Source organism: Blautia sp. An249, from assembly GCF_002159835.1.
GTDB lineage: Bacteria > Bacillota > Clostridia > Lachnospirales > Lachnospiraceae > Blautia_A > Blautia_A avistercoris.
Genome location: NZ_NFJL01000006.1, coordinates 1 through 57,671, shown reverse-complemented (window position 1 = coordinate 57,671; position 57,671 = coordinate 1). Strand labels below are relative to the sequence as shown.

At 45.3% G+C, this 57,671-nt stretch carries 58 protein-coding genes (1 of these 58 running past the window's edge); 11 read left to right on the top strand and 47 right to left on the bottom strand.

All coding sequences use genetic code 11. The features are described 5' to 3' along the window. The 17 genes from B5F53_RS07420 to B5F53_RS07345 all read right to left on the bottom strand — a co-directional run. Window positions 1–103, bottom strand: the beginning of a protein-coding gene (locus B5F53_RS07420; RefSeq protein ID WP_087221932.1) for a uroporphyrinogen decarboxylase family protein. 863 nt of this gene lie to the left of the window's left edge; the window shows 103 of its 966 coding nt (coding positions 1–103); it begins with the start codon at window positions 101–103; its stop codon lies off the left edge, out of view. 3 nt (window positions 104–106) lie between these two features. After that, a complete protein-coding gene (locus tag B5F53_RS07415; RefSeq protein WP_087221930.1) occupies window positions 107–1,579 on the bottom strand; it encodes a UbiD family decarboxylase in 1,473 nt (490 codons plus the stop codon). A 5-nt stretch (window positions 1,580–1,584) separates the two neighbouring features. Then, window positions 1,585–2,742 carry an iron-containing alcohol dehydrogenase gene (locus tag B5F53_RS07410; RefSeq protein ID WP_087221928.1) on the bottom strand — a complete coding sequence of 386 codons (1,158 nt, stop codon included), beginning with the start codon at window positions 2,740–2,742 and terminating at the stop codon, window positions 1,585–1,587. Window positions 2,743–2,760: 18 nt separating this feature from the next. Further along, window positions 2,761–3,360, bottom strand: coding sequence for a UbiX family flavin prenyltransferase (locus tag B5F53_RS07405; RefSeq protein ID WP_087221926.1), 600 nt, complete (start codon window positions 3,358–3,360; stop codon window positions 2,761–2,763). Window positions 3,361–3,375: 15 nt separating this feature from the next. Continuing rightward, entirely contained in the window at window positions 3,376–4,341 is a 966-nt protein-coding gene (locus tag B5F53_RS20090; RefSeq protein ID WP_204246913.1) for an FAD-dependent oxidoreductase, read from the bottom strand. Then, the gene (locus tag B5F53_RS20085) at window positions 4,224–4,871 is read right to left on the bottom strand and encodes an FAD-dependent oxidoreductase (protein ID WP_204246912.1); all 648 of its coding nucleotides are present in this window, start codon (window positions 4,869–4,871) and stop codon (window positions 4,224–4,226) included. The genes B5F53_RS20090 and B5F53_RS20085 overlap by 118 nt, the downstream gene beginning before the upstream one ends. Window positions 4,872–4,905: 34 nt before the next feature. Beyond that, entirely contained in the window at window positions 4,906–6,609 is a 1,704-nt protein-coding gene (locus tag B5F53_RS07395; RefSeq protein WP_087221924.1) for a UGSC family (seleno)protein, read from the bottom strand. Between the two features lie 191 nt (window positions 6,610–6,800). Then, window positions 6,801–7,700 (bottom strand): LysR family transcriptional regulator, encoded by a 900-nt coding sequence (locus tag B5F53_RS07390; protein ID WP_087221923.1) that lies wholly within the window; start codon window positions 7,698–7,700, stop codon window positions 6,801–6,803. Between the two features lie 5 nt (window positions 7,701–7,705). Then, on the bottom strand, window positions 7,706–8,134 hold the full coding sequence (locus B5F53_RS07385) for a prenylated flavin chaperone LpdD (protein WP_087221921.1): 429 nt from the start codon (window positions 8,132–8,134) through the stop codon (window positions 7,706–7,708). A gap of 71 nt (window positions 8,135–8,205) precedes the next feature. Next, window positions 8,206–9,177 (bottom strand): ketopantoate reductase family protein, encoded by a 972-nt coding sequence (locus tag B5F53_RS07380; protein WP_087221919.1) that lies wholly within the window; start codon window positions 9,175–9,177, stop codon window positions 8,206–8,208. Continuing rightward, window positions 9,174–9,737 carry a 2-oxoacid:acceptor oxidoreductase family protein gene (locus B5F53_RS07375; protein ID WP_162610553.1) on the bottom strand — a complete coding sequence of 188 codons (564 nt, stop codon included), beginning with the start codon at window positions 9,735–9,737 and terminating at the stop codon, window positions 9,174–9,176. Before B5F53_RS07375 ends, B5F53_RS07380 begins: the two co-directional genes overlap by 4 nt. A gap of 2 nt (window positions 9,738–9,739) precedes the next feature. After that, complete coding sequence (locus tag B5F53_RS07370) at window positions 9,740–10,477, bottom strand: thiamine pyrophosphate-dependent enzyme (RefSeq protein ID WP_087222140.1); 738 nt, start codon at window positions 10,475–10,477, stop codon at window positions 9,740–9,742. A gap of 2 nt (window positions 10,478–10,479) precedes the next feature. Beyond that, window positions 10,480–11,559 (bottom strand): 3-methyl-2-oxobutanoate dehydrogenase subunit VorB, encoded by a 1,080-nt coding sequence (gene vorB, locus B5F53_RS07365; protein ID WP_087221915.1) that lies wholly within the window; start codon window positions 11,557–11,559, stop codon window positions 10,480–10,482. An 11-nt stretch (window positions 11,560–11,570) separates the two neighbouring features. Further along, window positions 11,571–11,786 carry a 4Fe-4S binding protein gene (locus B5F53_RS07360; protein ID WP_087221913.1) on the bottom strand — a complete coding sequence of 72 codons (216 nt, stop codon included), beginning with the start codon at window positions 11,784–11,786 and terminating at the stop codon, window positions 11,571–11,573. Between the two features lie 22 nt (window positions 11,787–11,808). Continuing rightward, window positions 11,809–13,119 (bottom strand): acetyl-CoA hydrolase/transferase family protein, encoded by a 1,311-nt coding sequence (locus B5F53_RS07355; protein WP_087221911.1) that lies wholly within the window; start codon window positions 13,117–13,119, stop codon window positions 11,809–11,811. An 18-nt stretch (window positions 13,120–13,137) separates the two neighbouring features. Next, the gene (locus B5F53_RS07350; RefSeq protein ID WP_087221909.1) at window positions 13,138–15,117 is read right to left on the bottom strand and encodes a TRAP transporter permease; all 1,980 of its coding nucleotides are present in this window, start codon (window positions 15,115–15,117) and stop codon (window positions 13,138–13,140) included. A gap of 38 nt (window positions 15,118–15,155) precedes the next feature. Next, a complete protein-coding gene (locus B5F53_RS07345) occupies window positions 15,156–16,313 on the bottom strand; it encodes a TAXI family TRAP transporter solute-binding subunit (RefSeq protein ID WP_162610552.1) in 1,158 nt (385 codons plus the stop codon). A 275-nt stretch (window positions 16,314–16,588) separates the two neighbouring features. Here B5F53_RS07345 and B5F53_RS07340 point away from each other — a divergent pair, with 275 nt between their 5' ends. Then, window positions 16,589–17,431, top strand: a complete 843-nt coding sequence (locus B5F53_RS07340; RefSeq protein ID WP_087221905.1) for an alpha/beta hydrolase — start codon at window positions 16,589–16,591, stop codon at window positions 17,429–17,431. Between the two features lie 58 nt (window positions 17,432–17,489). Here the strand turns inward: B5F53_RS07340 and B5F53_RS07335 are convergent, their stop codons facing one another. Further along, complete coding sequence (locus B5F53_RS07335) at window positions 17,490–18,377, bottom strand: helix-turn-helix transcriptional regulator (RefSeq protein WP_087221903.1); 888 nt, start codon at window positions 18,375–18,377, stop codon at window positions 17,490–17,492. A 153-nt stretch (window positions 18,378–18,530) separates the two neighbouring features. On the opposite strand from B5F53_RS07335, the gene B5F53_RS07330 reads away from it, so the two are divergent. Further along, window positions 18,531–19,739 (top strand): MalY/PatB family protein, encoded by a 1,209-nt coding sequence (locus B5F53_RS07330; RefSeq protein WP_087221901.1) that lies wholly within the window; start codon window positions 18,531–18,533, stop codon window positions 19,737–19,739. A 32-nt stretch (window positions 19,740–19,771) separates the two neighbouring features. Here B5F53_RS07330 and B5F53_RS07325 read toward each other — a convergent pair whose 3' ends face one another. Genes B5F53_RS07325 through B5F53_RS07315 form a run of 3 tightly spaced genes read right to left on the bottom strand, consistent with a single transcriptional unit; the run spans window position 19,772 to window position 23,630 of the window. Further along, window positions 19,772–21,004 carry a glycerate kinase type-2 family protein gene (locus B5F53_RS07325; RefSeq protein ID WP_087221900.1) on the bottom strand — a complete coding sequence of 411 codons (1,233 nt, stop codon included), beginning with the start codon at window positions 21,002–21,004 and terminating at the stop codon, window positions 19,772–19,774. A gap of 11 nt (window positions 21,005–21,015) precedes the next feature. Next, entirely contained in the window at window positions 21,016–22,215 is a 1,200-nt protein-coding gene (locus tag B5F53_RS07320) for a Gfo/Idh/MocA family protein (RefSeq protein ID WP_087221898.1), read from the bottom strand. Window positions 22,216–22,256: 41 nt separating this feature from the next. After that, window positions 22,257–23,630: an MFS transporter gene (locus B5F53_RS07315; RefSeq protein WP_087221896.1), complete on the bottom strand. Its 1,374-nt coding sequence runs from the start codon at window positions 23,628–23,630 to the stop codon at window positions 22,257–22,259. A 267-nt stretch (window positions 23,631–23,897) separates the two neighbouring features. Between B5F53_RS07315 and B5F53_RS07310 the strand changes: the two genes are divergently transcribed. Then, window positions 23,898–24,803, top strand: coding sequence for a helix-turn-helix transcriptional regulator (locus tag B5F53_RS07310; RefSeq protein ID WP_242970263.1), 906 nt, complete (start codon window positions 23,898–23,900; stop codon window positions 24,801–24,803). Between the two features lie 56 nt (window positions 24,804–24,859). Here the strand turns inward: B5F53_RS07310 and B5F53_RS07305 are convergent, their stop codons facing one another. The 9 genes from B5F53_RS07305 to B5F53_RS07265 all read right to left on the bottom strand — a co-directional run bounded on the left by B5F53_RS07305 (window position 24,860) and on the right by B5F53_RS07265 (window position 35,624). Further along, window positions 24,860–26,158, bottom strand: a complete 1,299-nt coding sequence (locus B5F53_RS07305) for an MATE family efflux transporter (protein ID WP_242970262.1) — start codon at window positions 26,156–26,158, stop codon at window positions 24,860–24,862. A 152-nt stretch (window positions 26,159–26,310) separates the two neighbouring features. Further along, window positions 26,311–28,191 (bottom strand): thiamine pyrophosphate-dependent enzyme, encoded by a 1,881-nt coding sequence (locus tag B5F53_RS07300; protein WP_087221892.1) that lies wholly within the window; start codon window positions 28,189–28,191, stop codon window positions 26,311–26,313. 23 nt (window positions 28,192–28,214) lie between these two features. Further along, a complete protein-coding gene (locus tag B5F53_RS07295) occupies window positions 28,215–28,988 on the bottom strand; it encodes an SDR family oxidoreductase (protein WP_087221889.1) in 774 nt (257 codons plus the stop codon). Window positions 28,989–29,018: 30 nt separating this feature from the next. Then, on the bottom strand, window positions 29,019–29,645 hold the full coding sequence (locus tag B5F53_RS07290) for an RpiB/LacA/LacB family sugar-phosphate isomerase (RefSeq protein ID WP_087221887.1): 627 nt from the start codon (window positions 29,643–29,645) through the stop codon (window positions 29,019–29,021). 42 nt (window positions 29,646–29,687) lie between these two features. Continuing rightward, entirely contained in the window at window positions 29,688–30,875 is a 1,188-nt protein-coding gene (locus tag B5F53_RS07285) for a thiolase family protein (RefSeq protein WP_087221885.1), read from the bottom strand. A 47-nt stretch (window positions 30,876–30,922) separates the two neighbouring features. Continuing rightward, entirely contained in the window at window positions 30,923–31,666 is a 744-nt protein-coding gene (fabG, locus tag B5F53_RS07280) for a 3-oxoacyl-ACP reductase FabG (RefSeq protein WP_087221883.1), read from the bottom strand. A 47-nt stretch (window positions 31,667–31,713) separates the two neighbouring features. After that, complete coding sequence (locus B5F53_RS07275) at window positions 31,714–33,288, bottom strand: acyl CoA:acetate/3-ketoacid CoA transferase (protein ID WP_087221881.1); 1,575 nt, start codon at window positions 33,286–33,288, stop codon at window positions 31,714–31,716. Beyond that, a complete protein-coding gene (locus B5F53_RS07270) occupies window positions 33,285–34,919 on the bottom strand; it encodes a class I adenylate-forming enzyme family protein (protein ID WP_162610551.1) in 1,635 nt (544 codons plus the stop codon). The genes B5F53_RS07275 and B5F53_RS07270 overlap by 4 nt, the downstream gene beginning before the upstream one ends. A 291-nt stretch (window positions 34,920–35,210) precedes the next feature. Continuing rightward, the gene (locus B5F53_RS07265; protein ID WP_087221877.1) at window positions 35,211–35,624 is read right to left on the bottom strand and encodes an RrF2 family transcriptional regulator; all 414 of its coding nucleotides are present in this window, start codon (window positions 35,622–35,624) and stop codon (window positions 35,211–35,213) included. Window positions 35,625–35,799: 175 nt separating this feature from the next. On the opposite strand from B5F53_RS07265, the gene B5F53_RS07260 reads away from it, so the two are divergent. After that, window positions 35,800–37,098, top strand: coding sequence for an O-acetylhomoserine aminocarboxypropyltransferase/cysteine synthase family protein (locus tag B5F53_RS07260; protein WP_087221875.1), 1,299 nt, complete (start codon window positions 35,800–35,802; stop codon window positions 37,096–37,098). Window positions 37,099–37,435: 337 nt separating this feature from the next. Here B5F53_RS07260 and B5F53_RS07255 read toward each other — a convergent pair whose 3' ends face one another. The 6 genes from B5F53_RS07255 to B5F53_RS07235 form a co-directional block, all read right to left on the bottom strand. Beyond that, entirely contained in the window at window positions 37,436–37,780 is a 345-nt protein-coding gene (locus B5F53_RS07255) for a PDDEXK nuclease domain-containing protein (RefSeq protein ID WP_087221873.1), read from the bottom strand. Window positions 37,781–37,811: 31 nt separating this feature from the next. Next, a complete protein-coding gene (locus B5F53_RS20960) occupies window positions 37,812–37,961 on the bottom strand; it encodes a DUF6664 family protein (protein ID WP_442856295.1) in 150 nt (49 codons plus the stop codon). A 708-nt stretch (window positions 37,962–38,669) separates the two neighbouring features. Continuing rightward, window positions 38,670–38,975 carry an AsnC family protein gene (locus B5F53_RS07250; protein WP_087221871.1) on the bottom strand — a complete coding sequence of 102 codons (306 nt, stop codon included), beginning with the start codon at window positions 38,973–38,975 and terminating at the stop codon, window positions 38,670–38,672. 95 nt (window positions 38,976–39,070) lie between these two features. Continuing rightward, window positions 39,071–40,471, bottom strand: coding sequence for a site-specific integrase (locus tag B5F53_RS07245; RefSeq protein WP_087221869.1), 1,401 nt, complete (start codon window positions 40,469–40,471; stop codon window positions 39,071–39,073). After that, window positions 40,437–41,432 carry a helix-turn-helix domain-containing protein gene (locus tag B5F53_RS07240; protein ID WP_087221867.1) on the bottom strand — a complete coding sequence of 332 codons (996 nt, stop codon included), beginning with the start codon at window positions 41,430–41,432 and terminating at the stop codon, window positions 40,437–40,439. The genes B5F53_RS07245 and B5F53_RS07240 overlap by 35 nt, the downstream gene beginning before the upstream one ends. A gap of 81 nt (window positions 41,433–41,513) precedes the next feature. Further along, on the bottom strand, window positions 41,514–41,696 hold the full coding sequence (locus B5F53_RS07235) for a helix-turn-helix domain-containing protein (RefSeq protein ID WP_087222136.1): 183 nt from the start codon (window positions 41,694–41,696) through the stop codon (window positions 41,514–41,516). 491 nt (window positions 41,697–42,187) lie between these two features. Between B5F53_RS07235 and B5F53_RS07230 the strand changes: the two genes are divergently transcribed. The 5 genes from B5F53_RS07230 to B5F53_RS07210 are packed head-to-tail and all read left to right on the top strand — an operon-like array spanning window position 42,188 to window position 45,694. Continuing rightward, a complete protein-coding gene (locus B5F53_RS07230) occupies window positions 42,188–42,583 on the top strand; it encodes a plasmid mobilization protein (protein WP_087221865.1) in 396 nt (131 codons plus the stop codon). Beyond that, window positions 42,543–44,207, top strand: coding sequence for a relaxase/mobilization nuclease domain-containing protein (locus B5F53_RS07225; protein WP_242970261.1), 1,665 nt, complete (start codon window positions 42,543–42,545; stop codon window positions 44,205–44,207). Before B5F53_RS07230 ends, B5F53_RS07225 begins: the two co-directional genes overlap by 41 nt. Then, entirely contained in the window at window positions 44,204–44,530 is a 327-nt protein-coding gene (locus B5F53_RS07220; protein ID WP_087221863.1) for a hypothetical protein, read from the top strand. Before B5F53_RS07225 ends, B5F53_RS07220 begins: the two co-directional genes overlap by 4 nt. Continuing rightward, window positions 44,517–45,281 (top strand): FAD-dependent thymidylate synthase, encoded by a 765-nt coding sequence (locus tag B5F53_RS07215; protein ID WP_087221860.1) that lies wholly within the window; start codon window positions 44,517–44,519, stop codon window positions 45,279–45,281. The genes B5F53_RS07220 and B5F53_RS07215 overlap by 14 nt, the downstream gene beginning before the upstream one ends. Continuing rightward, complete coding sequence (locus B5F53_RS07210; protein ID WP_087221858.1) at window positions 45,281–45,694, top strand: dUTP diphosphatase; 414 nt, start codon at window positions 45,281–45,283, stop codon at window positions 45,692–45,694. The genes B5F53_RS07215 and B5F53_RS07210 overlap by 1 nt, the downstream gene beginning before the upstream one ends. Window positions 45,695–45,757: 63 nt before the next feature. On the opposite strand, the gene B5F53_RS07205 is transcribed toward B5F53_RS07210, so the two are convergent. The 5 genes from B5F53_RS07205 to B5F53_RS07185 form a co-directional block, all read right to left on the bottom strand. After that, a complete protein-coding gene (locus B5F53_RS07205; protein ID WP_087221856.1) occupies window positions 45,758–46,765 on the bottom strand; it encodes a hypothetical protein in 1,008 nt (335 codons plus the stop codon). Window positions 46,766–46,768: 3 nt separating this feature from the next. Next, a complete protein-coding gene (locus B5F53_RS07200) occupies window positions 46,769–48,808 on the bottom strand; it encodes an immunoglobulin domain-containing protein (protein WP_087221854.1) in 2,040 nt (679 codons plus the stop codon). Further along, entirely contained in the window at window positions 48,805–49,140 is a 336-nt protein-coding gene (locus tag B5F53_RS07195) for a hypothetical protein (RefSeq protein WP_087221852.1), read from the bottom strand. The genes B5F53_RS07200 and B5F53_RS07195 overlap by 4 nt, the downstream gene beginning before the upstream one ends. Beyond that, entirely contained in the window at window positions 49,133–49,741 is a 609-nt protein-coding gene (locus B5F53_RS07190; protein WP_087221850.1) for a TetR/AcrR family transcriptional regulator, read from the bottom strand. Before B5F53_RS07190 ends, B5F53_RS07195 begins: the two co-directional genes overlap by 8 nt. Before the next feature lie 239 nt (window positions 49,742–49,980). Then, window positions 49,981–50,340, bottom strand: a complete 360-nt coding sequence (locus B5F53_RS07185) for a hypothetical protein (protein WP_087221848.1) — start codon at window positions 50,338–50,340, stop codon at window positions 49,981–49,983. 71 nt (window positions 50,341–50,411) lie between these two features. Between B5F53_RS07185 and B5F53_RS07180 the strand changes: the two genes are divergently transcribed. Further along, entirely contained in the window at window positions 50,412–50,663 is a 252-nt protein-coding gene (locus tag B5F53_RS07180; protein ID WP_330396172.1) for a helix-turn-helix transcriptional regulator, read from the top strand. 232 nt (window positions 50,664–50,895) lie between these two features. Here B5F53_RS07180 and B5F53_RS07175 read toward each other — a convergent pair whose 3' ends face one another. From B5F53_RS07175 to B5F53_RS19830, 6 genes are all read right to left on the bottom strand, one after another. After that, window positions 50,896–52,137: an IS256 family transposase gene (locus B5F53_RS07175; RefSeq protein ID WP_087221844.1), complete on the bottom strand. Its 1,242-nt coding sequence runs from the start codon at window positions 52,135–52,137 to the stop codon at window positions 50,896–50,898. Between the two features lie 86 nt (window positions 52,138–52,223). Then, the gene (locus B5F53_RS07170; protein WP_087221842.1) at window positions 52,224–52,508 is read right to left on the bottom strand and encodes a molecular chaperone; all 285 of its coding nucleotides are present in this window, start codon (window positions 52,506–52,508) and stop codon (window positions 52,224–52,226) included. A gap of 157 nt (window positions 52,509–52,665) precedes the next feature. Next, complete coding sequence (locus B5F53_RS07165) at window positions 52,666–53,520, bottom strand: hypothetical protein (RefSeq protein ID WP_087221839.1); 855 nt, start codon at window positions 53,518–53,520, stop codon at window positions 52,666–52,668. Further along, window positions 53,513–53,773 carry a transposon-transfer assisting family protein gene (locus B5F53_RS07160; RefSeq protein WP_087221837.1) on the bottom strand — a complete coding sequence of 87 codons (261 nt, stop codon included), beginning with the start codon at window positions 53,771–53,773 and terminating at the stop codon, window positions 53,513–53,515. Before B5F53_RS07160 ends, B5F53_RS07165 begins: the two co-directional genes overlap by 8 nt. Next, complete coding sequence (locus B5F53_RS07155; RefSeq protein WP_087221835.1) at window positions 53,770–56,256, bottom strand: JAB domain-containing protein; 2,487 nt, start codon at window positions 56,254–56,256, stop codon at window positions 53,770–53,772. Before B5F53_RS07155 ends, B5F53_RS07160 begins: the two co-directional genes overlap by 4 nt. After that, on the bottom strand, window positions 56,246–56,419 hold the full coding sequence (locus tag B5F53_RS19830; RefSeq protein ID WP_162610550.1) for a hypothetical protein: 174 nt from the start codon (window positions 56,417–56,419) through the stop codon (window positions 56,246–56,248). Before B5F53_RS19830 ends, B5F53_RS07155 begins: the two co-directional genes overlap by 11 nt. A gap of 106 nt (window positions 56,420–56,525) precedes the next feature. Here B5F53_RS19830 and B5F53_RS07150 point away from each other — a divergent pair. Further along, window positions 56,526–57,671: IS91 family transposase (locus B5F53_RS07150; protein ID WP_140398222.1), on the top strand; the 1,146-nt coding region annotated here is incomplete at its 3' end.

The following is a 57,671-nucleotide window of genomic DNA, read 5'->3' as shown; positions in this document are numbered from 1 at the left end:
TAACCGCTGACTGAAGAGCCATATCAATATCTGTAAACAGATTGGGCGTCCATAAAGGTTTTTTGTGCTCCATCACCAGCTTTACATTATCTTTTCTCGTCATCTCTTATCCTTTCTCCGGTACCCAGTGGGTGGGATCCAGTTCTAAAAACCGGGAACGGATAAACTTGTCTTTTAGTTCATAGGGAACGGTACAGTCAAAGATAGTCTTACAGGAAATCCCCTGATCTCGAAGACAAGGATTGTAATACGTTCTCTGGGAAGGATCCAGGGGGTGACAGCGCACGCCCGGAATAAAAATCGTATCCACATCCCCCTGGTAACGGGTATTTAAGGCAAATAATACATCATTGGTATCAAAGGGATCCACATCTTCATCCACTAAAATAATATGCTTTAATTCGGAAAAAGCAGAAAAAGCCAGAAGCGCCGCCTGCCTTTGTCTTCCTTCATCGCTTGGTGATTTCTTCTCAAACTGAAGAATGGCCATATATTTTCCTCCTCCGGAAGAATGGCAGTAGACGTTTTTCAGCCTTCCCGGCATGGCTCGTTCCACCATCTGAATAATACTGGCTTCCGTGGGGATTCCGGCCATATTTACATGCTCTTCACTGGGGCCGATGCAGGTCTGCATAATGGGATTTTTCCGGTGGGTTACTGCCTTTACTTTAATCAGGGGCACCTTGGGATTGGCAGCTCCTGTATAGCCGGGAAATTCCGGCATGGCTTTACCCGTATTGGTATTCTGATCTTCCCGCACATAGGTGTTGGGAAGCAGTTCCCCTTCAATCACATACTCTGCATTGGCAATGCATTTTTCCTCTATGGTAAGGCAGTCAGTCAGCTTTACTCCTTCTTTGCGGATAGCCCCTGCCACTCCCAGTTCATTGTATCCCATAGGGGTTGTGGGCGGCTCGAAACAGGAGGCGATTTCGATTGCCGGATCCACACCGATGCTGATGGAAATGGGCAGGGGTTTGCCCAATGCTTCCGCCTTCTCCCGGAATGCCCCAAGGTGTCTGGCTCCCGGTACGAAATACATGGAAATTAAGTCTTTATCCTGGAGACACAGACGATGAATGGTAATATCCGACTCTTTGGTCTCCACATCAGAGGCATAGCACATCCCCATGGTAATGTAGGGGCCTGCGTCTTCCGGGGTATTGGTCGGCGCCGGAATCAGTCTGCGGATGTCAAATCCTTCTTCCCAGGCATAGTGCACCACCTGATGACAGGGGGCGTCCCCGGAATCTGTCAGTACAGGCGGTATCGGGTTTTGTACCGCTTCTTTTAATAAAAATCCCAGATGCTCCGGCCGATCCTGCAAAAGAAGAGCCACCCGTTCTCTGGAAGCCAGCAGGCCAATCAGCACTTTCGCATCTTCATGTCCTTTTACGTTATGAAACAGCAGGGCCGGGCCTGTTTTAGTGGGTCTTTTTACCGTACCGCCGGCGCCCACATACCGATAGATTCCGGAAATCTCTGCATGGGGTTCTGCCGGAACATACGTCTCCTGGTATTGTCCCGGCACAGTCTTTAATACTTCTATAGCAGAACGCAAATCTTCTATTTTTTTCATAGGCGTCACTCCCGGTAAAGGGCTTTTTTATACAGCATTTCCATCTCTTTTACAGAGGTTGTCCTGGGACAGTGTTCCCAGATCTTCGTCCTCTGGGCGTCCTTTAACATCTCTTCCATATGAGACTCATCCACACCCATCTCGCTTAAATTTTTCGGCAGTCCCAGCTTTCTGTTCAATTCCTTCAGATAGTCAATAAGCATTTCTGTTTCGAAGTCTTCTGTATAGGGATGTCCTGTGCGAAGGAGATTATAAATCTTTTTATATTTTCCCCGATCTGCAAGGGCATTAAATTCCATGGTTGTGGGGAACAGCATGGCGTTTGCCATACCATGAGAAATCCCGTAATATCCCGTCAGAGGATGGGATAAGGCGTGAGCCTGGGTGGGCAGACATAAAGACAGGGTGATTCCGGCCAGGGTACTTCCCATCAGCATATCACTGGCTGCCTGTACGTCCTTTCGGTTTGCTACAAAACGGGGCAGAGCCGGGCCAATGAGTTCCATGGCTTTTTCTGCCACAGCATCGGAAAAGGGAGTTGCCAAATCGCTTAAATAACACTCTACAGCATGAATCATAGCATCCAGCCCGCTGGCGGCTGCTACAGATACGGGACAGGTCATAATCATCTCCGGATCCAGAAGAGCCACTTCCGGCAGCATCTTATCGTTTAAGATAACCATTTTGTAATGCTCTTCATCGGTAATCACCGTGTTTCTGGTCACTTCTGATCCTGTTCCTGCTGTGGTGGGGATCGCAATTACCGGAATTGTCTCATTGTCCACGGGTTTATAATAGCCCCAGTAATCATGAATCCTCTTTCCCGTATATCCGATGATGGACGCGCTTTTGGCCGTGTCCATGGCGCTTCCGCCTCCCAGGGCCACTAAAATATCGCAGTTTTCCTCCATGATCCGATCCCGGCACTCATGAACAATCCAGCATCCCGGATCCGGCTCAATATGGCTGAAAACCGCATAATCGATCCCCGCATCCTTTAAGATCTTCTCAATTTTTCCTGTGGTTCCTGCTTCAATCAAACCGGGATCAGAAACCAACAGGGCTTTCTTTCCTTTTAATTCTTTCATTTTCTCCGGCAGCTTGGCAACTGCCCCTATGCCAAACAGAATATCCTGTTTTACTGAAAAACTCTGTAAATTCATTGCCTTCTTCCTTTCTTTCTAAGCCAAGCCCTCTTGTATCGTATCTCCCCAGCGCCTGTAGGATCCCGAATCAATCCCCAGACGTTCCAGGGCTTTGGAAGCTATATGTATCACCATATCCTCAATGGTCTGAGGCCCGTTATAGAAGGTCATTACCATGGGCAGAATATCCACGCCGCATTCTGCCAGAAAGGTCAGATTTCTTAGATGAATGGGACTAAAAGGACACTCTCTTACCACCAGCACCAGCCTTCTTCGCTCCTTTATCATGCAGTCTGCAGCCCTTAACAGTAGGTTGTCCGTATAGCCGCCTGCAATCCCTGCTGCTGTCTTCATGCTGCAGGGGACTACAATCATTCCCTTTACCGGGAAAGACCCGCTGGCAATGGAAGCGCTCATCTTATGAATATCATGAACCACATCTGCCAGGTCTTCCAACTCCTGTAAGCTGCTGTTTAATTCCGTCTGTATGGTCAGCCTGGCGCTTTCCGATACCACCAGATGAGTCTCGATTTCCGGCTTTTCCCTTAAGACTTTCAGAATGTAATGGGCCACGGCCATTCCGCTGGCGCCGCTGATACCTATTACAACCCGTTCCCTCTTTGTCTTCTGCTCCATGGTTCTTCCCCTTTCTTACCTGTCCGGGCATTCAAAGAGAATGGCTCCCTGGTCAAGAAGCCGCTTCTGAAGCTCTTTCACATCTTTTTCCAGCTCCCTGGGGGTGATTCCTCTTTGTACGCATAATCCTGCCGCCGTTCCGGCCGCCTGTCCGGTGACCATGGTCTGGTGCAGGTACCTTAAATAAGCAGGCCGATCCGTAGATACACATTTTCCTGCTGCCAGCAGGTTCTCCACTTTCTGAGGCACCAGACAGCGATACGGAATATCATAAGACCCACCGTCTTTGGGAATGGCCAGATCGCTTTTAAACTGGATATTGTCCTTGCGGTCTTCATTCCCCACTACGGCCACATGATTTAAGGTATCCATAGAAGCCACATGGTAGCCCCCTGCTTTGAAAGACGATTTTCCGATGGTATCTTCAAACTGTCTGCACTCTGCAACATCGTCTCTGGTCAGCATATAATCTCCCACAATCCTGGGGCCTTCCCTCAGTCTCAGCTCAGTGCAGGTTTTCGTAATATAGGCGTTTTCAAAACCGGGCACATAGTTTTTGAAAAATCTCCAGGCAATCCGGTTCTGTTTCCGGCACTCAATATTGCATCTGGTTAAATCCCAGGCGTCGGTCGCCACTGCGTGATCCACCTGGGAGGAATGCTGGAAATGAGCCTGAATATGTCCGCCCTCTTTAGGCGTCAGGAAAAATCCTGCTCCGGAATAAGGATGCCAGTCACCGTTTTTAAAAGCTATGTCACGAAGCTCATAAAAGCCCATGATCTCTCCCAGTTCTTTAATGTCGTAACAGTTTCTGTACATCTCTTCCACATCTTCTCTGGTATTGGCATCTTCCAGAGGGAAGATTAACTGCTTAAAGGAAAACTGCTGCGGATGGGTGCGGATGTACTGTAAAAGCCGTTCCCAGTCCACCCCGTCCACGGTAAATGCCAAAGTATGGGGCTGCACTTCGTCCCTTGGCACACTGTTATTTCACATCCTGCCTGTATGGCCACATAGCCCTCGCCGGTACAGTCAATGACCACTCTACCTGCAATCTCATTTCTCCCATTGGCATTTTCAACCACAATGCCTGTAACCTTATTTTCTTCTTTGGTAACCCCTACCACTAAGGAATCCAGCAGAAGCTGAACCCCTTCTTCCTCCATCATGGTGAAGATCAGATCCACCCACCAGTCCGGATCCACATAAGAAAATCCGTAGCCGGCCTTTTCCCGGATGGGATACCGCAGGTGGGGAAGGGCGTGTCCGCTGCGGTACAGCCGCTGATAAGTTTCTTCTACAATTCCTCCAATATCTCTTTTCCCCTGAGGATTAAAAAGTCTGGCGTATGCGAAACCCGGAGGTCCGGAAAGACTCATCTGGCCGCCCAGTACCCCGGTCCGCTCCACCAGGAGCGTCTTCGATCCGGTTCTGGCGGCTGAAATGGCCGCTGCCACGCCGGAGGTACCGCCGCCGCACACAATCACATCATAAACGGTTGTATAACTCATAAAACTCCTTTCCTTCCGTGGTACAGAATAAGATTTATTTAAATTCCTCTATGGTTTTTGCTGCTGTTCCATCCGGCAGGCGGACTGCTTCCACACATCCTTCGCTGTGCAGCGCCCATGGCAGGATGACTCCGGAATGGCCGCCCCGTCCTCCGATTACCACAACTTCCACATCTTTGGGCGTACGGGTTACAGGCAGAGGATGGCGGTTCTCCCATTCTTTCGGTCTTACGGGAACCAGGCCCCTGTTTCTGACCATAGGTACTTCATGGTATACGTACTGGTGAATATGCTCCTGAATCATTTCCTTGGTATATCCTGCTTTTTTCAGCATCATGGCATGATCCGGCGTCAGGCAGACCACCAGCGGTCCCGGCATATACGCATTGTTGGAACCTAAGGTGGTACAGCAGGCCGTAATGGTATCCAGCAGGTCATGTCCGTTCAGACTGAGGAAATCAATGATGTCATGGAGAGGCTCCGCTTTCAGCACGTAGACGGTGGTTGTTTCTGAGTCGAAACGGTCTTCGTTGATCATCTTCCACTGTGCCAGCTCCGGTTCTTCTGCAAAGCAGTAAGTAAACTCTGCCTGAGAAGCAATACAGTCCAGATCACAGATACCGGGAACCGAACGGAAAACATTCATAATCACCAGATTGACCGCCCGGCCGATGGTGGCATTTGCCGGCCATCCCGGCCCTAAGCAGCCCTGTTTTCCGGAAATGCCGATTTCCTGGGCAATGGGGCCGGAAACCAGAACCATGTTTCCTCCCGGATGGGATGTGGTTACGGACTGATTCAGATTGTAAAGGGGACTGTTTAAAGCTTTAAAGGCTGCGATTAAAACCGGCATGGCATTTGGCTTACAGCCTGCCATAACGGCGGCAACTGCCACATCTTTTACGGTGACTGTTTTTCCACTGGGACCGCTGGGGGCGCACAGCACCATATTCTCATCAAAGGGGCAATATTCCAGCATGGCCTCGTAGCGCCGCCGGGTAGGAGGGATGATCGGCAGACCGTCGCTGATATGTTCCTGATTAAAATATTCATTAATTTCTTCCAGATAAGCGCCCGGTTCCTTTTCCCTTTCCTCATCTTTTTCTATCATATAGGGGAGGAATCCGTCTTTTGCCGGAGCCGTTTTATCCATTTTAAAATCAATGTGCGCCAGCTCTTCCAGTTCTTCTCCGTTTACGGTCAGGGACTTAATAATGTAATCCCAGTGCCTGTCCACTTCCGCTGCAATTTCTTCCACGGTACTGGCCTGGTAAATATCCACAGAGCACATACAGAGATGTCCTGCCCGGTATACTCCCACGCCTTCTGTAATCCCGGTTCCCGGAGGCGCTGTCATGTAGACAGTGGGAATCCCCAGTTTCTCCAGGGCAATAGTTAAGACGGTAGTAGAAGAAGAGGTTCCCATATCCCCGAAAGCAACAATGGCCGCCGTAGGTTTTTCCTGTGCCAGCATCCGGGCATATTCCTCCAGTTTCCGGGCATCTTTTCCACGGACAGTTTCTTTATATTCCACGTAATTGGTGATTCCCAGTTCTTCCAGCCGTTCTTTGATCCGGTCAAACACTGTATAATAGTTGCAGAAGTCCAGTTTGGTGTTGTTATAAAACAGAAGTTTCCCCTGTCTCAGCTCTTCCAGACTGACTCTTTTGGCCAGCTGAATAACCTCTCTTTCCTGATACCCCCTTGGATCTAATAAGCGGTTTAAATATTCTCCCATAAGCCTCTCCTTCCTTTTGTCGGTTTAAATTATCTGACTTAATAGTATCATTACACTTTATTTCTATGCAATTCTAATAAGGAAGGCTATCTATTCCGAAATCGAATAGATAATTTTGTAATGGTGATATAGAAAAAAATCAGCGTCAGTGTACAAGAGGCATGGCCGTCCGGCCATGCCTCTTCACTTTCCTAGAAAGTTCCTTTCGTATAATAGTCCATCATATAATCTGTTGCATATTCAATAAACGTTTTCTTTAAATCCGTCAGTTGTTCCAGCTTTAAAACAAGACAAATATCCATCTGTGGATGTTCTTTCAGTCTCACAATCTTCAGCTTATCCAGGGAAAGACGGCTGGCCACGCTGTTCATCAGAAGAGAAGCGCAGTTTTCTTCAATCAGCAGTTCCTCCAGCGTCTCCACCCGCACATTTCGCTCCCTGGCTTTCGGAATAAAGCCTGCTCTCCTGCACTCGTCCATACAGATACGGTAAAGGCCCGTATTGGTCCCCAGAAAGATAAACTGCTCATACTGGGCGTCTCTGAGAAAAATGCTTTTTTCCTGGGCAAAGGGATGATCCTTGGATACTACCAGAACCAGCTCGTCTTTAATCAGAGGATAGGCTCCGTACTCTCCGTCGGGGATGTACTTGCTTCTGATAAAGGCCATATCGGAAGTATCGTTTTCCAGGGCTTTTAAAGCCAGATCCGTATTCTGCTCCACCAGTTCCACATCCACATTTTCATAGAATTTACAGAACTCCCGGATTACTTTCAGAAGGCCATAGCGGGGCGCCACGGGAATGGTGGAGATTACCAGCTTCTTTTTCGCCTTCCCGTAGTCCCTCAGGGTTGTTTTAATCCTGTAGTATTCCTGCATGACTTTATGTACAAACTGTGAGAACTCCCGCCCGGCATCTGTCAGGCGGATACTTCTGGAAGTACGTACAAACAGTTCAACTCCCAGCTCTTTTTCCAGGGCTTTGATCTGTTTGGACAAAGTAGGCTGAGAAAGATAATTCTCCTCAGCCGCTCTGGAAAAACTTTTATACTTTTCGATTAACATAAAATATTCTAACTGCTCAAATGTCACGTTTTTCAGGCTCCCACTTTCGTCAAATCTATCTGTTCTTCCAGTTTCTTACAGCAAGTCATCGCAGCATTGCATATGGAGCTAATCTCTTTCGGGGTTGCCTTATCCAGATGAATTCCTACCACAACAACCACCCGTGCGGCCAGGTTTTTCCCCAGCTCTTCCGCAGCCATCCGGGCAAGTTCATCGTCCTTATGTCCTGTAACGCACAGGGAACTTACAGAAACGGTTGGCCGGCTTCTGTCTTCATCAATATAGCCGGGAACACCGAGGGCAATGGCTCCCACATGATGCTTTTCCCCTCCTATCAGGAGTACATTCCAGTCTTTCCCACACTGCATAGCGGTCAGATGCACCTGAAATCTGTCTTCATGAACAAGAATATGAAATTGTTTTAATTCATGCTTGGTTTCTTCCTGAATTTGGTACAACAATTATAACATACCTCCTTTAAAATAGTAAGGCTGACCGGTAGTTTCCACTTATTTCCAGTTTTTGACCGCACTTACTGTTTTCCATAAATAAGAGAATAAGTTTTCTGCCGAACCTTCATCAGATAGTAAACCGCCTCATTATAAGGAGTCGAAATTCCCAGTTTCTTCCCTTCCCGGCAGACAGCTCCATTCAGAAATTCCACTTCTGTGGGGCGCTCATAAAAAACATCCAGAACCATGGAGGTAAAGTGATGTTCCCCCTTTGGTACCTGACTGATATTTTCACATTCTTTTTCCCAGTACTCCTTTTCATCCATAGGAATTCCCTTTGCATTTGCCACCCGGCAGACTTCCCCGGCCAGCTCCTTTAGCAGTTTCTTCCCGTCTTCCTCCCGCATAAAGTCTTCCCCGGCCAGCTGCAGCAAGGCGCAGGGGGCGTTATAAAGCACGTTAATATACAGCTTATCCCAGAGGATTTTTTCAGTCTCCTCAGAAAGAGCCGCAGGAAAACCACCCTGATTTAACGCCTTTTCCAATTCATGAAAGACATAGGCGTACCGGGTATTTTTCTCCAGAGGGGAGAACCAGACCCCTTTGGAACTGTAAGGAAACTTCACCCTCCCCTTAATCTTCCCCGGTTTTGTAAGGGTGGCCGAGGATTTTAAAACACCGTAGCCAATGCGGTCTCTGGGAAATATTCCGGCCAGAGTATCTGCGTTTCCGATCCCGTTTTGCAGGGAAATGACTACCGTATGATCCCCGAATAATTCCGGATTTTCTAAAATAATACGCTCCGTGTTCATCCCTTTTACCAGCAGAATCACCAAATCACAGCAGCCAACTTCCCAGCCCTTTGTTACCGCTGCGTCTATCCTGACCGTTTCTTCTTCCCTGCCTTCCAGGTCCATGGTAATTCCTTTTTCCTGTACCGCCTTCATATGAGCTTCATAAGGATCTACGAAAAAGACCTGCTGGCCGCCTTTTTTCAGATGGGCCCCCACTAAGGAACCCATGGCGCCGGCTCCCAGTACTGCTATCTTCATTCTTCTCCCTCCTGTTGGTTTTTCTGCGAACGAACCGTCTCTCTTCCCCTTTGAAATGCCTGAATGTTGGCCAGAGCAACCTGGGGTTTCTTCCCGAAAGATTCCCGGATAGCTGCCTCCACCTCTTCCGGTTCCAGACAGTTACTGGCCTCCACAATGGCTCCCATCATAATTACATTCAGAAACCGGGGATTTCCCAGCTCATCCGCAATTTCCGAGGCAGGGATCTGATACAGTTTTCCTCTTTTTGTATCAGGCATGGTTTTTACCAGACTGGTATTTACCAGATAACAGCCATTCTCTTTCAGATACGGGCTTTGGGTGACGCAGGAATCCTCATCGAAAAATGCCATACAGTCATAAGAAGAAGTTACCTGGGCGCCTACTTCTTTTTCCGACAGAATCAACGTAGTATAAGTATATCCGTTTCTCATGGCAGGGGCATATTCTGAATAGGAGGTGGCAAAACCGCCTTTCCTCACTGCCGCCATACCCAGCAGTTTTCCTCCCATTACCACGCCCTGGCCTCCAAGACCGCCTAAAAAAATTTTCGTTTCCATACTCATTCTCCTTTAAAAATACCGATGGGATATTGAAGCTGCGACATCTCCTTAATATGTTCAATGGACTTAAGCGGCGTCATATGCCAGTTGGTGGGACAGTTGGACAAAAACTCCACAAAGGCAAACCCTTTCTTCTCCACCTGCAGACGGAAGGCTGTTTTTAAAGCTTTCTTCGCCTTTCTCACATGAGCTGGATCGTAAACTGCCATTCTGGCTGAGAACCGGGTCCCTTCTACCTGAGCCAGGATTTCTGCCAGATTAATGGGATAGCCTTCCACGTCCTCCTTTCTTCCCTGTGGACAGGTGGTGGACTTTTGTCCCAGTAAAGTGGTAGGCGCCATCTGTCCTCCCGTATTGGCAAACAGGGAGTTATTTACCATAATTACAGTAATATTTTCTTTTCGTGCCGCCGCATGGATTACATCTCCTATTCCTATGGCTGCATCGGCCCCGTCCCCGTCCCAGCAAAGGACAAAATGATCCGGATTTCCTCTTTTAATTCCCGTGGCCACAGCCGCCGATCTTCCCAGTCCTACCATTACCGTGTTAATATTTATGCAGAAATCCTGCTGAGGACCGCACCCCGGCGGAAACAGCAAAGTGGTATTCTCTGGTGCAATCTCTAATTCCTCCAGAGTATCCAGAATCAGTTTTCCGATTAAGCCGTGCATACAGCCTGAACACAGGGGATGACCGCCCATATATAATTTTGACCGCTGATAAACTGCTTTTTCCATTTTCACACGCCCCTTTCCCACTGTTCTTTCACATACTGCACGACCTCCTGAGGCGTCACCAGCATACCGCCGCCGCGGCCATAGAAATCCACTTCTATTTTTCCTTTCACACTGCGCTGGACATCCTCCAGCATCTGCCCGGGAATAGCCATTTCCACGCAGACAGCTTTTTTCAGATTTTCATAGCGTAAGTTTTCAATCTGTTTCTGAGGGAAAGGAAACAGGGTAATTGGACGGAACAGTCCTGCCGGAATTCCCATGGCCCGAAGCTGCCGTACCGCCTCCCGGACGATTCTTCCCACGGATCCGTAGGCAAACAATACCACCTGGGCGTCTTCCATCAGAAATTCTTCCCAGCGGACTTCCTTTTCTTCCCACTGCTGATATTTCTCTGCCAGTTTTATACAGAATTCTTCCTGGGCAGAAACGGGAAGCAGCATGGACTGGCAGATTCGTTTATCTTCAAATTTCATACTGTCCCTTTTCGTAATCAGCCAGGAAGATTTATCAGGGAGGGTGGATAAATCCCGCAGGGGCGGAAGCTCCACCGCTTCTGTGGTCGCCGCCAGAAGTTTATCTGTCAGAACCACCACCGGCGTCCGGTACTGATCTGCAAGATCAAAACTTTCATAAACCACATCTACCGCCTCCTGTATGGTAGACGGAGAAATGACAAAGGCTCTGCCGCCTCCGGCTCCCAGTCCTTTTACCGCATAAAGATAGTCCTGGCTGCATCCCCCGATGCCGCCCATTCCCGGACCTGGCCTGGCAACGTCAATAAGCACACAGGGAGCTTCACTTCCGATAATGAAGCTGATTCCCTCTGCCATCAGGGAGAATCCGGGTCCTGAAGTACTTGTCATACACCGCAGACCTCCGTAACTGGCGCCCAGTAAAATATTGGCGGAAACCACTTCACTTTCTGCCTGTATGAAACTGCCTCCCACCTGGGGCAGCCGGTCGGATAAATACTCCGGCATGGGACTTTGAGGGGTAATGGGAAATCCGGCAAACAGACGGCAGCCTGCTGCCACTGCAGCTTCTGCCATGGCCACATTCCCGTCAATAAATTTTCGTGACATAGGTCTCCTCCTTATTTTTCTGTCTGATAAACCTCAATGGCTGCATCCGGACACATCAGCGCACAGATTCCGCAGGCTGTACACTGTCCCTCTTTATCCTCCGGGACTGCATACTTAAACCCCATAGAATTAAATGCAGTTCCTATATGTATCAACTGTTTCGGACAGTAAGTTACGCAATACTCACAGCCTTTGCACAGTTCTTTCTCAATTACAATTCGGCTCATTCTTTCTCCTTCCATGGTATCTTCAGAGAATCCCCGCTTTTTGGGCCTGATAAGTTAATTCTTCCCGAAACTGTGGGTGAGCAATCTGTATCAGCGCCTCCGCCTTTTCTTTTAGTGTGCGGTTTCTCATCTGGGCGATACCGTATTCCGTTACAATATAGTGAACGTCGTTTCTGGGTGTGGTCACCGCAGAACCCGGCGGCAGGGTCAGAGTAATTTTTGAAATCCGCGTCCCGTCCTTCTTCTCCAGAGAAGAACGCATAGCGATGAAGGATTTCCCCCCTTTGGATCTCCGGACGCCCCGGACAAAGTCGAGCTGACCTCCGCTTCCCGCATACGTATCCAGACCAATACATTCCGAACAGACCTGCCCCCGCAGATCCACACCCATACAGGAATTAATGGAAATCATCTTCTCATTCTGACCAATGACATCCGGATTGTTCACCCAGGAAAGCCGGTCAAAGAAGATCTCCGGATTTTCGTCCACAAACCGGTAGGTCTCCCTGGTTCCCTGGATAAAACCGGCCACCGATTTTCCCGGACAGATCTGCTTCTGACTGTTGTCCACAACCCCTTTTTCCATCAAAACCCGCATCACATCGGTAAATACTTCCGTATGGATTCCCAGATGCCGGTGATCCATCAGAAAGTTTCCCACAGCGCTTGGGACTCCCCCTACGCCCAGCTGAATAACAGAACCATCTTCGATCCGTTCCACAATGTGCCGCGCCATCTTTACTTCTAAATCCGTAGGTTCCATATCCGGAATCTCCGGAAGAACCGTAGAACTCTCACAGAGAGCTTCCACTTCACGGATATGAATCCGCTGAAATGAGGTGGAAATCCGGGGAATCCTCTCATTTACCTGTAAAATTACCTTTGCGCCCCGGTCAATGGATACCCGCCCGGGGCCGGGGCAGATACCCATATAGAAATAGCCTTCCTCATCCATGGGGGAAACATGGCAGAAAACATAATCGGGGCGAATCTGTTCCTGAAACATCTCTTCGATATATCCGAAATGGGTCAGGAGGTGGTCCACCCGGACGCCCCGCCTGATGGCCTGGGCTTCCGGCCGGGTCATATAACTGACAGATACCTGAAAATGTCCAATCCCTTCTTCTCCATACAGACGTTCATAGATTCCTGGATTGGCAAAGCCCATCATGGAATAGAGATAAAGGGGGTGAAAGCTTTCCCTTTTCTGATATAAAGCTTCCACTAACGTTACCGGTTCACTGCAAAGCAGAACTCTCTGCCCTGACGTAACCCCGGATACGGCCTGCACCGGAGAGCATCGTTTCTTCTGATATAACTCTGTAAAATTCACCTGACCGCTCCTTTCCTGTTACACAGCGGCCGCAGGAGGCACGCTGCTTTTCATTTTCTTCCATCTTCCCATATGAAGAACAATCACCGCTGCAAATACTGCCATTCCCAGGCAGAGGAGAATCCTATTTCCCAGGAAGATATAGAGAATCAGCGAAAGGAAACTGATAAAAAACATGGCTCTTTCTGCCAGAGTTAAATCTGTACAGAAATAATTTACCCAACAGAACTGTGCCGCTACTGTAAGGATAATCACCGCCAGAAGCTGCAGATAGGTCGTGGGATCTGTCCAGCTCCCCTCCAGAAGCAGCACCGGCGCATAGACGAATAAAAACGGCGCCAGGAAAGAAACTCCGCAGATTTTACAGCATTCCACCGCCGTCTTTCCATAAGGGGTTCCTGAAATCTGGGTCCCCACTAAGGTGGTTAACGCCACCGGAGGAGTAATCGTTGCATAAGAAGCAGGATAAACACAGAAGAAATGTGCCGTTTCATAGGCAATTCCCAACTGCTGCAGAGCCGGAACTGCAAAGGCCGCCGCTGTAAAATAAGCTGCTACCGATACTCCTGCCATTCCTGCCACAATACTGGCAATATACAGAATCAAAAGAGCCAGGAATAAAGAGCCGTGACTCCAGCTTTCAATTCCGGAGGTCAGCTTTACGCCCATACCGCTGGTGGTAAAGGTGCAGACCAGCATTCCGATTACCGCACAGCAGGCGCCCATCTGGGCTCCCTGCTTAGCTCCTTCCACAAAGCCGTCGATTAAATCCCGGACTTTCGGCCGGTGTCTGGCAGGCGCCAGATAACTCATAAGGATAACGGAAAGAATTGCCCAGAATCCGCAGACCATTACGGATTTTCCCTGTACCAGGAGGGTAATAATAATTACAAAAGGAACCACAAAGGCCGGGCCTTTCCACTTCATCACATCCCAGTCAATCACCGGTTTCTCCGCAATATGGGTACGAAGCTCCGGGGTTTTCAATGCATGTAAATGGGCATACAGAGACAGCGACAAATAATATAAAACCGCCGAGATAATCGCCATTTTACAGATGCTCCAATAAGGAATCCCTGCATAGCCGGCCATGGAAAAGGCCACAATTCCCATAACCGGAGGAAGAATCTGCCCTCCGTTAGCGCCCACACAGGAAATCGCTGTAGCCGTGGTGGCGTCATAGCCGTTTTTCTTCATATTGTCAATACAGTAAGGACCTGTCATAGTCACGTTTGCAATGGCATTTCCGCAGACCATACCCACCATAGCCGTATTTACTACTGTGATCTGTGCACTTCCGGAGCGGAACCGTCCCACCGTCCATTTCCCGAATTCGCCGAAAAATTTCTGAACACCGGTGGCGGACATAACGCCGCCGAAGACACAAAACAGAAACGTATAATTGGCGGAAATGGTCAGGGTACTGTCATAAAGCCCTGTAGTCAGGCCAATGGATAAGTTGGAGATGGTTCTGCTAAAAGGCAGCGCGCTGGTCCGGAAAGGTCCCGGCATATATTTCCCGAAGAAGGGATAAATACAGACAATGATCACCAGGATGGGAATAAATTTTCCGAACCCCAGCCAGCACGCATACAGCGCAAGAATAATCATGGTAATCCCCACAACCACATCCAGGTTCGTACTGACCCACTGACGCACTCTCAGTCCTTCCAGGTTACAGCAAATATAAATGGTAAAAGCAAAGGTCAGCGCCACTGACAGAAACAAAAAGGCATTATGTATCTTACTTTCACTTTTCTTTGCTGTAGAAAGAAACAAAATAATAAAGGAAAAAAACATATGCATGGTCAGATAGACTTCCTGCTGCAGAAAACTTTTCTTGGCATAAATCATATGCATCACACACATGCCCAGGCAGAAGAATACCAGAAGATAATCATAAATCTTCTCCGGGAGAACCCCTCCGTAAGCCTTGCTTTCCACTGCCTGTTCCACCGCCTGCTGTGCTTTGTCTTTCTTTTTCTTACCAAACCCCATCCGGATACCTCCTCATTCGTATCTTTGGTTATGCTCTGTTATTGAGGTACATACTTCTCATAAGGAGTCTCTCTGTAATTTACTTCAATCCCCTTTTCCTCATAGAAATCTTTCGCCACATCGGATATTAACTCCGGCGTATCTAAATTTCCCATATTTTCCTGTGTACAGTAAGCCCCCTCATCCTTGTAGCTGGCAAACTGATCGCAGTATTCGTAATAAATATTCAGAATTTCTTCCTGTACGTCTTCCGGGAAGTTCTTATGAACATACCAGCAGAGATAATCCGCCATAATCGTAACCTCTCCGTCAAAGTCCGGATCATAAATGCCATTTTCCAGGGTCATGATACCGGGGAGCAGGGAATGTCCCAGGGAATCTTTTGCCTCCAGCAAAGCTTCCTCATCCATGGATACGTAATAAACATCGTTGCGGGCATAGACTTCCGCCAGGGCCGCCATCTGGGTCCATTCATCTGCATCCGCACTCAGGGCCTGCCCTCCTGATAAAATAGCGTCTACCTTTCCGTCTGCCAGTGCTGTGGCGGAATCTCCGAAGGAGAGATATTCATACTCCGGTTCAATTCCCAGAAGCTCGAACATCTTTGTGGGAATATCCACACAGGGCACATTGGGCTTGGTTCTTAACGCTACCCTCTTTCCGTCCAGATCTTCCAGTGTCTTAATATTTTCATCCAGAGTAATAAAAACATTGGAAACCAGACCGTATCCTATAAGGCACCGCAAATCATAATTGGGACCTGTAAAAGGATCCTCTCCTAAAATTGCGTCAATTCCAATCATATAGCCTAAAACGTGTTCCTGATAATATTCGTCGGATAATACCATGGAGGCTGTCTGATCCGGCCCCGGAGATTCCATGGCAGTAGCTGTCAGCCATTCACTGTGTTCATTGATCAAATCAGCAAAGGCCACTCCCAGAATATAGGTGGATCCTCCCTGGGCGTTTGTATAAATTTCGATTTCATAAGGTTCATGGCTGGGGTCCGACTTCCATTCCCCATCCGATTCGGTTTCTGTTTCTCCCTGGGATTCTTCTTCCTCTGTCTCTTCCTCCTTGGTTTCTGTACTCGCAGTCTCAGAAGAATCTCCCGTTCCTTCCTCGGATCCGCATCCTGCGAACATTGAAACTGTCAACACCAGGGTAAGTAAGACTGATACCATTTTCTTCTTCATAGCTCGTTCTCCTTTTTCTTTTTTATACTCGTTCTTTAGGTTCCTACTTCTGATACTGCTTCCCGGACAATCTGCTAAAAATCCTTTATACATTCTGTCATTAATAGGAAGTTTTATTTAATATTGCATTATTTTCAATTACAATTTTACAGTTTTCAGTTATTTATAACAATTCCGTTTCGGCTTAACTGCTATTCTAAAATCGAATACTTGACTTTTCCCGCCGTGTTTCTTAATCTAAAAGAAATAGATTCTTGATTTGTCAGGAGGTTTTTATGAAAATCATACAGGAAACAATACAGGTTCCGGGATTCCCGAACTCCCAGGCACTTTTTACCGGTTATCTCTGCTCCAATTACGAATGTATTGACGCTGACCGTCTGCATCCCGCAGTCCTGATCTTACCGGGCGGCGGCTATGAAAAAGTTTCCGACCGGGAATGTGAACCCGTCGCCCTGCAGTTTGCAGCCAGAGGCATATCCGCCTTTACCCTGAAATACAGCGTGGCTCCCGACACCTACCCCCAGGCTCTCTATGAAGCCCTTACGGCTTTTTACCGGATTCGCAGCCATGCCTCCCAGTACCATATACAGCCGGATAATATTTCCGTCTGCGGGTTCTCTGCCGGAGGCCATCTGGCTTTATGCACCGCCGTCTTCTGGAAAGAAAAAGAGATTCAGAATCTCCTTGGAGATCCCAAATCTCTTCTGCGTCCCGATAAACTGATTCTGTCCTATCCCGTAGTCAGCAGCGGAACCTACGGCCACAAACCGTCTTTTTCCAATCTTTTAGGAAAAGATGCCGCAGACTCTCAGCTTCTGGAACGACTGTCCATAGAAAAGCAGATAACGGAAGACTTTCCTCCCGTTTATCTGTGGCATACTTATACAGATAAAACAGTTCCCGTACAGAATTCTCTTCTTCTGGCCATGGCCCTGGCAGAAAAGGGAATTCCTCTGGAAATGCATATTTACCCGGAGGGAAAACACGGATTGAGTCTGGCAACTTACATGACCAGCCAGGAAATCCCCTACGAACAGCCTTATGCCTGCAGCGCCTGGCTGAATCCGGCTGTGGATTTTATTTACAAAACGGATTTCCCTGGCTCCTCTCTATAAAAATACAAACTGCGGCGCGATTTCATATTCCCAAATCGCGCCGCAGCTATTTCTTATTTTACAAATTAGATGTTTCTGCCCTTTTTCTATACTCGCGGGGTGAATACCCCGTTTTTTCCCGGAAGCATTTCCCAAAATGACTGGTTTGGCGGAAACCCACATTCATTGCAACTGTTCCAACAGGTTCTTCTGTGGTGCTCAGCAGTTCGGCTGCCTTTAACAGGCGATATTCCATAAGGTATTTAAAAGGCGTTGTCTGCATACTCTGTCTGAAACACCGCAGACATTCCGATTTGCTTACATGAGCGCTTTGTGCAAGGTTTTCCAGAGAAATGTCTTCTGCATAATGCTCTTCAATATATTTTAAGAACTCCTGCATCCTTTCCCCCAGGGCGCCCTGTTTTTTCCCTGGAGACAGCGTTATATTTTTTATAAATTCCAGCCAAACGGAGGAAATCCGGACCAGTACCTCATAAACATAGTATTCTGTTTTCTTTTTATCCAGTTCTATTAATTCCCTTAATATGTCCAGTATCCGGAGGCACCATGGCTGTTCCTTTGTAAAAGCGTATACCAAAAGCTGTGTATTTCCCGTAATTGCCTCAACAAATCCTGCTGCCGGGCTGCCGAAATAAAATTTCAGAAAGTAATCCGGAAATACAAAACTGTAATAATGGCAGCACCCCTCATGTTCCACCATATGAACAACATTTTTGTTAATAAACACGCCTTCCCCGGCCTGAATATCCGTATTCCCATATAATGTCCGAATCGTAACGTTTCCTTCCAGAAGATAAATAAACTGAACATCCTCATGCCAGTGCATAACCTGAAATCCTGGATTTCTGGGATAACTCTGTTCATTTATAATTTCCATCACCAGATAGGGAAAATCCGTACCGGCGTTCAGGTTCACAGAGTTTATGTATTGACTGTTGTGCTTCATATCCTGTCCTCCCGTTTTTATATCCTGAATATATCAGAATATATTTTGACGATTTTCAGATATTTTATAGCTTTTTTCTGTGATAATATTATAAAAACCGCTTACAGGGTATGTCAAGACAGGAAAGAATAACTATTTGAAAGGACAACAGACATGAAATACGATTTTACAACGATGTTAAACCGCCACGGCTGGGATTCCATTGCCGTGGATATGAAAGAAAACGAGCTTTGGGGAATCCCGAAGGGAGAAACCCTGCCCGGCTTCGAACAGATTCCCATGTGGATTGCAGATATGAACTTTGCCACAGTAAATACCGTAACAGAAGCGATTATACACAGAGCCTCTCATCCCTCATTCGGATATTTCATCCCCTCTGATGATTACTATCAGGCAATTATCCGCTGGCAGAAAGAGGGAAACGGCGTTACCAATCTGCTGCCGGAACATATCGGCTATGAGAACGGTGTCCTTGGCGGTATTACAAGCGCCATGCGGGTTCTGTGTTCTGACGGCGATCCGGTCCTGCTTCATTCTCCTACTTACAATGGTTTCACAGCTCAGCTTGAACGCAATGGATACAAGATCGTCTTAAGTCCGTTAAAGCTGGACGAAAACAACGTATGGCGTATGGACTTTGAAGATATGGAGCGCAAAATCAAGGAACATCACATTCACACTGCCTTATTCTGCTCCCCGCACAATCCCACCGGCCGTGTATGGGAACGCCGGGAGATTTCACAGGCAATGGAAATTTTCCGTAACAATGATGTTTACGTTATTGCAGACGAAATCTGGTCTGATCTCACTTTATTCGGGCAGGCACATACTCCCGCCCAATCAGTATCCGAAGATGCCAGAAACCGCACCGTTGCATTTTACGCACCGTCTAAAACATTCAATCTGGCTGGTCTGGTTGGCAGCTACCATATTATCTACAACAAATACCTTCGTGAACGAATCAGACGGTACGAAGCTCTTTCTCATTACAATGATATGAATGTTCTTTCCATGCACGCGCTGATTGGCGCCTATCAGGCGGAGGGGCGCATCTGGCTGAGCCAGTTAAAAACCGTGTTAGAAAAAAACATTACGTATGCTTTTCATTTCATCCGGGAAAACTTTGAAGGCGTCCGTCTGTCCATGCCCCAGGGTACCTACATGATCCTGCTTGACTGTTCCGGATGGTGCCAAAAGCACGGCAAATCCATCGAGGAACTTCAGCAGGCGGGAATCCGCGTCGGTGTAATCTGGAGAGAGGGAAGTATGTATCATGTGCCTTACGGAATCCGGATGAACCTGGCCTTGCCCCATGAAAAAGTAGTTGAGGCATTCTCACGCTTAAAACAATATGTATTTTAAATAATTACCAGAACGCGCTGCAGCCTTAAACACTACCTTTTAATCAGTAATACCGCTACGTCATTTACATTAGTCCCTGTAGCGCCTGTTCTGATCAATCCATCTGCTTTCTTCAAAGCATTGTATGCGTCATTCCTCTTCAATACTTCAAAAATATCAATTCCCTGATGATCCAGCTTTTTCTTTGTCTCACCATCGCAGTAACCGCCTGCGGCGTCTGTGGGACCGTCGGTTCCGTCGCTGCCTATACTAAAGAGAGCTGTGTTTTTAAGGTCTGCAAGTCCTACGGCTGCGGACAGAGCAAGCTCCTGATTTCTTCCGCCTTTTCCATCTCCGGTAAGCTGAACAACCGTCTCGCCTCCTGCTATGAAGGCGAGACTTTTACAGCTTTTCTGATGACTTCTGGCGATAGAGGCCATAAACGAACCGGCCTCTTTTGCCTGACAATCCAGATACTCTGTCAGAATGACAGGTTCATACCCCCTTCCCCTGCACGCATCCGCTGCAGCTCTGCATAAATCACCCACACTCCCGGTAACCACATTTTCCACATTGGACAGCTCTTTGGGTGTTTCTGTCCGAAGCAGATCCGACGCTTCCCTGCTTAAGCACAGCCCATATTTCTTTACAATTTTCAGTGCGTCTTCGCTGGTACTTTTATCAGGATATGCAGGACCTGAACCAATCATGTCCATGGAATCTCCCGGTACATCGCTTAAAATGATGCTGTATACATGTGCAGGTTTGCATATCTGTGCAAACTTTCCTCCTTTTACTGCAGAAAGTCTTTTACGTAACGTATTGATTTCTGTTATATCTGCACCGCAGGCGAGAAGCTGCTGTGTTATACCGGCCATTTCCTCTTCCCTTATCAGCGGCTTTTCAAACAGTGCGGAGCTTCCTCCTGAGAGCAGAAACAGTACGGTATCCTCTTCACTAAGATTTGACACCATATCCAGCGCCGCCTGCGTACCCAGATAAGAATTTTTATCGGGCACAGGATGTCCTCCTTCAAAACACTGAAAGCCTTTTATCTCTGATTTAACATGATCGTACTTTGTACATACGACTCCTGCATAGATTCTGTCTTTCAATATCTCTGAAGCCGTTTTCGCCATACGCCAGGCTGCCTTTCCCACAGCAACCACATACAGCTTCCCGGTATCAAATTTTTTTCCATGAAGAGCGCGTATCACCGCCTCATCAGGCATCACTTTTTTTATGGATTCTTCTATAATATACGCGGCGTCTTTTTTTATACACATCGGTATTTTCCTTATTTATTGTATCTTGCGTCGTCTACTTCATCAACTTTTACCGGTACATCCTCCTTTGCGGAGCAAATAGCCGCCATGGTAGTACGTACGGCGCGTGTTCCGTCCACACCGCTGTATCTCGTTTCCTTTCCTTCTACCAGATTATCTACGAACTCGAATATCTGATTTCTGTGCGCTCTGCTGTAATAAGAAACTTCGGAATCCCAGATTTCATCCCCGCCTTCATCAAAACGGAACATTTCTGATGTGCCGTCCTGACGGTACAGTACCAGATGGGCGTCTTTTCCCTGGTGCTTTAAGCCTTTTCCGCCTTCTCCGAGAACTTCAATCATTCCCTTATCTCCACTTACAATTACAGAAAATCCTGTGTATGGATCATACTTTCCGTTCAGATATTCCGCACGCATCCAGACACCCTGACACGCGGAATCTTCATATGTCCATGTCATAATCGGAATGTCTCCTGCCGCATTGGTTCCATACAAGTGCATCTTATCATTTTCAACCTTATGTTTCTGCTGGTCATTCATCCAGTCAAGGCTGCTCTTGAGAGAGTATACCTCTTTAATCTTCGAGTCATTCATCAGATATTCTGCTGTGGAGAAGAAATGTACACAGTGGTCAAACATCCACGGGAAACCGTTTCCGCCTGCTTTAGAGGAATCCATCCGCCACTCTCTGTTGGCAGATACAGGACGGTTATCCATAACGCCTCCCTTTTCAATCCATGCGCCGAATCTTTCACGGATCTGGGTTGGCTTTCCGATCTCGCCGGCATCGATTAATTCTCTTGCTTTCATAATGGAAGTCATAAATACGTAAGATTCTCCTACCATTAAAGTCACGCCGTTTTTCTTTGCGGCTTCACACGCCGCCATGCCGTCTTCCAGAGTAAGACAGAACGGCTTTTCACAGGAAATATTCTTGCCTGCTTCTGCTGCCTGGATAGTCATTCTGGAATGTGTAAATGTGGGCGTTGCAATATCGATGGTATTAATATCTGTGTCTTTCAGCATTTCTTCATAATCTGTATAGTATTTCGGAATGCCATACTTTTCTGCCACTGCTTTCGCCTGCGCCTCATTCAGATCACATACCGCAACAACCTCTGCATTGGGATGCGCCTCATACGCATCAATATGGGAATAACACACCATACCAAGACCAACCACTCCAACTTTTACCTTATCAACCTTCATTTTTAATCCTCCTTTTTTATCTGAGCTGTGTATCTGTAATATCACAGTTCTCCTCTTGCTTCTCTTTCTTCTAATTCTTTCATAATAGCGGGATACTTCTTATCCAGTTTGTATAACAGCAGCAGAAGCGTATACCCTGCGTAAACCAGAATCGGTCCCCATGTATAAATGCCTATAATCATATTGACCGCACTGTCCGGCTGAACCACGGTCGTCCCTGTTGTACTGATATATCCGGCCCATCCCATCAGAGATGTCATCAGCGCAGAAGCGGCTCCGGCGCCGAATTTCGTACCCATATTGCTGCCTGCAAAAATGGGACCTTCCTGGCGGATATGAGATTTCCACTGTCCGAATTCTACCGCTTCATTCACAAAGCCATAGAAGACAGAGTTGAGAGGAGCAAATCCGATTCCCCTCAGGATACAGCTTAAGAAAACCAGGGTCTGATTATAAGGATTGAACATAAAGATAATCTGTCCGGCTAAAGCAATCACCAGTCCGCCGAGAGACATTTTCTTCTTTCCAAACTTTCTCAGCAGGTATGGGCTGAATGCCATTGTGATAACTATCATTAACAGGGTTTCTGCCGTATACATAGCGCTGTACAGCCATGAATCATTGCCGAATACATACTTGCAGTAATAGGGAAGCATGGTTCCCGTTATTGCAAAGAGTATGTTCTGGAACATCTGAAAGAAGATACCCGCATAGAAATACTGATTGGTAAGTAGGGCTTTCAGACATTTTCTTAAAGGCACTTTGGTATCATTCCTTGCCGGTATATCCACATTTTCTTTACATTTTGCGAAACACCAGAGGTTTAAAACCACGGCAATAGCCGCCCAGATGGCCATTGTTTTCACCCATGATGACTGAGTATCTCCGAACATCTTCACCAGAGGAAGTGTAAAGCTTACTGCCAGTATCCTTCCAAAGGGGGCTATCCCCATTCTGTAAATACTAAGCATATCACGGTCATGCTGGTCTCTGGAAATCATGGATGTCAGTGTACTATACGGAACGTTTGTTGCCGTATAACAAATGGTTGTACACAGATTATATGTAACAAACATATAGACTGCTTTTGTCATAACGCTGGAATCCGGTACGGCAAAAAGCAGTACAGCGGAAATCGCATAGGGCACGCACATCCATAAAAGCCAGGGTCTGGCTTTTCCCCATTTCGAATGGGTATTCTCAATGATGTAGCCCATAATAACATCTGAAAAACCATCGAATATTCTTGTTATCAGCATAACAATGCCGACCGTGGCTGCCGGGATGCCCGCATAATCTGTGTAAAACAGCGTTAAAATTGTGGAAATCATACCAAAAACGATATTGGCCGCCGCATCACCGCCTCCATATGCCATTCTGACGCCGAATGACACTCCTGTCTTTTTTTTGTTCATAACAACCCTCCTACATTTTTTCTCTGATTTATTGTATTTTTATTATACTTTTTATGTTTTCCCCCTTAAATATGCTTCAAGCCATAAAATACCACTATCAAGACTTGCAAAGTCTAATTGATTTTTGTATAATTTAACCAACATTACTTCTTCTTTTTGAATTTACGGCTTTCCTTTATATTTTTATTGTCCAAATCGCATTTTTAAAAACAGCAATTTCAAGACAAAAAACATTAATTTATGGCACAAAATAACAGGAGGAGACTTATGATATCTTCATCTGATTTTCAAACCACACCGGAACAAAAAGAAATTCTTCCCATGGATGCCGCAACCTTTCCATATGTCTGTAACTATACGGATTTGAACAAATACATGAACCGTTATCTTACATGGCACTGGCATCCTCTTCTGGAATTTGATTATATCGAAGAAGGTACGGCAGAACTGCGTACGTCAGACAACACCTACATCCTTCCAAAGGGAACCGTTGTTTTTATAAATTCCGGCGTCCTGCACACCATAGGATCTCATAACAGAATGAGCGGCTGCAGAACCTATGCCCACCTGTTCGATATGCACTTTCTGTCCGGAATGTACAACAGCATTCTTGAACAAAAATATTTTCTTCCCATCATACAGAATAAGGCCTTTCAGGTTTATGTTATCTCTCCCGACTCTTACCCCAGAATCCGTATGATAGAAAAAGTTCTGAAGGTTATAGAGTTAAGCCGCACAGAGCCATCCGGATATGAATTTGAGATCAGAATAGAATTAAGCCGCCTGTGGTATCTGCTTTTTGAAGAAACGAAAGAATTACGTTCACAGACAGTTGAAAGAAACACTATTGATGCGGAACGACTGAAGACAATGATGGATTATATCCATAAACATTTTGCAGAAAAAGTAACTCTCGAGGACATTGCCGCCTCCGCCAGCATCAGCACCCGGGAATGCAGCCGCTGCTTTCAGCGGTGTATAAAAATTCCTCCTGTGAATTATCTCAGTGAATACCGCATCCGTACGGCATCTCAGATGCTGCTGCGGACAAATGAGAGTATTATCACCATAAGCGAAAACTGCGGTTTCAGCTCCAGCAGCTATTTCAGTAAAGTATTTCAGGAATTTATGGGGTGTACCCCGAAAGATTATCGGAAAAAGAACCGGATCTAACAGAATAATGCAACGTTTGCTGTAATAAAAAAGGCGGCCCGAAAAGCATTATATTTTCAGGCCAGCCTTTTTATCCATTTATAACTGCAAAACCGCAGAAATACCGGTACTACTTTAAATATCTGATCCGATTGTATCAGAATAACTGTTTCCACAGCAGAGCAGTGCCACCAGAACACACCAATGAAAGACAGTGGAATCACTACTCCCCATGTACAGATAAGATTCATCATCATAAAAAATCCTGTATCTCCTCCTCCCCGCAGGATTCCGGAACTGACCGGCATCTGATAAGACATTCCAGCCATAACAATGCTCATAACTGTCATCATCTGGCTGGCCAGTGTCCGAGTATTTTCAGTCAGACTATACAGTCCAAGCAGCGGTTCTTTCAGCAGAAATAGGGCAGATCCCAGAATCACTCCTATTCCCGCATCGAAAACGGATAACGTTCTTGCTTCAGAACGTACTTTTTCTCTATCTCCGGATCCCACTGCGCTGCCAATCATAACTGCAGAAGCAGAGGATACTGCCATTACAATCACTTTTAAATACTGATAAAATGTGGTTGCAATAGAATTTGCCGCCATTGCTTCAGAAGACATATGACCAAGAAGGGCTGTCTGCAGCGGAACAGCTACCGCCCACAAAAGCTGTGAAAGCATAACAGGGATCTCCACTTTTATGTAGTCTCTGCGAAGAGATCTATCTGTTTTTAAAATCTTTCTGACAGTAAGTTTTATTTTCGTATCAAATTTAAAAATATATACTAAAACAATAGCCAATTCCCCAATACGCGCAATCAGTGTGGCAATCCCCGCTCCTCTTATTCCCAGCCTGGGAAATCCCCAGTTTCCATATATCAGCAGATAATTTCCACATATGTTAATCAGCAGCGTTATAAATGAGGCAAAAATAGAAATTTTCACCGTCTCCACACATCTCAGAACAGCAAGCAGTACATTCGTAATAATAAACAGAACAAATGTATACTTCAAAATGACCATATATTCCATTCCCTGTGCCGTTACTGCAGGGTCTTTTGTAAACAATTCCATAATAGCCTGTGGAAATGCAGAACATCCTGCTGCAATAGCTATACCGAAGAACATCCCTGTCTTTAAGGCTGTTCCCGCCAGATGACAAAGAGGTTCTGTGCGCTTCTGTCCCCAATACTGAGAACCTATTACTATAAAGCCTTCCCCCACTGCCAGGGCAATTTGCTGAACGATAAAAAATATCTGATTTACTGCTGCCGCTGCGGAAAGACTATTCTGACTGTAATTTCCCAGCATAATATTATCTGCCATATTTACGGTATACGCTGCGATATTCTGGAGAAGTACCATAACCATAAGCGAAAAAAATCTCTTATAAAAAAAGAGGTTTTCTGTAAAAAAGGCCTCTCCTGACCCAGTCTTAAGCATTTTCATTTTCCAAACCTCTTCCTTATGCAGGACAGGCGGCTTCCTGTACATACAGGAAACCGCCCGCTTTATCCTCACTGTTAAAAACCAATGGTATGTTTCATCTTCTGAACTCTCTCACACCAGTTACCTACATTCCAGTCGCCAAATGTGCCAAGTCCGCCGAATTCTTCTCTTCCGAAATAAACGGGAACATGTACCAGCGACAGACCGTCATGGGCATATGCCTGCTCCAGCGCTTTTTCAAATTCTTCTAAGGTGCTTCCTCCGTAAAAACCTTTCACGCCCTTTACGGATTCCGCCATCTGAACATAGTCCACTACAACCCCGTCGTCTGTCTTAAATTCCACGTCATACTGGCCATACTGCAGGCTTGTAATTGCACCCATACGGCGATTGTCAAAGAGCACAATCATTCCCTTTAATCCGTGTTCAACTGCGTCAATGAGAATCTGTGGATTCATCATGAAGCTTCCGTCGCCGGTAAAGGCCACAGGATAATCTTTTCCTCCTGCCAGCGCAAAGGCAAGGGTGGAGGACACTGCAAATCCCATATAAGAGGAGCCCGTATCTGTAATAGTCTGTCCCGGCTTTTCATCCGTCACAATCTGGAAACCGTTTGCCTGCACATCCCCCGCGTCAAAAATCTTGATACAGTTATGGGCATCTGCAAAATCAACGGCTTTCTTAATTGCAGCCGGCTCCGTAAGAATGGATTCCCCACGCTTTTCATCCATTAAAACAGGATGATCATATCTCGCCTGCTTATAAGCTTCCCACTCTGCCTTCTTTTCCACACAGGTTTTTAACCATTCAGGATTTACTTTTTTATTTTCCTTTTTCAGCAATGCGGTTAATCTTACCAATACTTCCTCTGCGTCTCCCTGAATACGGACAGAGTTTCCATACTGGGCAAGGTCGTCATAATCACAGTTGATGTTCACAATTTTTTTCGCATTGCGAAAGGCTGTTCCCGAGCTGTCCCACTGGCAGACTCCCCTTGCTCCTACAGCCACCACCAGATCACTTTCATTCATGGCATAATTTCCGCAGATCGATCCCTTGGAACCGCCGACACCCATGTTGCGTTCCTTAGAATAGGGGTATAATCCCGGTACCTGGGGGCCATGTACATATACAGCGTCTGAAGCTTCTAAGAATTCCTCAATGACTTTGGCCGGAACTCTTTTCGCTCCTCCGCCTGCCTTTACTGTAACTCTGGCCGCCTGAGCGATAGCCTTAGCTGCTTCTTCATAGCACTTCGCATCCACGCTTACAATCTTAGACTCTTCGGAAGCTTCCACAAGCTCCAGAAGGTTGCAGCTTTCCATAACCTTTGGCTGAATATTCATAGGCAGCAATAGATAGAACGGAGTCTGTTTCGTTCTTCCGTGTACGGCGGCATCTCCTCTTTTTAACGCTGTAAAGACAGCCTCCGGAGTATGCAGTGAATACGCCGGTCCGAATGTTGACAGCAGCTTCAGGAACAGCTCCTGCTCTCTTCTGGGGATTTGCTGCATATTGGGTCCTTCACTGTGGCTGGTCTCATCTCCAAATAAATAATACACACCCAGCCCATTTGCCAAAGCTGCCAGAGAACCTGCTGTTGCCTGCAGAGCGCCCGGTCCGATAGAGGTAAATACAGCAGAAGTTTCATTATATTTCCATTTCAGCATAGAAGCAATATGTGCCGCCTCTACTTCATTGCGGACATTTACTGTCTTCACTGCACCTTCCTCTTCATAGATACGAAGGGCCTCGCCCACATCGGTCATTCCATGGCCGAAAATTCCCACGAAATTCTTTACACCCTGGTTTACCAGTCCTAAAACCACTGCTTCGCTGAGACTAATATCCTGAAACTGCTCCAGCGCTCCTGCAGCAACTGCCTTTTGAACGGTACCATACTTTTTTATTTCCCGGGCACGTTTTCTTCTTTGTTCGATTCTTTCGTTATTCATTTTGTACCTCCCATTTAACTGTTCTATTTTCCCATAAATCCGCCGTCAATCGGAAGAATAGCGCCGGATACGTAGGATGCTGCCTCTGAAGCAAGGAAAATAACGGCTCCCTGCAAATCTTCCGGATTTCCCCAGCGTCCCATGGGGATTCTTCCTGTAATCTCTTCGTACTGTTTTGGATTTACTTCCTTCATGTTTGCCGTCAGCTCAGTGGCCATATATCCGGGAGCAATGGCATTTACAGTTACCCCTTTGTGGGCCCACTCATTGGAGAATGCCCGGGTAAGCTGCATAACGCCGGCTTTGCTTGCGCTGTATGCGGGGATCATAACACTGGCAAAGTAAGCGGTCATGGAGCAGACATTAATAATTCTTCCATAGCCCTGTTCCAGCATGGTACGTCCTGCACGCTGAGACATATGAAATACGCCGCTTAAGTTTATATCGAGAATCTTCTGCCATTTGTCAGCAGGAAAGTCAACCGCGGGGCAGCGGTACTGAATCCCTGCTCCATTCAGCAGAATATCAACACGTCCTCCCAGCTTTTCCAGACACTCCGCATACACATCATCCAGTGTCTCCGGTTTGGAAAGATCCCCTTTTACCGCATGTACGGGGGCGCCTTCTTTTCCCATTTCCTTTGCAGACTCTTCCACAAGATCCAGAATATCCAGGAGTACCACCTCTGCACCGGAATCATGCAAAGCCTGAGCCATACCATTGCAAAGCCCCTTTGCACCGCCTGTAACAATTGCTTTTCTTCCTGTTAAATCAAATTTATTAATAAACGTATTCATACCTGCTTCCTCCTCTAATATGAATTTCTTTCACGGCCGGATATTTTTCAGAATATTCTTTATCTCCTCTTCTGACGTGGCCGTCACTGCGTCCATAAACGCCTGATTTGCCACCACCGGTCTTAAAATTTCAACATCTGTATTTTTCAGAATTTCGGCCAGACTCTTATGGGCCATCCGGGAAAGGTCTGAGAGAATCTTTCTGCTTTCTCCCTGGCTCTGAGCCCTGCTTTTGGGGTACCCCTGTCCAAAGGGATCTGCAAACAGTTTCTCAAAGATGTACTTCAGGTTAATATCTGCCGCCCATCCATATCCCTTATTCAGGGGAAGAGAAATACAGTTTCCCCCATTAATCTGGGAAAAGAGCCATGCATCCAGGGGATCTGCGATCAGTCCGCAGCTTACGCCCGGAAACTGCATCACCGCATTTAAGAATCCCTGTCCTGTACCGCAGCCGCTTACCACAAAGTCACACGCCTTCGTGCCCAGCAGAACGGCCGCCATATAGCTGGTCTGGATATACGTCAGCTGTGGTTCTTCCTCGGGATTTTTCATCCCGAAATTTAAAACTTCTGCATCTGTGGCTTCACGGATTGCCTGAACAATGTCCTCATTTCTCTGACTTGCGCTGACTTCATTAATTACACCTATTTTCATTGTCCTCGTTCCTTTCTTAAAATTCTTTTTTCTCCCTGTTTATCAGCACTTTGTAAAGTACATGGAGATTCCCTGGCCACCGCCGATACACATGGAGATCATTGCGTCTTTTTTATCTGTCCGCATCAGTTCATAGAGTACTTTAACCGCAAGGATGCATCCAGTAGCGCCGATGGGATGTCCGATGGAGATACCTCCTCCATAAATATTCACCTTGTTTTTATCAAGTCCCAGATCTCTGGAGACGGCATATGCCTGACTTGCGAAAGCTTCATTAATCTCAAACATATCAATGTCTGCTAAATTGATGTTCAGTTTCTCTGCCAGTTGTTCGCTGGAGAGCTTCGGGGAATAGCCCATCAGCTCTGCGTCAAATCCGGCCACAGTATAGCCCTCAATTTTCAGCTTTGGAACAACTCCCAGTTCTTCTGCCTTTTCTCTGGACATCACAACGACTGCCGCCGCCCCGTCATTTAGGGAAGAGGAATTGCCCGCAGTTACGGTTCCGCCCTTTACAAAGCACGGACGAAGTTTCTGCAGTTTCTCTATTGTCTGGCCGTCTCTGGGACCCTCGTCTGTATCAAAGACTGTTACATTTCCCTTTCTGTCTTTCAGTTCCACAGGAAGTATTTCCTCTTTGAATTTTCCTGCTTTAATCGCTGCACACGCTTTCTGATGGCTCTCAAGAGCAAACTGATCCTGTTCTTCTCTTGTCACGTTGTATTCTCTTGCCACATTTTCCGCTGTTACCCCGTTATGATTTCCGTCTAACGGCCACGTAAGAATATCAATTACACCGTCCTCAAAGGATTTATGTCCCATTCTTGCTCCCCAGCGGGCGTCTTTTACGTAATAGGGAAGCTGTGAAATGTTCTCCGCACCGGCTGCAACCACTACATCTGCAAACCCTGTCTGAATCTCCATGACTGCATCTGCAATGGCCTGCAGGCTGGATCCACACTGCCGGTTCACAGAATATGCTGTACACTCTTTAGGCATTCCTGCCTTTAAGCTTATCGCACGGGCAATAAATCCGTTCTCTGCAACTTCTCCTACTTGTCCCACAATAACTTCATTTACATCTGAGGGCTGGATTCCTGCCCTTTTTACCGCTTCTTTCACTACCATTGCACCCAGGTCAATTGCAGGAATATCTTTCAGACTTCCTCCGTAAGATCCTACCGGAAGTCTCACTCCGCTTACTATCACTACTTCTTTTAATCCGTCCATTCTATATCCTCCTCTTCTTCTATAAAACCTTCCGGTTACTTCCTTTGCTATACAATCATTCCTCCGCCTACATTAATCACTTCTGACGTTATATATGCAGCTTCGTCGGATGCCAGAAAGGCTACCATATTGCCAACATCTGACGGTTTTCCTGCATATCCCATAGGGATTCTCTGCATCATGCTTTCCCATGCCGCACCGTCGTTTACTTCTTTTAACTTCAAAGTCATATCTGTCTCAATAAATCCCGGGCAAATAGCATTACATGTAATTCCTTTCTTTGCATTCTCCCGGGCCGCTGTCTTGGTCAGTCCCACAACTCCGGCTTTCGCAGCCGCATAGTTTGCCTGTCCGATATTTCCCAGCCAGCTTCCTGATGAAATATTGATGATACGTCCGTAATTTTTTGTACGCATATATTTCAGTGCTTCCTGTGTCCCGTAGAAAGTTCCTGTCAGGTCAACTGCAATCACCGTATCCCAGTTCTCCTTCGGCATCTTATGAAGCATACCGTCCCGGTTGATCCCTGCATTATTTACCATAATGTCAAGTGTTCCGTAAGTATCTGCTGCAAACTGCACCATAGCTGCAACTTCCGCCTGATCCGCAACATTTACTTTAATGCAGGAAGCCGTCTGGCCTTTTTCTGTAATTTCAGATACAACATCCTCTGCCAGATTCATATCTGCAATCACCACTTTTGCTCCCTCTTCTGCCAACTTAAGGGCAATTCCTTTTCCAAGTCCTCTGCCTGCTCCTGTTACAATTGCTACTTTGTCTTTTAATCTCATCCTTTTGTCCCCCTGATTTTTATATTTATTTTTTCTTCTGATAACAGTTACTTTAGTAATTCTTTTAACCCAAAGGGTTCTTCACAGAACAGCTTCGGATTCATTTCCTTTAAGTGCGGGCTTATTATCGGTTTAAATTCCATAAGATCCAGTACCTGGGTCTGAAGATCAATTCCCGGCGCTACTTCCGTAAGTACCACACCATCCTGACCCAATTCAAATACTGCCCGCTCTGTTACATAATGCATCTTCTGATGTTTCTTTCTGGCAATTTTCCCATTATAAGAGATTTGCGTTACATTCTTTACCATCTTTATCAGGCTGCCCTCCTGATCAATCCGGAGTTTTCCCCCGTCAAAGCTGCACTTCAGACCTTTTCCGGTAAATGTGGAACAAAATACCACGTGTTTTGCATTAGTGGTTATATCTATGAAACCGCCCGCACCTGTAGGCATCTTGCCGAGCTTCGTTGCATTTACATTTCCGTCTGCATCTAATTGCCCTGCTCCCATAAAGGTCACATCGACTCCTGCTCCGTTATAATAATCAAACTGATCATCATGGCGAACCAGTGCGAAATTATTTTTTGCAATTCCAAAGTCGACTCCTCCCAGAGGAATTCCTCCATAAATACCGGATTCTACTGTAACTGTCACCTCCTGGCCAATTCCTTCTTCTGCGATGATGGCTCCCACCACATCGTTAGGGATTCCTGTCCCCACATTTAAAACATCGTCCTGCGCCAGCTCCATTACCGCGCGCCTGCCGATTAACTTCCGGATCGTCAGAGGCAGCACATCTGACTGGCTGACCGGAGTCTTTATATCGCCGCAGTATGCCGGATCAAAGGCAAAACTGTGGGTCTGGCGGTGATCCTGCTCCGGGTCGTCGCACATAACAACCGCATCTATAAATACTCCCGGAACTGTCACTTTCTTACAGTGCAGCTGTCCGTTTTTCACTTTATATTTTGCCTGTGCGATTACTTTTCCACCGAATTTCCTGCAGGCCATAACTGCCGGGAACACTTCCAGCTGCATTGCCTCTTCATCTGTCGTCAGATTTCCATCCTCATCCACGTAAGTCCCTCTGATAATGACATAATCCAGTGGAATCGGTTTATAGCACATATACTCCTCTCCATTGATTGTGAGAATTTCCGAAATATCCGGCGCCTGTCTGGTGCGTTCATTCATTTTTCCCCCTTCAATACGGGGATCTACAAATGTTCCAAGTCCCACTTTCGTGATCTTTCCCGGCTCTCCCCCTGCCATAGACCGGTACAATTGTGCAAACTGGCCCTGGGGAATACAGTACGCTTCTATTTTATTTTCTGCTATCAGTTCCATCATCCTGGGCTGAAGCCCCCAGTGCCCGCCTATGATCTTTTTAAGCATCCCTTCATGTGCAAAATGCTGAATGCCTCTGTCTCTGTCGCTTTGTCCACAGGAATGCACAAGGGTTAATCCGGCCGGTGTATGTTCCGTCAGAAAGCGGTTTTCAATTGCTTTCAGGATACTCTCTGAAGCAGAAACCAGCGTCATTCCAATAGTAGCTATTGTGCTGTTGTCTCGAATCATCTCTGCCGCTTCTGCGGGACTGACGAATACAGGTCGTTTCATTTCTTATTTACCTCCTTATCTTCCGCTAATATTTTCCGAATTTCCTTTTTATCTATTTTCAAATTAGGCGTCATGGGAAGATTTTCTCTGCAGATAAATCTTACGGGTATCTGAAATTTCGCCAGTTTCTTCTGCAGATAAGCTCTGATTTCTTCCTCTCCGGGACAATTTTCATCTTCCAGGACAATCATTGCTGCCGGAACTTCTCCGTACCGCTCATCCGGGATTCCTACCACTGCTGCTTCCCGGATTCCCGGTATTTCATACAGAATATTTTCCACATCGTAACTGCATATCTTCTCACCGCCCCGGTTTATCATGTCTTTCTTCCTGTCCGTAATATACAGGTATCCGTCTCTGTCAAAATATCCTATATCGCCGGTATCCAGCCAGTGCTCCGAATTAATCGCTCCTGTTGTCTGTTTATAATATTCTTCTATGACAGTTGTTCCTCTCACCAGTACAGTTCCTGTCTCATACGGTGCGAGAGACTCTCCGCAATCATCACATATCTTAAACTCTAATCCCGGTATGGGACGCCCTGATGAGCCGATATGTGGACTTTCCGCCGCATTTACAGGGAAAATCGTGGCCGGTGATGAAGTCTCTGTGAGACCGTACACCGTTCGGAACTGAACCTGGGGTATCCACTGTCTGATTTCTTCCAGCTTCTGTCCGGGCATGTTTCCGCTTCCGCATGCCATAATTCTCATATCCGGCATTTTCGGATATTTTTCCCTTTTTTCCAGCAGCATGGAATAAACTGCAGGAGAAGCGTGGATAAACGTTATCCTCTCTTTCTCCATCTCCTTCAGTACCCTCTCTGCATTAAAAAACTTATGGAGGCGAACACATCCCCCCGCATAGATGAAAAGGCCCAGCAATGCGAAAAGACCTGTAACATGGTACGCAGGAACCGGAAGAATGGTTATATCCCTTTCTGATATATGGAATATCCTCTGATAGACTTCTATCCCATGCATAATATTAAAGTTCTTTAAAAGCACCCCTTTGCTTTGGGACGTGGTTCCCGAAGTAAACATTAAAACGGCTCCGTCCCCGGCTTCCGCCTTTAATTCCGGTATTTCCGGCATATGTGACAGCCTGCATATCTCGTCCATATCAATACAGATACAGAACAGATTTCCCAAAAGATCTTTCATCCACCCTGCATAGTCTCTGTGGAATATGAGTCCTTTTATATCCGATTTTTCAATCAGAGACTTTATCTCCGGTTCCCGGTATTTTGTGGAAAACGGCACCGAAACTGCTCTCAGTCTGCTTAATGCGTATATACTCATACAAAACGCAAGGCTGTTGTACAAGAGTATCCCCACCTGTTGTCCCTGTCTCACGTGATAGATGTAATACAGTATCCTCGAAAATCTGTCCACAAACTCTTTAAACTGACTGTATGTATAACTCCTGCCGTCATCGTCCACAAGGCAGATTCTGTCCGGAAATCGCTCCTGTGTCTGCCGCAGCGACTCGTACAGACTTTCCGGCTCATACCAGTATCTGTAATATTCTGTGCTGTCCATTTTGGTTTTCACCAATCCTTTAAGGATGTCTTCCTCCCAGCATTCATTCCCTCTATAGATAAATTCATTTCTTTTTTTGCGATCTGCCATTTTCATCATCCCTTTTAGAATGTTCTTCGTTTTATCTGACCTTATTATAAGTTCTGCCTTTTTCACAAAAAATAGCATTCAAGTCTAAAACCCCACCTATTCGGACTTTCTGTTACGACGATTTTTTTGTATAATTTAACCAGTAAATCAATTAAATTATTGAACATATTATCCTTTTTATGTTTATCCTGTCTAAAAAGCAGGTTTTAAAATTGTAATTTTAAGACCTGAAATCAAAAATTAAAGCCAGATAACTGCATCCGCAGCCATCTGGCTTTCGTTTTATATTTCTTATTTTTCCAAATCACTTTCCGCTAAATCCGCCAGGGTCTTTCCGTAAAAGAAGTCATGGACAAGCTGATTAAATTCGGCCCACAAGGGAAGCGTCTTACAGGAGTCAGCTCTTTTACACGGCTTCGCATTTTGGGAAAGACAGGCAACCGTTGCAAGAGATCCTTCCATCCGCTCTAAGATTTCTCCCACTGTATATTCCCGGGGGGCCCGACAGAGCCTGTATCCTCCTCCTCGTCCGCTGATTCCCGTCACCAGTTCTCCCTTTACCAGTTCTTTTACAATAATCTCCAGATATTTCTTGGAGACTTCCTGGCGCAGGGCAATGTCTTTCAGAGGAATATAACCCTCCTCCCTGTGTTCTGCAAGATCTACCATAACCCGCAGAGCATAGCGTCCTTTCGTAGAGATCATATGAAATCCCTCCTGTCTCATACTTTTACCTATTATACTTTAGGATAAATAAAGAAAGCAAGCCAAAATTCACCTTTTCACCTATTGACATAGTAGGTAAATAGATATAAAATGTCTACAACCAAAAAGCGCACCATGCATCCGGTTATGAATTAAAAAAAGGAGATACTACACAATGAAAGACGACAACAGAACTTATCAATTTGAAACTTTACAGCTCCATGTGGGACAGGAACAGCCGGATCCGGCTACAGACGCCAGAGCGGTGCCCATCTATCAGACCACTTCCTATGTTTTCAAAAACTCAGCTCACGCCGCCGCCCGTTTCGATCTGCAGGAATCCGGAAATATCTACGGCCGGCTGACCAATTCCACACAGGAAGTCCTGGAAAAAAGACTGGCAGCTTTAGAAGGCGGAGTTGCCGCCCTGGCTCTGGCTTCCGGCGCCGCCGCCATTACTTATACCATTCAGGCCCTGGCCCAGGCCGGAGAGCACATCGTCTCCCAGAAAACCATCTACGGAGGCAGCTATAATCTTCTGGCTCATACTCTGCCTCAATACGGCATTTCCACAACCTTTGTAAATGTGCATGATCTGCAGGAAGTGGAAGCGGCTATTAAAGAAAACACAAAAGCTATATACCTGGAAACCCTGGGAAATCCCAACTGTGATATTCCGGACATTGATGCAATTGCAGAAATCGCTCACAAACATAAACTTCCCCTGGTCATTGACAATACCTTCGGCACTCCTTATCTGATCCGCCCCATCGAACACGGAGCCGACATTGTGGTCCATTCCGCCACCAAATTTATCGGCGGCCACGGAACTACCCTGGGCGGCATCATTGTAGATTCCGGAAACTTCGACTGGAAGGCCAGTGGAAAATATGCCCCCATTGCCTCCCCGAATCCCAGCTATCACAATATTTCCTTTACCGATGCTGCGGGCCCGGCAGCATTTGTAACCTATATCCGCGCCATCCTTTTACGGGATACCGGAGCGGCTATTTCTCCCTTTAATGCGTTCCTTCTGCTGCAGGGAGTGGAGACTCTCTCACTGCGCCTGGAACGCCACGCAGAGAACACCAGAAAGGTAGTAGAATATCTGGATAAACATCCCCTGGCAGAGCATGTCAGCCATCCGTCCCTGCCCGCTCATCCGGATCATGCCTTATATGAAAAATATTTCCCCAACGGCGGCGCCAGCATTTTTACCTTTGAAATCAAAGGGGGCCAGAAGGAAGCCCATCAGTTCATTGATCATCTGAAGCTGTTCTCCCTGCTGGCCAACGTAGCCGATGTAAAAAGCCTGGTCATCCACCCTGCAACCACCACCCACTCCCAGTTAAATGAACAGGAACTGGAAGAACAGGGCATCAAGCCCAATACAATCCGGCTCTCCATCGGAACTGAAAACATTGAGGACATCCTCTGGGATCTGGAACAGGCCTTCCAAGCAGTTACTTATTAATAGTCGTATAAACTCTGAAACCAAAACCGCAGGAATAAAGAAGGATTATTCCGCTCCAACTGTTTACGGACTCGCTTTCCTTCTTTATTCCTGCCGAAAATCTCTTTTCTCAACAAATCCATTATACCATACAGCAGTGGTTTTACCACATAAATCTACAAAGAAGACTCCGAAAAGCATCGTATAGCCCTGCGATATATGCGTGGGTGGCATATTCAAGAGTTTCCGAGACTACTCATAAAATAAGCCGAGGGGCTTTCGTTAATGAAAACCTCTCGGCTATGTAAAACTCTGCTGTTCATGTTACTAGGAATTGGCTTACAGCTTGTAAGCCAATTTACTCTGACAGCTCATTTTCAATTTCTTCAATCGTCGGCAGGCTGCTCTTAAATTCCTCCCGAAGCACTTTTGTCAATTCATATTTGGCTATTCCTATAGGCTGTGACATATCATCCAGAGCGTACTCAGCAACAACATCGTCCTTGTCCTTGCAGATAAGAATCCCGATTGTCTGATTATCCTGCTCTGATTTCATATTTTTGTTGACTGCCGTAACATAGAAATTTAATTTTCCTGCAAACTCAGGCTTGAATTTTTCCGTCTTTAATTCAACCACAACATAACAATGAAGCCGCACATGGTAGAAAAGTAAATCCATATAAAAATCAGTTTCGGACGGCATTAGCTCCTCGCCAACGCCGCCTTTTCTTCGGTCAGTCCGTTATAAAATCCCTCAATCTCGCTTGCACGGAACGGTATTCCCCATTTTCCTTTGAGAGCTTCGCTATGACAGAGCTGAGATACTCATTAAAAATATTGCTGTGGACATCGACAAATGTTTCAAATCTGAACTCACCAGACACCTTTACCACCTCCGCTGTTTATTCATCTGCACCTTATTATAATGCCCAGATTTCCACAATACAAATGTACAAAGTCTGTTACCGTTCCATATCTGCTGTTATTGCCTTTTCAATTAGCACGGTTTTTAGCAGCATTTTAAAGCAAATTAGCAGGAAAGCCATTTTGATTAGCAAAAATGGTTCTTGCTAATCAAAATGGCTATGCGTTCGATTTTTTCTGGAAAACAAAAAACACCGAAAACCCTTCTAACCAGAGTCTTCGGTGTTTCAGCGTTCCCTGCGAGAATCGAACTCACAACTAGCGCTTAGGAGGTCTCCCGACCACTGTCAATCTGAGTCATGTTCAGTTCACACAAGGCACGCTGTTAAAGCATTTTTACTATTGTTCAAATCGTTTCTGGTCAATTGCTGTCAGCCTCTGTAAACCCGGAACAACCGGTAAATATTAGCCGGCTATTGGCTACGGCTAATAAAAGGTGTCCGCATTACTGTCAATGGCTCCCGACAGGATCGGCTACCATGCCCGCCTTAGCAGGAATGATATACAATATTCAATTGATCAGATTTACTATCTATACTATACCGTGTAATAGTCGGTTTGTCTACGTTTTTTCGACTACGGCCTTTCTCTATCGTCTTTTAAACATATCCATCCTCGCTTTACATTTTTTCTTATATTTTTATCTATTTAAGCATAAATGTAAACTATTATCCCTCCTCTGAAATTTCCCAGTGCCCATTGGATCCCCGGCCAATATAATTTACACGTTCCATTTCTTTTATCCGACGTTTTACCGTCTTAGAACTCACACCTAAAATCATAGCCATCTTTTCTGTGCTTATCTTGTTGTTTTTTTGAATTAAGCTAATAATCTGATCCTCCATATTATCCTGAGAGACATTCTGAGGGACATTCCGGGGGACATTATAATTCAGATTTGGCATCACCACCGTAGACTGGTATCTGTCAAATCGGAATTTAGGCATTTTAGTTTCATTATAATTTACCTCCATTTTTCAATTGCCCTTTTTCTGAAATACCAACAGACAAAAATATCTCAATCTGATATCTTCATTATAAGCAAATCCACATTTACTGTCTATCTTGATCACGCTTCTCCTTTCATTTTTGAGGCCATAGCTGCCAGTAACGCCGTCATTTCCGGATCTGCCAGCACTTTTCCCAGCAGTTCCGGATCCACTCCCTCCGGCACCTGCATTGTATTCTCCGGCATCTTTTGGTGAATATCCGGTTCAAGCTCTTTCTTTTCATAAAATGCTTTTTCAAAGAGTTCCGCATTCTTTCTCCTGTCATCGTCCAGTATATGGGAATATACATTCAAGATCATATTGGCCTGGGAATGGCCGGAATCTCCCTGCGTAGCCTTAATGTCTCCGCCATTCAGTTTCAGCTTATAGGTAACGCTGGTATGCCGGAGACTATGCATAACTACAGGAGGCAGATTATTATCTGCGATAAGTTTTTTCAGTCCTCTCAGAATCACATCCTCCCCGACCGGAAGACCATAGGCCGTTGCCAGTACTAGATTGTAGTCCATATATTCTTCACCAAGGACTTCTTTTTCCTGGTCCTGTTTCTTTTTCCAATCTACGAGCATAAGAGCTACTGTCCGCGGAAGGAATATTTTTCTTTCGCTGTCTTCCGTCTTTGGCTTTTTCAGGATGCGGACTGTTTTATTGGATTTTCTGGTTCCCGGAAATACAAGGAGAACATCTTTTCCATCTAATGCCTGCAAAGCATCCTTCCGCACTCTCTGCAGTTCTTTATTGATGATGATATAAGCCCGGTCCTCTTCAATCGCTTTCTCAGAAATATCCATACTGTCCCAGGTAAGCCCCGTAGCTTCTCCGGGGCGGAGGGTACAGGCAAAAATAAGGTTACAGGCAAGGACAACTCTCTCATCAACGCACAGATTCATTGCATGCATCATAGTGTCCGCTTCCCATATCTCACGCTTTTTAGGCGTATGCTTGGGGACAGTTGCCCGCTGGCACGGATTTTTCTCCATCAGTTCCCATTTAATTGCCTGCTCAAAACAGCTGCGGAGCAGTTTGTGTATCTCCCGTATTGTGCCTGTTCCTACAAATTCATTTTTTGGCTTTTTTGTCATCGGATTGACAACCGCTGGTGTCTTTAGGAGCGTCTGATAGTATTTTTCCATAAAATGCGTATTTAAATCTGACAATTTTACATTGCCGATCATCGGCTTGATATAGTTATTGATCAGACCGATTTTTCCCTGATAGGTAGTCATTACCCATGCCTTTGTCCCATAAATAAAAACATATTCATCGAGAAGCTCAGACAGATAAGTACACTTAGGAGCCACAAATGTTCCCAGTTCCTGCTTATATTCAATTTCTTTCTTCCTTTTACGGGCTTCTGCTTTTGTATCATAGGTTTCCCATTTCTGTTTCCTCACACCCGCATCGTTCTTATAATAATAGACCACCTTATACTTGTGGTTTCGTTCCTGTATGGACGCCATTTTTCTTTCCCCTTTCTTTCAGCCATGATTCAAATTCTTTTCTGCTGATCCGTACACGGTTTCCAATATGTATGATCGGGAATTCTTCCCACTGATACCAGTTTACGATCGTGGATCGTGAAACCTTTGCCATCAGCGCCGCTTCTTCCGGGGTAAGATAATTAAGATTTCCGTTGCATCTTCGATCCCCGGTTTGTAAAAGTTTCTTTCTTCTGAAATTTGCCAGAGCAATATTCTCTTCCATAGCAAGTTCTTTATAATCATTAATGGGAGACAACTGATATTCTTCCTGCTCATCAAGAAATCTTTGAAAACTTTCTTTTGTAATCCGCTTCTGATCAGCAATAATAACGGTTGAAAAATATTTTCCATATCTTTTACTCTTCAGCAGCGCATAAACATCTTTTCTGCTAATCCCTAGCAGCCTTGCCATTTCTGGCATACTAATGGTCGCCTCATATAATTCTCGGTTCGCTTTGCGATCCTCAACCGTCTGATACTTCGACTGCCCATTGTACCAATTCCAAAATATATCTTTCGGGATCCGTTTCCAGTAGTCAATCGTAACTGTCTCAAGCTCTTCCCTTTTAACCAAGTCATAAGCAACGCTTTCTTCAATTTCCAACAGCTGCGCGATATCACGTACAGAAAAGGACCATTCCTTTAACTCCAGTCCCGGTTCTTCCCCGGTCACTTTCTGGTATTTCACCTGATTGGCATACCACTTTTCAAAACTGGCAATATTGATCCTCAGCTTGCCGGCGATCTCCCTGGACTCAAATACATTCTTATGAAGGAGCCAGTACCGATCCGTCTTCTTAAGTCCCAACAATTCTCCCATTTCCGTTACGCTCATCCATTTCTTTTGAGGAGATGGGTTTCTTTTATATGGACTATTGGATTCAATGTCCTTGATCAAATCCTGATATTCTTCTTTCATCCATTCTTCCTTTTTATCCATAGACAATTCTCCCTTCCTGCTGAAAGGATAACGGAAATATTAAAAATACGTTACTATGTCGATAAACTTTTTCATATGAAATTATTCTCCAGAAGGCTGCTTATCAAGCCAGTCATCAAAACTTTTTTTGGAGATCCGGTACTTCCCACCGTCCAACTGGATCCAGCGAAATTCATTCCTTTTCAAAAGGCTATAGACTGTTGGTCGGCTGACTCCAAGGATTTCCTGTAATTCTGCTACTGTATAACATCGTTTTTCTACCATCACGCATACCTCTTTCCATTCTTTAATACGAAGAGGCATGATATGAACCTCTTCATATATAGAAAGGAAATCAGGGGAATTTACAGTGTCTGAAATTAACTTTTTTTGATTATTTTTGACAGACCAAATGATAATAGAAAAAAGTTTTAGATTTTTTATAATTTGCACTGTAAAATTAAGCCTTTTCGTTTCTATTAGTGAGAGGGTATGAATTTTCAAAGAGCAAGATCCACCCCGTAATACAAAAGCAGATTTTCTGACTTTTGCATTCTCCGTGGTCGGGCTCTTGATGGGGATTCCGGTTCCCCATACCCTCAGTAATTTCCGTACATTTTATAATCCAGACACTGATCAAAAATGTATCGGAATTATATTGGCTTCCAACAGAATGTTGGGAGCAGCACTGAAATCTACCCGGAAGGGACAGCCGGTATTTCAGTGAATGGCGCCTCTGTTGGCGGCTCTATCTATCACGAAGTGGAAGGAGGAGTATGAAAACCGTAAGAAGAAACAAGGAAAACAAACGCACACACATCATATGCCTGAGACTGACGGATATTGAATTGTCCGTCTTAGAAGATCGGGCTGAAAAATGCAAAATGACAAGGTCTGACTTCATCCGAAATCTGATCTTAAACAGGAAACTGACTCCGAAATACCAGATTGTAATTGACGGCGAGGAAATTAAATCGCTGCTCGCACAATATGGAAAGATCGGATCCAACCTAAACCAAATTGCCCGGCATTTTAACAGTGGCGGAGAGCGCTCTCTTGCCATGCAGGAAGAGATACAACAAGCCATCGCGGAACTATATGCACTGCGGAAAGAAGTGCTTCGATTGGCAGGTGATTATACTGGCAGTCCTCAAACACATAAAAAGCCATAATGCCAATTATTCTGACACGATGGAGTACCTGCTGTTTCAGCATGATGAGAAGACCGGCGAAGTCCTGCGGAATGAACTGGGGCAGAAAATCCTGCGAGATGAATTCTATCAGGATGGGCTTAATTGCAATCCTGATACATTTGATATTGAATGCAGGATGACGAACGAAGCATTTAAGAAAAACCGCAGACGAAACGAATTGAAAAGTCACCATTACATCATCAGCTTTGACCCTGTAGATGTATCGGAGTGCGGACTTACCGGGAAAAGAGCCCAAGAGCTTTGCCTAGAATTTGCCAAAAAGAACTTTCCCGGCTATCAGACAGTAGTCGTTACTCACACAGATGGCAGCAATCACTCCGGCAACATCCATACACATATCGTGATCAACAGTGTCCGCAAATATGCTGTGGAACGCCAGAATTATATGGATAAGCCGAATGAAGAAAATGCCGGCTATAAACATCGCTCAACAAACCGATTTCTGGAACATTTGAAAAAAGAAGTCATGGCCATGTGTGAAAGGGAAGGTCTCCATCAGCTTGATCTGCTCACACCTGCCCCGGAAAAAATAACAGAAACAGAATTCCGAGCAAATGCCAGAGGCCAGAAAAAACTTGAACAGATCAATCGGGAAATTATACAGAAAGGGCTCAAGCCAGCTTCCACAACATTTCAGACTCAGAAAGATTTTCTCAGGAAAGCCATCGAAGAATGTTCCAAATCTGCCAGAAATTTTAAAGAGTTCCAATCTCTTCTTCTGGAGAATTACAACATATCCGTGCTTTCCCAACGGGGAAGATACCGCTATCTGCACCCGGACCGTGACCGAAGGATCACAGAAAAAGCTCTGGGAACAAACTACGGCAAGGAACATCTGGAAGAGCGGTTTCTCCAGAACAAAAAAAGAATCCGACCAGAGATCAGCGCGACCGCATCCAGCTATACAGAGGCAGATTACCACAAGGATCCTGTCGCTATCATTTATTACCAAACCCAGCTACGCCTGGTTGTCGATCTACAGACAAATGTGAAAGCAATGCAAAGCGATGCCTATGCCCGCAAGGTCAAGATCACCAATCTACAGCAGATGGCAAATACCCTGATCTACATTCAGGAACACGGATACGATACCAGAGAAGATCTGTCGGCAGTTACCTCTAAAGCGAAAGAGGATCTGAACGAGGCACGTAACACTCTAAATGAACTTACAGCAGAATTGAAGACTCTGAATGCACAGATCCATTACACCGGGCAGTACTTTTCATCAAAAAGTATCTATGCGGAGTTCATAAAATCCAAAAAGAAAAAGGTATTCCGCCGTGAACATGGTTCCGAACTGCAGGCATACGAACAGGCCAGAGACTGGCTTAAAAACTTCTATCCTGATGGGAAAATGCTTTCGATGAAAACATTAAAACCCCAGAAACAGGAACTACAGGATAAAATCATCTATCAGGAAAATAAACTGAAAGAGCTAAAAAAGCGCTGCACAGAACTGGAGACCGTTTCCTATAACGTAGATGCCATTCTTGACAGAAGAGCGATGGAGACAGAAAAAGCTCTCGTTCATTCAGCATCACATGATAAATCAACAAAAGAAAGGAAAGAGGAATCACTATGACACAATCAGAATTCAGACTGATCTTTGCAGATCAGGTAAATAAATGCGAAGAGACGTTACGCATGAAGAAAAAAGAATATACAGGCGACCATGAAGATAGGCTCAGTGCTTTTAAGATAGCCGCATCACTCCAGGACTGCACGCCCCAGAGGGCACTCGTTGGCATGATGGCAAAACATATCGTATCTTTATATGATATGTGTTATGCAAAAAATACTTCTTTTACAAAAGACTTATGGGATGAAAAGATCACCGACAGCCTGAACTATCTCTTTCTGTTGGCAGCGATCATCAAAGAGGAGGGCACATATGAACAGAATTGAAACGAAGATCCTGAATTGTTCTGCAGTCAGTGAAGCAGAAAAGACTATGGTATTTGCCGCCAGACTGACCCAGCGCGGACATCTCATTCACAACATGGAGGATCTGATCCGGCTGTATAACCATGCCTTTACAAATGACACTGTAAAAAATATGGGAAGTCTTCCACACCCTGCCATTCAGAAATTTGCCGTGATCACGGTAGCTGTAGTGGGTGCCAGCCGGAGATTTCTTTCCCAGATCACCCGGCACCAGAACGAGGTAAAGTTCATGAGCGCTTCTCTCCAGTACAGCAACTATTTCGGACAGGCGGATTTTGTAAAACCTTATGAGATCCTTGCAGCTCCGCCAGCAGTTCAGAAGTTATATGAAACAAGTTGTCTGTCCGATATAAATTATTATGGACAGCTCTGCAATACAGGTATCGGTCATGACTCGGCAGGATATCTGCTGCCCCAGGCACTTAGAAATGTATTGCTTATCAGTGCAACTCCCTATCAGTGGAAGCATATGATCGGGCAGCGTTCCTGCAGACGTAATACGGATGAAATGAGGATCGTGATCCTGAAAATCTGGAAAGCTCTGTATGATTTAAGTCCTGCGCTCTTTCTCCCGGAACTGACTGGCCCATTCTGTCAGCGTGGAAAATGCCTGGAAGGAAAAATGGGCTGCGGACATCCTATCGCCAAGGCGTTGAGACCAACTGATATCCTCTTACAGGACTATCCGCTTCTCATGGGAGGTGACAATTAATGAAAATAAGACTGATTGATTTTGGCGTCGCCAAAGAGCATTGTCCTTTCCGCCCTCATGAAAATGACGCTGGAGCGGATGTATATATTCCTTTTGACTGCACACTAAAACCCGGAGATATTATCAAAATCCCACTCGGCTTTGGACTGGAAATCCCTGATGGATACGCCGGATATGTCTTTCCAAGAAGCAGCATGGCAATCAAAGGACTAATCTGCGAACTGCCGCCTATTGACTCCGGCTATCGAGGTGAAATTCACGCTATCATCAGTAATGTTAGCAATCAGGAGCATATCTTAAAGAAAAACACTAGGATTGGACAGTTGGTTATTACTCCCGTGATTATTGCAGATTTTGTTTTTGAACATGGAAAACAGCGGGGGAAAAATTCTTTTGGAAGCACTGGAATATAAATTAAATAGTTTTACACTAAGAAATAGAGCAGCGTAAATTCGCTGCTCTATTGTTACTGTACCCTAATTTTCCATATGTTTTTTTCGTTTTTCATAAACAGCAATTCCAAGAATGCTCGCTGAAACAAACAGCATAACTATCCATAACATTATATTGGTATTGTCCCCAGTCTGTACAGACTCTGTAGCTTCTCCATTCGGATTTGCCGGATTACGATCATTAGCAGAAGCCGCTGCCTTGATGGTAAATTCTGTAGTAGCAGTACCGGTTTCAGAAACGATAGCCAGTGTGTGTTTGCCCACAGACAGAGTTTCCAGATAGGAAGTTTTCAAAGTGACAATGGTGCTGCCTTCCTTTACTGTGTAGTTGGAAGCATCCAGGTCTTTGCCGTCTACCTGTACCTTCTGGAAGTGTTTATAAGCTGCATTGGAAGTAAAGGTAAGACCGTCCTTTGTGCCTTTCTGCCAGCTACCGTTTGCCCCGGCTGTGATGATGACCTTGAAATCGGAAGCAATCGCACCGCAGACAGTACATTTGCCATTGTCATAGCTGTGACCGGTGGCCGGGATGTCTGCCACATCCTTCGTATCTGTGTAGGTCTGGCCGTTAAATTCAACGGTTGCTGTATAAGTGGTTACACCTGTTTCCGTGCAGGTAGCAGGGGTCTTTACTGCTGATGTTACATCTACCTTCGGGCTTTCCTTATGGGTTTCATCCTTTTCACAGGTAAACGTCACCGTGCAGGTTTTTCCATCCTCCGACCAGTTCCAAACAGGTTTGCCATAGCTGTGGCCGGTGGCCGGGATGTCTGCCACATCCTTCGTATCTGTGTAGGTCTGGCCGTTAAATTCAACGGTTGCTGTATAAGTGGTTACACCTGTTTCCGTGCAGGTAGCAGGGGTCTTTACTGCTGATGTTACATCTACCTTCGGGCTTTCCTTATGGGTTTCATCCTTTTCACAGGTAAATGTCACCTTGCAGGTTTTTCCATCCTCTGACCAGCTCCAGACCGGTTCACCATAGCTGTGACCGATGGCAGGAATGTCTGCAAGCACTTTTGTCTGTGTCATTGCCTAGCTCGCCTCAAAGGCAGCCGTATAGGTGGTTTCGCCCATCTGGGTGCAGGTCGGCGCTTTGGTCTGTGCGCCTGTTACCGTTGCCGTAGCTTTTTCCGTATGAGCGCTGTCGTTTTTGCAGGTACGGGTAGCAGTACAGGTGCTTCCGTCATCGTCCCATGTGTAAACCGCATCGTTCCAATCATGATTAATTGCGCTAATAATCCAGGAATCCTTTGCAATTTCGGTATCACCGTTGGCGTCGCTGAAGTATTTATCGCAGGTGTCGCAAGTCCAGTATTCTTCGTTTCCATTCACTGTGCAGGTTGGTGCTTTATATTCGATCTTTACCAAATTATGTTTTACCTTGAGGAGAGCAACGTCACTTGTTACTTCATCTATACTGTTTTTCACAACACAACGGTATTGAGTGCCGCTCATGTCCATTGTGGTAGTCGCAATGGTATAGGTGGCGTTGGTTTCGCCTGTAATATTCGTCCACTTACTTCCGTTATCGGTGCTTTGCTGCCACTGATAGGACAAATCGCTGCCGGTGGCTTCCACGGTAAAGGTAGCAGTTTCCTTTTCTTTTACTTCCACATTTTTCGGGTGGGTCGTGATGGTGGGCGCATACTTCACACTGTCGCCCAAACTATTTGCAAGGTTTTCGTCCAGCGTTCCGCCGTCCACGATCACATTATGATTTCCAGCGTCCAGGCTTGCACCGTCATCCAGCGTCAGGCTCTCGCCCTCGCCAATCTCCAAATCCTCCTGCAATTCCACATCGCCGTACACGGTGCCGCCCGTGCCGTTCCAGACGATGCCGCCGTTTTCTTTGTTGCCTGTTCCGTACTGAATCGAAGTAGAAGAAGTATTCGCAATCCCGCCGTTGGCCCGCACAATGGCATTGTTGCTGACGGTCACTGTGGGTGTGCCGGAGCCGGAAACACCGGAGCCAAACTGAAACCAGATATTAGCATTAACACTGGCGGTCAGACTGCCGCCGTTCACAGTCAGCGATACATCCGAGCCATCTTTGGCCTGCACTAAAACACCATTTTTGACAGCGCCATCAGGTGATGCAGTGACCTCGGCATTCTCGACACACAGGGCAGCATTGTTACCGTTGCTCTGAACCCAGATGCCGGTCTGACTGGCGCTGGCATTCAGACTGCCGTCGCCCTGGATGGTCAGGTTGGAGCTGCCGGTAGAAGCGGAGCTGGCCAATACAAAAATCCCTTTGCCGACGTTTGCGATTGTATTGGTGCCCACCAAGCTGATGGTCAATTCTGCATTGCCAGACTTATTGAACACGCCAATGGCCGAACCACTAATGAATGTGCCACCTTCAATACTCTCATTAAACTCCAATTCATTTTTAATGGTGGCGTTGTGCAGGGTCAGGACATTGTTCTCTGCGTCATAACTGATATAGTTGTCCGTCGGTGTTTCACCGGCTGTGGATGCGGTGACGTTTCCATCGCTGTCGGTCGTCCAGTAGCCGGTGGAAGATATTTGCACACCACCTACATAAAGCACCTGTCCGATCGGCGCAGCCGCCAGCGCCGTGACGGGCAGCATAGGAGCTACACCGACGCAAACCTTGTCCAGTTCAGCACCCTCCACAGAGCAGACCGGGCAATCCGCATTGATTTCTTCCTCGGTGCAGAGGGTTTCACAGGTACATTCTTCCGGCTGTGCGTCGGACGGAGTTGCCGGGTTTCCACTGTCCTGTGCGTCGCAGACTTCACAAACAAAGGTGCAGGGCGTTCCCTCTGTGGCGGGAACATAGCCGCAGGTTTCATCATGGCTGTGATTGCAGGCTTCCGGGTCGGTCAGCCCGCCGCAACTCTCGTTGTGTTCATGGGAACAGGGAATTTCCGCTGTCCCCTCGGTGTAGCCGCAGCTTTCGTCATGCTGGGTGTGGTGTTCACACAGCCCGCTTTCACTTGTGACAATACCGCTGTCCTGTACGCCTGCTTCGGCAAACGCCATTGTCGGCAGCAGAGACACGATCATGCACAGGCAGACAAACGCCGCAAATAATCGTTTTTTCATAATGTTTCCTCCTTGTTTGAACTTGTGTTCCTTTGCTTTGCCGAAACACAGCGCATTTTTTCATTGTGGCAGACACCCAGAATTGATTCGGCTGGCTGCCGGAAGTAGACGCAGGAACCGCAGTCAATACTTGCGGGATCATCATCTACCATGACGGCGTGAGGACAGGCGTCCTCAATGGTCAGAAGAAGGGGACGTCCCTCCGGAGTGTAGATCGGGGACTGTTCTATAAATAAACTGTAATCCTCGATTTCTTTCTTTGAGTGTTCATCCCATCGCAGGGGAATCTCTATTATCTTCCCCTCATATTCATAGCGATTGACTTTACTCATGGGTACCACCTGCTTTCCAATCTTCACTCCCGGTTTTTGTGGCAATAAATGCCCGCAGGGAAGTACGAATTGCATTTAACTGTAACTGTAAATAGTCCTCGTCCTCAAACAGAGCAAAATGAACACAGGCTCGGACAAACAGATAGGTCATGCCCTGGATAAAATCTGCGGGCATCCCCAATTTGCCGGAAAGCAGTTCGGCATAGTTGTGATACCTGATATTAACGCCTTTGAAAAATTCCTTGCCGCATTCCCGGTACTTTGGACTTGCATATACCTGATACATAAAGCGGTATTTTGCTCCGTGGAGCTTTGCGGTGAGATAAGGCATTTCCCGCAAGAAACGTTCGATGTCCGCAAAACTGGTTGGGGCCTGTGACATAAAGTCGTCCTCCACCTTTGCCATACAGTGGGCGGTGGCTTCGATGACAAGATTATCCTTGCTGCCAAAATAGTACAGCAGCGCCCCGTTGGTCACACCACAGGATTCCGCCAACTTTTGTAGGCTGGTATTTTCCAGTCCACTCTTGCAAAAGGTATCGAAACAGGTTTCCAAAAATTCTGTACGTCTTTCCGGGATACCTTTTTCTTGCAATATCATTCACCCCTCCCCCAAAATATTTTGATTGACTAAGTAGTAAATTCTGTGAGAAAAAATTTTTGCGTCACCGCTCAAGCAACACAAAAAGGGATGGTTACACTTTAATTATCCGCATTTTCTACTTAATTACTGTTATAGTCAAGATATCTTTATACTTAAAATTATACATTTATAATATATCATAAAAAAGGGATTCGTTCAAGATTGTCCATATTTCGTTAATCTAGTTATTCGATATTTTATTTCCACAATCTACAGATGCTGTCATACTCAATAACAAAAAATTGATGCGCACACTTTCTATCTCTTTCGTTTAAATACACTGTAATTTCAATTTTGTCCGGAGAACCCAGCAAGTCATACGAAAACTTCATTTCACGAAAATCATTATCCATGCAACGTTCTATCATTTCTTCTGCAAATTTATCTTTATCCAGAATAAAAAGCTTATTAGCAACAATCGTCAGTTTCTGTTCATAATACTGATCTGAACTCATAAGCATACTGGAAATGACCCTGACATCACGACCAAACTGCAAATATGCCAAGAGGAGTACAATACCGACAAGTATCACCCATGTCCAATTTCGTTTTTTCAAAAAACCCCTCTCCGAATAGTGTTCGTATACGAATACTATTATTGAACATATTTTACGATAATAATAGTTATATGGCAATAAAAAGATTAAGGAAAGTGAACCACTGGGATATGATAAAGTACGATAATTTGTGGGAGACCATGAAGTCTAAAGGGATCACCCAGTATGATCTATATACCAAGTATCATATGAACCGTTCCCAGTTAAACAGACTTCGGCATAATCAAAATGTAGAAGTAAATACGATAGATAAGCTTTGCAATATTCTTGAATGCAAAGTAGAAGATATTATGACACATTATCCAGATGATAACGTGTTTTAACCGAAAAAGAGGAGCCAATAATCCATTAAGGATATTGACTCCTCTAATATTATAGAACCGGTATGGTTTATTCGAGCCTGTGAAGAAAAGTCTGTAAATAGGATTCTTCTATGATAAGAACGGGTGAAAGGCTTGAAAAATAAGCTTTTCACCCTTGTTTTATATATACCATCCGTTTGATGGCATGTCAATAACAGGCGGCTTTTCCGCCTGTTTTAACCTGGATATGGATTTAATCTGGCAGCCGTCCTTCATACATAATACTCAACTCACCATAGACCTGGCCCCAGTTTCGGATGGTAGTTGTCCATTTTTTGGTGGCTTCAAAGGTGGCCAGATACAGGGCTTTCAACAGTGCTGTATCGCTCGGAAAAACGCTTCTCTGCTGGTTGAGTCTCCGATAGGTGGAATTTAATGATTCTATAGCATTGGTTGTATATATGACCTTCCGCACATCTGTTGAAAATTTGAAAATCGGAGAAATCGCATCCCAGTTATCTTTCCAGCGTTTCATGGAGTTCGGATATTTAGGTGTCCATTTCTCTGTTACCCGGTCAAGTGCGTCCAGAGCTTTCTTCTCATCGGATGCCTGATAGATTGTTTTTAAATCCGTTGCAAAGGCTTTCCTGTCTTTATCCGGAACATATTTCAGCGTATTCCGTACCTGATGTACGATACAGCGCTGATACTCTGTGTTTGGAAAGGCAGCGGCAATAGCTTCCTTGATTCCAGTCAGACCATCTGCACAAAGGATCAGGATGTCTTTTACACCGCGGTTTTTTAATTCATTCAGGACAGACAGCCAGTATTTGGAACTCTCATTATCACCAACCTGAATGGTGAGGACTTCTTTCTTGCCATCTGTATTGATACCCAAAATCACATATGCAGCCAGTTTTCGGATGATGCCGTTATCCCGCACAGAATAGTGGATTGCATCAATAAAAAGGATCGGATATATTTCATCCAAAGGCCGGTTTTGCCAATCCTCTATTTGCGGCAGGATCTTATCCGTCACATCTGAGATAAAACCTTCAGATGTTTCAAAACCGTAAATATCCTCTATGGTCTCTGAAATCTGCCGGGTTGTCATTCCCTTTGCATACATGGATATGATCTTCTGGTCAATATCCGAGATATCTTTCTGACGTTTTTTAACCACCTGCGGCTGGAAGGTTGATTTGCGGTCTTGCGGGACTTCGATTTCCATGGAGCCGTAACTGCTGTTTACCCGTTTGCGCTTATAGCCATTCCGGTAATCGTCATTGTCAGAGCGTTCGGACTTTTCATAGCCAAGATGATCATCCATTTCTGCTTCCATCATTTCTTTAATGGTCCCGCCAAGAAGATCTTTCAAGGCATCCTGGATATCTTCAGCGGTCTGAATGTCGTATTCTTCCAGGAGTTGATGGATAATGTTTCGTTTTCCTTCCGTCATTTGTACCCGATGAACAGGTTTCTTTTGTTTTGCCATAATAAAAGGCCCTCCTATGATTTAGATTTTATCATAGAAGAACCTCTTATATTTACGTATTTACAGAAAAACTTTCACACCGCCGTTTATTCAGCAGGATGCTCCATTCTTTTTAACAAATTCTGGGTTACAATTTCTATACGTTCTTCACTATAAGGCGACTGAAAATGGATAGATAGTCTGGATTTATCGATCAGATACTCCACACCACCATATTTATTTTTTTCTTTCAGATGACACAACTGTGGGTATTGCCTGCTGAACTTTTTCAAACGGTTTTTTAAACCGGTGTTATATGTGTAGATACTCGCCTCATCTTCGGACTCATTAAATAAGATTATCGTTTCTTTCTCAGATTTTGTCAGTCGCATTTTTACCTCCCTTCTTTATTTTGTAACAAAAGATGTCTTGGATAGGGAAACTATCATCCAGATAAATTTCCATACAAAAAAGCCCATCGCGATAGAGCATTTTTCTCATAAATTGTACCGAAACGATACAAAATCCGGATTCCATTCCTCATAAACTTTATACTTTTTCCCTCACCATTTGCTGTTCCAGATATCGTGGGATGGGCTTTCCGGATCTCTTTGCGATAGCGATCTGTTTCTGATGAAGTTTCCGGATCACAGAAGTTTTCTTTCGTGATCTGGCTGGCTGAACTTTTGGTTCTTTTAAAGCCTTTCCTGGATCATCTTTCTGATGATTCACACAACCGTCAATCGCATCATAATTGACCTCCATTCCGGATTCCCAGCTTCTTTCATAATGTCCGTTTTCAAAGAATTTCTGCCAGAACTCTAACCTCTGTTTCAGTTCTTTGTTCGGATACCGTTTCTTTTCCTGAGATTGGAGAAAAGCATAGATTTTATCTTTTACCTCCTGATTAAATCCTTCCTTACATTCCTCTACTACCTTTCTTCCGTAACTGTCTAATACGATCATGGCTGCCTGTCGATGAAATTCCTGATGTTCCATCAGAAAAAACTGTCTTCCGTCAATGATCATATCATCTGCAGCCATCCAGTTTCCTTCATACCCTTCGATCTTATAATCTCTGGTATCCAGTGTAACCAGTGTTCCTGACGGATTAAGCCGGATAAATCCGGTGATCCTCCGGGGAGCATCTTCATTCACATAGTAACAGGAGATTTCTCCGGAACGGTTCAGCACAAGCACATCACTGACTTCGGTAATATCTCTGGTTTTCTTCCAGATTTCCATCACAGACTCGTCTTTTTCAGAAAAACTGATATGTATCTGCCTGTAAAGATCAATTCTTACCGGAAGATGTTCCTTTCGTACCTGTTCAAAACTTTTCTGCCACAGGTTCTTTCCTTCTGTCAGCAGATTCGCACGATAGATTGCATACTGGTCAGTCATTTTTCTGATCCTCCTGCAGATCATTGAGATATTTCTGCAGATCAAGAGAAGCAAATGTTGCTTCATCCATCTTCTTCAATTTCTCGATAGCTGTTTCAAGCATCTGTATCATTTCATCATCAGATTCATCCATCCGAACCTCTTTTAATACATTCATGGTATCTTCTAACAGCAGAATGGTTTCCTCTTTGCTTCCTTCATAAAAACACCCTATAATCATCAGCTCATCATGATTCAACGATATACATCTCATAAACACATATCCTCCTTTTTCGCTTGCTTTTTTTCTTCTTTCTTCATATCTGTTTTTGAAGCATCAGAACGTGTCTTTTCTTGATGTCTTCTCTCTAAAATCTTCTCTGCTCTGGACACCGCTTCCTGGACAAGCTTATTTTCACGGAATCCAGGAATAGAATTGATCAGTTCCTTATCGATCTTTTCACCTGTAACAAGCGGGAATAAACCTTCCCAGTCGCTTCCATCCTTCAGATTGAACCCGATTTCCTTTATCCCATTCATGCGGTTATCCGGAATTCTGTCATATGCCTCAAAAGCTTCTGTTAATGTCAGATCGTAATGTACCTCTCCTAAAACTGGAAATTCTGAACATTCTGCTGCATAAAAACTGATACAGCTGCTGTCATCCAGAATATCAAACGGCTTTGGATTCCAGTTATCTAAAAGCTCCATCTGTTTTTCCGATACAAATGACGGAAGTTCGGTAAAACCAAACCGATCCACATAGTACGCATGCAATTCATGATTACGGTTCATGACCACTACATCACTGACAGACATAGAATGAGCTTTAAAATCTGCCGGTGGATCATCATTAAACATACTGTAAAGTGTATTCAGATCATCGGAATGTAAAAGTAGTCCTGAGTAGACACACTCATAGTCCGAGGAAATAACAGAAATCCCTTTCTTTTTGAGATCCTCCATTCCAAGGAATCGATATGATTCAGATTGCGTATGTTCTTTGATCTGATAAATGGCAAACCGGTCACCTTCGTTGTCATACATCATCTCTTCAGAAGTTTTCTTATACTGTTCCGGATACAAAATTCTTTCTATCCGTTCCGCATCAAATGAATCTTTATCGATAACTTGATCCAGCCATTCCTGCACTTCGCCCCAGGACCCAGCAAGCATGACACCGGATATCTGATGGACTCCATCTGGTATAAAACGGAGCTGTTCCTTGGTACTTTCCAGTTCATCAAAGCGATATCCAGCTGCTTCCATTGCCGGAATAAGCTTTTCTTTCTGTTTTTCTTCCACAAGTTCAGATATCTTATCATTCAGCTCATCGATCATCTCACCTGCTGTCTGCCGGATGACATCCATAGACGCTTTTAGCTCTTTCATATTCTTTCCGGAGCTCCAGCCGGCAATATATGGAAAACTGTACTCGGATGTATCCAGACCTAATGCACTGCAGACACAATAAGCAACAGATTCTGCCTCTACTTCTTTTGTCAGGCGGTCTTTTTCCTCTCCACGGCTTTCCATAAGATCCTTATCATGCAGCCTCGCATGACTGGATTCATGAATTGCCGTTTTGATCGTCTGGCTTTCACTCATTCCCTGCTGGATCACGATTTCCTTATCTACGTTATGATAATATCCCTTTGCTCCGCTAGAAATCTCATCGAATCGGATCGGGACTGTGGCGATTTCAGTAATTGCTCTCATAAAAAGATCATAGTCGTTAACTGCTTCCTGTAATTCTTTGGGAGCCAGAAGCTCAATCGGTTCACCCGTCGTCTGTGCAATATCAAACACCGTGATTGCTTTAAATCTGGGAATCTTTACCTCAACCTCCTCCAGTACAGGATTTCCCTGTTCATCAAATACAGGTCGATGTTCCTGATCCAATACCTTTCTTTGTTTTTTACTCTTTACTGGGGCAGGTGCAATGATCGTGATCCCTTTTTCGCCCTTCTTCACCTGACGTCCCATAGACTGCCAGTTTTTATATCCTGTCACTAAAGTTGCATCCGGACGCTGCATGGCGATCAGAAGGGTATTATTAAAAGAGTAATTATGAAACTTTGCCATTGTCTTCAGATAATCCGCATATCTTTCACTGGTAAAAAGTTCTTCCACACCAGCTTTTAATGATTCCAGAATACTGTCCATATCTTTTCCAGGCATTGGAAGTGTACGGGTAGAAGAGGAAACCGGATCAGAGGCATATCCTGATATCTGCTCCCTGACGCGATCTGTTTCTGCCACCATACGGGGTATCCGCAATTCCTCCAAATCAGACACAAAATGGGGAGAATTTCCGGATAAGGTACGGCGTTCCTGGAAAGAAAAATACTCCTTTTCCCGTCCTGTAATGATATGATCAAAAAGTGGGATTCCTAAGGGTTCTCCTGCCTGCCGCAGTCGATCCGTAATGTAAATATCCTCTTTGGAAGGAGCCAGATTCCCGGACGGATGATTGTGGATCATCAGTATCCCTGCCGCATTGGATAAGATTGCGCTTTTATACACTTCTCTGGGGTGTGTGAGGGATTGATTCAACGCCCCCACAGAAACGATATTCATGTTGATGGGCTTTAAATCCGACTGCAGATTTACGATACAGAAAAGTTCCCGGTCCATTTCGCTTAGAAATTCCTGCATAACACGAATCGCTGCTTCCGGACTATCCATAGGTTCTTTACTTAATAAGGGCGGCTGTTCGATCATGCGGATCGCAACCTGATTCAGTTTATCTGCCATAAGCTTCACCTCCCAATGGTATAAACATCACAAATTCTATTCCTTCCATTTTTCCTAGTTCCTCTTTCAGACACGATAATGTAAATGCTCCTGCTCCCTGTATATCCATGGAATCTTCCTGATTCAGCTGAATTGCAGGATCTTTTTTCTGTTCTGTATTCATTCCTATCCTCCTTAAAAAAGTGTCTTCGACACTTCAACTCCCCTACCCCTCAATCTTGAGGGGATTAGGGGTTACTTTTTGCGTCTTTTTCCCTCATAATAGTCTTATGAATATCCTACAAAAAATTTTTACAGACCATTTTGAAGAAATGCTCTATATCCAACATCCCCGTGACTCTGTCATTGAAAATGTAGAAAAAATGATCCATTGCGGCGACCCCTCTTTTGGCGGCGCCATGTATGCCTGCCCTTCCTGCCGAAATTTCAAATTTGTCCCCTTCCGCTGTCATTCCCGCTTCTGTCCTTCCTGCGGCAACATGTATGCCATTGACAGGACTACCTCTATGTCTTTTAAGATCATCAATGTCCAGCATCGCCATTGCGTTTTCACTATCGCCAGGGAACTCCGTCCTTTGTTCTTATCTGACCGTTCTCTTTTAAACTGCCTTTTCTCTTCCGTTAACAGTGTTGTCTCTCGTATGTTCCATAAAGATAACAAATCCGAACTCTTTACTCCTGGGTTTATCTGTGTCCTTCATACCTTTGGCAGGGACCTGAAATGGAATCCCCATATCCATTGTCTCGTTTCTGAAGGCGGGGTTGGGAATTCTCTTCGCTGGCGTCATAAAAAACACTTCAACTACAAACTCTTGCGTGACTCCTTTCAGACCGCCCTTTTGAACGAATTGCATTCCAAAATCGGCGATTCCTTTAAAAAGCTTAAGGCTTCTGTCTATGCCGACCACAAAAATGGGTTTTATGTCCGAGCCATGCCCAATAAATGTAATCCTTCCCAAGTGATCAAATACATTGGCCGTTACCTTGGCAGACCAGTTATCGCTACTTCACGTATTGACTCCTATGACGGCGAATTTGTTACGTTTCATTACAACCGCCATGAAGACGGGAAGCTGGTCACGGAAACCATCCCCGTTCTTGATTTCATGGCACGCCTCACCCAGCATATCCCGGAAAAACATTTCAAAATGATCCGTTATTATGGGATTTATGCCAGACATCGTAAATCTGACAGATATCTTCACAGGGCTATCTCAAGGGACAAGCATAAAATATTTCTTTCTTTTAACCGTTGGCGGGATTCCATCCTGCTTTCCTTCGGATATGACCCTTTAAAATGTCCTTCCTGCGGTACGCCCATGCTGTTTCTTGAATTATATTTCAACCACAAACCCGTTCCTTTGCATGAATTATATGAAAGGACCATGCGAAAGCACCGGTGCCGGTCCCCTGCC

Coding starts and splice junctions, on each gene's coding strand:
- B5F53_RS07415 (WP_087221930.1), bottom strand. CDS start 1,579: ATGAAAAAAATAGAAGATTTGCGTTCTGCTATAGAAGTATTAAAGACT.
- B5F53_RS07410 (WP_087221928.1), bottom strand. CDS start 2,742: ATGAATTTACAGAGTTTTTCAGTAAAACAGGATATTCTGTTTGGCATA.
- B5F53_RS07405 (WP_087221926.1), bottom strand. CDS start 3,360: ATGGAGCAGAAGACAAAGAGGGAACGGGTTGTAATAGGTATCAGCGGC.
- B5F53_RS20085 (WP_204246912.1), bottom strand. CDS start 4,871: ATGAGTTATACAACCGTTTATGATGTGATTGTGTGCGGCGGCGGTACC.
- B5F53_RS07395 (WP_087221924.1), bottom strand. CDS start 6,609: ATGGGAGAATATTTAAACCGCTTATTAGATCCAAGGGGGTATCAGGAA.
- B5F53_RS07380 (WP_087221919.1), bottom strand. CDS start 9,177: ATGAAGATAGCAGTACTGGGAGCCGGCGCCATGGGTTCCTTAGTGGGG.
- B5F53_RS07375 (WP_162610553.1), bottom strand. CDS start 9,737: ATGGAAACGAAAATTTTTTTAGGCGGTCTTGGAGGCCAGGGCGTGGTA.
- B5F53_RS07370 (WP_087222140.1), bottom strand. CDS start 10,477: ATGGAAAAAGCAGTTTATCAGCGGTCAAAATTATATATGGGCGGTCAT.
- vorB (WP_087221915.1), bottom strand. CDS start 11,559: ATGTCACGAAAATTTATTGACGGGAATGTGGCCATGGCAGAAGCTGCA.
- B5F53_RS07360 (WP_087221913.1), bottom strand. CDS start 11,786: ATGAGCCGAATTGTAATTGAGAAAGAACTGTGCAAAGGCTGTGAGTAT.
- B5F53_RS07350 (WP_087221909.1), bottom strand. CDS start 15,117: ATGGGGTTTGGTAAGAAAAAGAAAGACAAAGCACAGCAGGCGGTGGAA.
- B5F53_RS07345 (WP_162610552.1), bottom strand. CDS start 16,313: ATGAAGAAGAAAATGGTATCAGTCTTACTTACCCTGGTGTTGACAGTT.
- B5F53_RS07340 (WP_087221905.1), top strand. CDS start 16,589: ATGAAAATCATACAGGAAACAATACAGGTTCCGGGATTCCCGAACTCC.
- B5F53_RS07335 (WP_087221903.1), bottom strand. CDS start 18,377: ATGAAGCACAACAGTCAATACATAAACTCTGTGAACCTGAACGCCGGT.
- B5F53_RS07330 (WP_087221901.1), top strand. CDS start 18,531: ATGAAATACGATTTTACAACGATGTTAAACCGCCACGGCTGGGATTCC.
- B5F53_RS07325 (WP_087221900.1), bottom strand. CDS start 21,004: ATGTGTATAAAAAAAGACGCCGCGTATATTATAGAAGAATCCATAAAA.
- B5F53_RS07320 (WP_087221898.1), bottom strand. CDS start 22,215: ATGAAGGTTGATAAGGTAAAAGTTGGAGTGGTTGGTCTTGGTATGGTG.
- B5F53_RS07315 (WP_087221896.1), bottom strand. CDS start 23,630: ATGAACAAAAAAAAGACAGGAGTGTCATTCGGCGTCAGAATGGCATAT.
- B5F53_RS07310 (WP_242970263.1), top strand. CDS start 23,898: ATGATATCTTCATCTGATTTTCAAACCACACCGGAACAAAAAGAAATT.
- B5F53_RS07305 (WP_242970262.1), bottom strand. CDS start 26,158: ATGGTTATGGTACTTCTCCAGAATATCGCAGCGTATACCGTAAATATG.
- B5F53_RS07300 (WP_087221892.1), bottom strand. CDS start 28,191: ATGAATAACGAAAGAATCGAACAAAGAAGAAAACGTGCCCGGGAAATA.
- B5F53_RS07295 (WP_087221889.1), bottom strand. CDS start 28,988: ATGAATACGTTTATTAATAAATTTGATTTAACAGGAAGAAAAGCAATT.
- B5F53_RS07290 (WP_087221887.1), bottom strand. CDS start 29,645: ATGAAAATAGGTGTAATTAATGAAGTCAGCGCAAGTCAGAGAAATGAG.
- B5F53_RS07285 (WP_087221885.1), bottom strand. CDS start 30,875: ATGGACGGATTAAAAGAAGTAGTGATAGTAAGCGGAGTGAGACTTCCG.
- fabG (WP_087221883.1), bottom strand. CDS start 31,666: ATGAGATTAAAAGACAAAGTAGCAATTGTAACAGGAGCAGGCAGAGGA.
- B5F53_RS07275 (WP_087221881.1), bottom strand. CDS start 33,288: ATGAAACGACCTGTATTCGTCAGTCCCGCAGAAGCGGCAGAGATGATT.
- B5F53_RS07270 (WP_162610551.1), bottom strand. CDS start 34,919: ATGGCAGATCGCAAAAAAAGAAATGAATTTATCTATAGAGGGAATGAA.
- B5F53_RS07265 (WP_087221877.1), bottom strand. CDS start 35,624: ATGATCTCTACGAAAGGACGCTATGCTCTGCGGGTTATGGTAGATCTT.
- B5F53_RS07260 (WP_087221875.1), top strand. CDS start 35,800: ATGAAAGACGACAACAGAACTTATCAATTTGAAACTTTACAGCTCCAT.
- B5F53_RS07255 (WP_087221873.1), bottom strand. CDS start 37,780: ATGCCGTCCGAAACTGATTTTTATATGGATTTACTTTTCTACCATGTG.
- B5F53_RS07250 (WP_087221871.1), bottom strand. CDS start 38,975: ATGGAGGTAAATTATAATGAAACTAAAATGCCTAAATTCCGATTTGAC.
- B5F53_RS07245 (WP_087221869.1), bottom strand. CDS start 40,471: ATGGCGTCCATACAGGAACGAAACCACAAGTATAAGGTGGTCTATTAT.
- B5F53_RS07240 (WP_087221867.1), bottom strand. CDS start 41,432: ATGGATAAAAAGGAAGAATGGATGAAAGAAGAATATCAGGATTTGATC.
- B5F53_RS07235 (WP_087222136.1), bottom strand. CDS start 41,696: ATGGTAGAAAAACGATGTTATACAGTAGCAGAATTACAGGAAATCCTT.
- B5F53_RS07230 (WP_087221865.1), top strand. CDS start 42,188: ATGAAAACCGTAAGAAGAAACAAGGAAAACAAACGCACACACATCATA.
- B5F53_RS07220 (WP_087221863.1), top strand. CDS start 44,204: ATGACACAATCAGAATTCAGACTGATCTTTGCAGATCAGGTAAATAAA.
- B5F53_RS07215 (WP_087221860.1), top strand. CDS start 44,517: ATGAACAGAATTGAAACGAAGATCCTGAATTGTTCTGCAGTCAGTGAA.
- B5F53_RS07210 (WP_087221858.1), top strand. CDS start 45,281: ATGAAAATAAGACTGATTGATTTTGGCGTCGCCAAAGAGCATTGTCCT.
- B5F53_RS07205 (WP_087221856.1), bottom strand. CDS start 46,765: ATGACACAGACAAAAGTGCTTGCAGACATTCCTGCCATCGGTCACAGC.
- B5F53_RS07200 (WP_087221854.1), bottom strand. CDS start 48,808: ATGAAAAAACGATTATTTGCGGCGTTTGTCTGCCTGTGCATGATCGTG.
- B5F53_RS07195 (WP_087221852.1), bottom strand. CDS start 49,140: ATGAGTAAAGTCAATCGCTATGAATATGAGGGGAAGATAATAGAGATT.
- B5F53_RS07190 (WP_087221850.1), bottom strand. CDS start 49,741: ATGATATTGCAAGAAAAAGGTATCCCGGAAAGACGTACAGAATTTTTG.
- B5F53_RS07180 (WP_330396172.1), top strand. CDS start 50,412: ATGGCAATAAAAAGATTAAGGAAAGTGAACCACTGGGATATGATAAAG.
- B5F53_RS07175 (WP_087221844.1), bottom strand. CDS start 52,137: ATGGCAAAACAAAAGAAACCTGTTCATCGGGTACAAATGACGGAAGGA.
- B5F53_RS07170 (WP_087221842.1), bottom strand. CDS start 52,508: ATGCGACTGACAAAATCTGAGAAAGAAACGATAATCTTATTTAATGAG.
- B5F53_RS07165 (WP_087221839.1), bottom strand. CDS start 53,520: ATGACTGACCAGTATGCAATCTATCGTGCGAATCTGCTGACAGAAGGA.
- B5F53_RS07160 (WP_087221837.1), bottom strand. CDS start 53,773: ATGAGATGTATATCGTTGAATCATGATGAGCTGATGATTATAGGGTGT.
- B5F53_RS07155 (WP_087221835.1), bottom strand. CDS start 56,256: ATGGCAGATAAACTGAATCAGGTTGCGATCCGCATGATCGAACAGCCG.
- B5F53_RS19830 (WP_162610550.1), bottom strand. CDS start 56,419: ATGAATACAGAACAGAAAAAAGATCCTGCAATTCAGCTGAATCAGGAA.